Annotated in this window: 44 protein-coding genes and 1 pseudogene (1 of these 45 running past the window's edge); 22 read left to right on the top strand and 23 right to left on the bottom strand. The window is 43.7% G+C overall.

What is annotated here, in order from left to right:
- Window positions 1-754, bottom strand: partial view of a 3-methyl-2-oxobutanoate hydroxymethyltransferase gene (gene panB / locus ACUNWA_RS14110; protein WP_445592570.1) — the 5' portion only. It extends 62 nt beyond the left edge of the window; 754 of the gene's 816 nt are visible here — the first part of the coding sequence; the start codon lies at window positions 752-754; its stop codon lies off the left edge, out of view.
- A gap of 125 nt (window positions 755-879) precedes the next feature.
- Complete coding sequence (locus tag ACUNWA_RS14105; protein WP_445592569.1) at window positions 880-1989, bottom strand: acyltransferase family protein; 1110 nt, start codon at window positions 1987-1989, stop codon at window positions 880-882.
- 221 nt (window positions 1990-2210) lie between these two features.
- On the opposite strand from ACUNWA_RS14105, the gene dnaK reads away from it, so the two are divergent.
- A complete protein-coding gene (dnaK, locus tag ACUNWA_RS14100; protein ID WP_445592568.1) occupies window positions 2211-4139 on the top strand; it encodes a molecular chaperone DnaK in 1929 nt (642 codons plus the stop codon).
- 120 nt (window positions 4140-4259) lie between these two features.
- Here dnaK and ACUNWA_RS14095 read toward each other — a convergent pair whose 3' ends face one another.
- Window positions 4260-6113: a glycoside hydrolase family 15 protein gene (locus tag ACUNWA_RS14095; protein ID WP_445592567.1), complete on the bottom strand. Its 1854-nt coding sequence runs from the start codon at window positions 6111-6113 to the stop codon at window positions 4260-4262.
- Window positions 6114-6408: 295 nt separating this feature from the next.
- Between ACUNWA_RS14095 and ACUNWA_RS14090 the strand changes: the two genes are divergently transcribed.
- The 4 genes from ACUNWA_RS14090 to xseB all read left to right on the top strand — a co-directional run bounded on the left by ACUNWA_RS14090 (window position 6409) and on the right by xseB (window position 11206).
- Entirely contained in the window at window positions 6409-8619 is a 2211-nt protein-coding gene (locus ACUNWA_RS14090) for a bifunctional alpha,alpha-trehalose-phosphate synthase (UDP-forming)/trehalose-phosphatase (RefSeq protein WP_445592566.1), read from the top strand.
- Window positions 8620-8685: 66 nt separating this feature from the next.
- The gene (locus ACUNWA_RS14085) at window positions 8686-9495 is read left to right on the top strand and encodes a toxin-antitoxin system YwqK family antitoxin (protein ID WP_445592565.1); all 810 of its coding nucleotides are present in this window, start codon (window positions 8686-8688) and stop codon (window positions 9493-9495) included.
- Window positions 9496-9554: 59 nt separating this feature from the next.
- Window positions 9555-10994: an exodeoxyribonuclease VII large subunit gene (gene xseA / locus ACUNWA_RS14080; RefSeq protein WP_445592564.1), complete on the top strand. Its 1440-nt coding sequence runs from the start codon at window positions 9555-9557 to the stop codon at window positions 10992-10994.
- An 11-nt stretch (window positions 10995-11005) separates the two neighbouring features.
- Entirely contained in the window at window positions 11006-11206 is a 201-nt protein-coding gene (xseB, locus tag ACUNWA_RS14075) for an exodeoxyribonuclease VII small subunit (protein ID WP_299583326.1), read from the top strand.
- Window positions 11207-11364: 158 nt separating this feature from the next.
- On the opposite strand, the gene ACUNWA_RS14070 is transcribed toward xseB, so the two are convergent.
- The 4 genes from ACUNWA_RS14070 to ACUNWA_RS14055 form a co-directional block, all read right to left on the bottom strand.
- Entirely contained in the window at window positions 11365-12543 is a 1179-nt protein-coding gene (locus ACUNWA_RS14070; RefSeq protein WP_445592563.1) for a sialidase family protein, read from the bottom strand.
- 161 nt (window positions 12544-12704) lie between these two features.
- The gene (locus tag ACUNWA_RS14065; RefSeq protein WP_445592562.1) at window positions 12705-13169 is read right to left on the bottom strand and encodes a hypothetical protein; all 465 of its coding nucleotides are present in this window, start codon (window positions 13167-13169) and stop codon (window positions 12705-12707) included.
- 295 nt (window positions 13170-13464) lie between these two features.
- The gene (locus ACUNWA_RS14060) at window positions 13465-14382 is read right to left on the bottom strand and encodes a hypothetical protein (RefSeq protein ID WP_445592561.1); all 918 of its coding nucleotides are present in this window, start codon (window positions 14380-14382) and stop codon (window positions 13465-13467) included.
- Window positions 14383-14507: 125 nt separating this feature from the next.
- Entirely contained in the window at window positions 14508-15263 is a 756-nt protein-coding gene (locus ACUNWA_RS14055) for a hypothetical protein (RefSeq protein ID WP_445592560.1), read from the bottom strand.
- A gap of 715 nt (window positions 15264-15978) precedes the next feature.
- Here ACUNWA_RS14055 and ltrA point away from each other — a divergent pair.
- Window positions 15979-17079: a group II intron reverse transcriptase/maturase gene (gene ltrA / locus ACUNWA_RS14050; RefSeq protein WP_445592559.1), complete on the top strand. Its 1101-nt coding sequence runs from the start codon at window positions 15979-15981 to the stop codon at window positions 17077-17079.
- Window positions 17080-17437: 358 nt separating this feature from the next.
- Here ltrA and ACUNWA_RS14045 read toward each other — a convergent pair whose 3' ends face one another.
- Together ACUNWA_RS14045 and ACUNWA_RS14040 are read right to left on the bottom strand one after the other, a co-directional pair.
- Window positions 17438-18004, bottom strand: coding sequence for a hypothetical protein (locus ACUNWA_RS14045; protein ID WP_445592558.1), 567 nt, complete (start codon window positions 18002-18004; stop codon window positions 17438-17440).
- A gap of 389 nt (window positions 18005-18393) precedes the next feature.
- Window positions 18394-18660 (bottom strand): annotated as a pseudogene (locus ACUNWA_RS14040) (transposase); the annotation flags it as partial.
- Between the two features lie 435 nt (window positions 18661-19095).
- Here ACUNWA_RS14040 and ACUNWA_RS14035 point away from each other — a divergent pair.
- Entirely contained in the window at window positions 19096-19287 is a 192-nt protein-coding gene (locus ACUNWA_RS14035; RefSeq protein WP_445592557.1) for a hypothetical protein, read from the top strand.
- A gap of 106 nt (window positions 19288-19393) precedes the next feature.
- Here the strand turns inward: ACUNWA_RS14035 and ACUNWA_RS14030 are convergent, their stop codons facing one another.
- Window positions 19394-19627, bottom strand: coding sequence for a hypothetical protein (locus ACUNWA_RS14030; RefSeq protein ID WP_445592556.1), 234 nt, complete (start codon window positions 19625-19627; stop codon window positions 19394-19396).
- 59 nt (window positions 19628-19686) lie between these two features.
- Here ACUNWA_RS14030 and ACUNWA_RS14025 point away from each other — a divergent pair, with 59 nt between their 5' ends.
- Window positions 19687-21420, top strand: a complete 1734-nt coding sequence (locus ACUNWA_RS14025; RefSeq protein WP_445592555.1) for a Na/Pi cotransporter family protein — start codon at window positions 19687-19689, stop codon at window positions 21418-21420.
- A 152-nt stretch (window positions 21421-21572) separates the two neighbouring features.
- Here ACUNWA_RS14025 and lpdA read toward each other — a convergent pair whose 3' ends face one another.
- The 4 genes from lpdA to ACUNWA_RS14005 form a co-directional block, all read right to left on the bottom strand.
- On the bottom strand, window positions 21573-22964 hold the full coding sequence (gene lpdA, locus ACUNWA_RS14020) for a dihydrolipoyl dehydrogenase (RefSeq protein WP_445592554.1): 1392 nt from the start codon (window positions 22962-22964) through the stop codon (window positions 21573-21575).
- Window positions 22965-23127: 163 nt separating this feature from the next.
- Window positions 23128-24225 carry a redoxin domain-containing protein gene (locus ACUNWA_RS14015; protein WP_445592553.1) on the bottom strand — a complete coding sequence of 366 codons (1098 nt, stop codon included), beginning with the start codon at window positions 24223-24225 and terminating at the stop codon, window positions 23128-23130.
- Window positions 24222-25352, bottom strand: coding sequence for a methylmalonyl Co-A mutase-associated GTPase MeaB (gene meaB / locus ACUNWA_RS14010; RefSeq protein ID WP_445592552.1), 1131 nt, complete (start codon window positions 25350-25352; stop codon window positions 24222-24224). The genes ACUNWA_RS14015 and meaB overlap by 4 nt, the downstream gene beginning before the upstream one ends.
- Before the next feature lie 102 nt (window positions 25353-25454).
- Window positions 25455-26546 (bottom strand): DUF1573 domain-containing protein, encoded by a 1092-nt coding sequence (locus ACUNWA_RS14005; protein ID WP_445592551.1) that lies wholly within the window; start codon window positions 26544-26546, stop codon window positions 25455-25457.
- 198 nt (window positions 26547-26744) lie between these two features.
- Between ACUNWA_RS14005 and ACUNWA_RS14000 the strand changes: the two genes are divergently transcribed.
- Window positions 26745-28109, top strand: coding sequence for a sensor histidine kinase (locus ACUNWA_RS14000; protein WP_445592550.1), 1365 nt, complete (start codon window positions 26745-26747; stop codon window positions 28107-28109).
- Window positions 28110-28202: 93 nt separating this feature from the next.
- Window positions 28203-28913, top strand: coding sequence for a response regulator transcription factor (locus ACUNWA_RS13995; protein ID WP_445592549.1), 711 nt, complete (start codon window positions 28203-28205; stop codon window positions 28911-28913).
- Between the two features lie 89 nt (window positions 28914-29002).
- Here ACUNWA_RS13995 and ACUNWA_RS13990 read toward each other — a convergent pair whose 3' ends face one another.
- Window positions 29003-30046, bottom strand: a complete 1044-nt coding sequence (locus ACUNWA_RS13990) for an ATP-dependent 6-phosphofructokinase (protein WP_445592548.1) — start codon at window positions 30044-30046, stop codon at window positions 29003-29005.
- Window positions 30047-30405: 359 nt separating this feature from the next.
- Here ACUNWA_RS13990 and ACUNWA_RS13985 point away from each other — a divergent pair, with 359 nt between their 5' ends.
- The 3 genes from ACUNWA_RS13985 to yiaK all read left to right on the top strand — a co-directional run bounded on the left by ACUNWA_RS13985 (window position 30406) and on the right by yiaK (window position 33048).
- Window positions 30406-31200, top strand: coding sequence for a 3-keto-disaccharide hydrolase (locus ACUNWA_RS13985; protein WP_445592547.1), 795 nt, complete (start codon window positions 30406-30408; stop codon window positions 31198-31200).
- A 130-nt stretch (window positions 31201-31330) separates the two neighbouring features.
- Window positions 31331-32017, top strand: a complete 687-nt coding sequence (locus ACUNWA_RS13980) for an aspartate/glutamate racemase family protein (protein WP_445592546.1) — start codon at window positions 31331-31333, stop codon at window positions 32015-32017.
- 11 nt (window positions 32018-32028) lie between these two features.
- Window positions 32029-33048 carry a 3-dehydro-L-gulonate 2-dehydrogenase gene (gene yiaK / locus ACUNWA_RS13975; RefSeq protein WP_445592545.1) on the top strand — a complete coding sequence of 340 codons (1020 nt, stop codon included), beginning with the start codon at window positions 32029-32031 and terminating at the stop codon, window positions 33046-33048.
- Between the two features lie 93 nt (window positions 33049-33141).
- Here the strand turns inward: yiaK and ACUNWA_RS13970 are convergent, their stop codons facing one another.
- Genes ACUNWA_RS13970 through ACUNWA_RS13960 form a run of 3 tightly spaced genes read right to left on the bottom strand, consistent with a single transcriptional unit; the run spans window position 33142 to window position 38831 of the window.
- Window positions 33142-34431: a TolC family protein gene (locus ACUNWA_RS13970; RefSeq protein WP_445592544.1), complete on the bottom strand. Its 1290-nt coding sequence runs from the start codon at window positions 34429-34431 to the stop codon at window positions 33142-33144.
- 40 nt (window positions 34432-34471) lie between these two features.
- The gene (locus tag ACUNWA_RS13965; RefSeq protein WP_445592543.1) at window positions 34472-37669 is read right to left on the bottom strand and encodes an efflux RND transporter permease subunit; all 3198 of its coding nucleotides are present in this window, start codon (window positions 37667-37669) and stop codon (window positions 34472-34474) included.
- Entirely contained in the window at window positions 37653-38831 is a 1179-nt protein-coding gene (locus tag ACUNWA_RS13960) for an efflux RND transporter periplasmic adaptor subunit (RefSeq protein ID WP_445592542.1), read from the bottom strand. The genes ACUNWA_RS13965 and ACUNWA_RS13960 overlap by 17 nt, the downstream gene beginning before the upstream one ends.
- Window positions 38832-39350: 519 nt before the next feature.
- Here ACUNWA_RS13960 and nadB point away from each other — a divergent pair.
- From nadB to ACUNWA_RS13920, 8 genes are all read left to right on the top strand, one after another.
- Entirely contained in the window at window positions 39351-40922 is a 1572-nt protein-coding gene (gene nadB, locus ACUNWA_RS13955; protein WP_445592541.1) for an L-aspartate oxidase, read from the top strand.
- Window positions 40919-41764, top strand: a complete 846-nt coding sequence (gene nadC, locus ACUNWA_RS13950; RefSeq protein ID WP_445592540.1) for a carboxylating nicotinate-nucleotide diphosphorylase — start codon at window positions 40919-40921, stop codon at window positions 41762-41764. The genes nadB and nadC overlap by 4 nt, the downstream gene beginning before the upstream one ends.
- Window positions 41761-42495 (top strand): type III pantothenate kinase, encoded by a 735-nt coding sequence (locus ACUNWA_RS13945; RefSeq protein WP_445592539.1) that lies wholly within the window; start codon window positions 41761-41763, stop codon window positions 42493-42495. The genes nadC and ACUNWA_RS13945 overlap by 4 nt, the downstream gene beginning before the upstream one ends.
- Window positions 42479-43759 carry a hypothetical protein gene (locus tag ACUNWA_RS13940; RefSeq protein ID WP_445592538.1) on the top strand — a complete coding sequence of 427 codons (1281 nt, stop codon included), beginning with the start codon at window positions 42479-42481 and terminating at the stop codon, window positions 43757-43759. The genes ACUNWA_RS13945 and ACUNWA_RS13940 overlap by 17 nt, the downstream gene beginning before the upstream one ends.
- A 33-nt stretch (window positions 43760-43792) precedes the next feature.
- On the top strand, window positions 43793-45427 hold the full coding sequence (locus ACUNWA_RS13935; RefSeq protein ID WP_445592537.1) for a hypothetical protein: 1635 nt from the start codon (window positions 43793-43795) through the stop codon (window positions 45425-45427).
- Window positions 45399-45995: an LPS export ABC transporter periplasmic protein LptC gene (gene lptC / locus ACUNWA_RS13930; RefSeq protein ID WP_445592536.1), complete on the top strand. Its 597-nt coding sequence runs from the start codon at window positions 45399-45401 to the stop codon at window positions 45993-45995. The genes ACUNWA_RS13935 and lptC overlap by 29 nt, the downstream gene beginning before the upstream one ends.
- A gap of 6 nt (window positions 45996-46001) precedes the next feature.
- Complete coding sequence (locus ACUNWA_RS13925) at window positions 46002-47273, top strand: hemolysin family protein (RefSeq protein ID WP_445592535.1); 1272 nt, start codon at window positions 46002-46004, stop codon at window positions 47271-47273.
- A 94-nt stretch (window positions 47274-47367) separates the two neighbouring features.
- A complete protein-coding gene (locus ACUNWA_RS13920; protein WP_445592534.1) occupies window positions 47368-49482 on the top strand; it encodes a peptidylprolyl isomerase in 2115 nt (704 codons plus the stop codon).
- A 392-nt stretch (window positions 49483-49874) separates the two neighbouring features.
- On the opposite strand, the gene ACUNWA_RS13915 is transcribed toward ACUNWA_RS13920, so the two are convergent.
- On the bottom strand, window positions 49875-50594 hold the full coding sequence (locus ACUNWA_RS13915) for a 3-keto-disaccharide hydrolase (protein WP_445592533.1): 720 nt from the start codon (window positions 50592-50594) through the stop codon (window positions 49875-49877).
- Window positions 50595-50812: 218 nt separating this feature from the next.
- Here ACUNWA_RS13915 and ACUNWA_RS13910 point away from each other — a divergent pair, with 218 nt between their 5' ends.
- Window positions 50813-51817 carry an aldo/keto reductase gene (locus tag ACUNWA_RS13910; RefSeq protein WP_445592532.1) on the top strand — a complete coding sequence of 335 codons (1005 nt, stop codon included), beginning with the start codon at window positions 50813-50815 and terminating at the stop codon, window positions 51815-51817.
- A gap of 182 nt (window positions 51818-51999) precedes the next feature.
- On the opposite strand, the gene ACUNWA_RS13905 is transcribed toward ACUNWA_RS13910, so the two are convergent.
- From ACUNWA_RS13905 to ACUNWA_RS13890, 4 genes are all read right to left on the bottom strand, one after another.
- Window positions 52000-53412: a putative oxidoreductase C-terminal domain-containing protein gene (locus ACUNWA_RS13905; protein WP_445592531.1), complete on the bottom strand. Its 1413-nt coding sequence runs from the start codon at window positions 53410-53412 to the stop codon at window positions 52000-52002.
- Window positions 53413-53665: 253 nt separating this feature from the next.
- Window positions 53666-55039: a Gfo/Idh/MocA family protein gene (locus ACUNWA_RS13900; protein ID WP_445592530.1), complete on the bottom strand. Its 1374-nt coding sequence runs from the start codon at window positions 55037-55039 to the stop codon at window positions 53666-53668.
- 31 nt (window positions 55040-55070) lie between these two features.
- Window positions 55071-55988: a ThuA domain-containing protein gene (locus ACUNWA_RS13895; RefSeq protein ID WP_445592529.1), complete on the bottom strand. Its 918-nt coding sequence runs from the start codon at window positions 55986-55988 to the stop codon at window positions 55071-55073.
- A gap of 58 nt (window positions 55989-56046) precedes the next feature.
- Entirely contained in the window at window positions 56047-57300 is a 1254-nt protein-coding gene (locus tag ACUNWA_RS13890) for a DUF6807 domain-containing protein (RefSeq protein ID WP_445592528.1), read from the bottom strand.
- Window positions 57301-57671: the final 371 nt, after the last annotated feature.

Here is a 57671-nt window from a genome sequence, read left to right as displayed (position 1 = left end):
CAGCTCCTTTGATTTCGGTTGCCAGGTTGTGATAACGGCGTAAAAAGCGAGGCGAAAATTCCTGCGTAATTCCCAGCATATCATGAATCACCAATACCTGGCCATCGACACCACTACCGGCACCAATTCCGATGATCGGGATTTTAACGGATTCTGCAACTTCTGTTCCCAATGCAGCCGGAATTTTTTCCAGTACAATGGCGAAACACCCAGCTTCTTCCAGCAACTTCGCATCTTCAATCAACTTTTTCGCTTCCTCCTCTTGTTTGGCTCGCACCGTATAAGTACCATACTTATGAATCGACTGCGGCATCAATCCTAGGTGCCCCATAACCGGAATGCCTGCTGACAAAATGCGGCTTACCGACTCAATAACTTCCTGACCGCCTTCCAGCTTCACTGCATCGGCAGCCGTTTCTTTCATAATTCGAATAGCTGAACTTAAAGCTTCTTTGCTGTTCCCTTGGTAAGTTCCAAAAGGTAAATCAACGACTACCAACGCACGGTTGGCTGCTTTTACCACAGAAGTTCCATGGTAAATCATCTGATCCAAAGTAATCGGAAGCGTTGTTTCATTTCCCGACATCACATTGGAGGCTGAATCACCAACCAGAATGACATCAATCCCGGCTTCATCCACCAACTTGGCCATACTATAATCATAGCTGGTCAGCATGGATATTTTTTCACCTTTCAGTTTCATTTCTGAAAGAACATGAGTTGTTACTCGCTTAACTTCTTTATGTACTGACATAACGTTTCAAATTCTATTAAAGTACAAAAGTACGAATTTATAAGTTCGTATTGATCCAGATCAAGCAAACCAGCAACTTAATCCAGATATAACAACAAAGGGCTGCCGATGGCAGCCCTTTGTTGTTATACTCTTAAGAAAACTTGCTTGCGATACATATAATATAACACCGACCAGATAATCCCCAGCCAGCCTATGATCCAGATCAATTGGCCAAAATCGCCCAGGAGTTCAGGAGACCAACCAAACAGGGAATTGGTCAGCTTTGAGACATCGATAAAACGGACAAATAAATACACAAATATGGAGTTCATGCCGATAACCCGGAAATAGAAAGACCATTTCTGCCATTTTAACACATCAATAATCAGATAGAAAAAGGCCATCAATAAAAAACTGATTCCTCCAGCTGCAAGGTTAAACGAAGTAGTCCAGGCTGATTTGATAATCGGATAAACCGGATGCAAGGCCCATCCCACCAGGAATAAGCCGACTCCAATAATAGAAAGAATACTGATTTTCTCCCAGGGTGTCCGGCTTTGTTCGCGCAAGAAATGACCGGCAACAGAGCCCATCAGGGTAATTCCCGCAGCCGAAACAATACACAGCAAGCCCTCTGGATCAAACACCTCACCATGTAACCGACCGGGAAGCAACAGACGATCGATATAACCATTAATGCATCCCTCGGGGGTTAACACGCCGGCACCAATACCAGGAACAGGAACAAACAGTTGAATCAAGGCATAGCCGACCAACATGCCAGCCAGCCAATACAAGCGGCTAGCAAACGATTTGGTATAAACAACAATGGCCGATGCGAAAAAATAAGCCAGCCCAATTTGGCCCAGCACACTCGCAAAACGAATATTGCTTAAGTCGCCACTTAAAGCACCATTATAAATAACACCAAGAACAACCAAAATAACCATCCGCTTCGTTACTTTAGCCAGCAGTGTTTTTTGCGGAACATTTTTTTCAAGCTTCGAAATCAAGGCATAAGGAATAGCAACTCCTGAGATGAACATGAACAGAGGGAAAATTAAATCATACATATGCAGTCCGACCCATTCGACATGCTCCATTTGATTGATCAACCATTCAAATCCGAAGGTCTTGCCTAAAAAAATGGCCAACATACTTCCGCCAGTAATCCAAAACATGTCAAATCCCCTCAGGGCATCAAGAGAAAGCAGTCGCTCCTTCTTTTCCGTTCTAATCTCATTTGAGTTCATTGATTTATTACGTTTAATTGATTAGCAGCCTAAAAATAGAAAAAAAAGGACAACCGCTGTCTTTTTGTCACCAAATATGTCAGCGTGATTTTTATTCAGCCCACGCATTGTGCCAATATTGCATTTCAAGGGGAGGAATTTCCCTTGGCATAATCATTGACTATTCTTGATCGTGAATTTAATTTCAACTAGGAATCATTAAAAATAAAAATACAATTACCATGGGAAAAATAATTGGAATTGATTTAGGAACAACAAACTCATGCGTTTCCGTAATGGAAGGAAACGAGCCTGTTGTTATCCCTAACAGCGAAGGAAAAAGAACAACACCTTCAACCGTTGCATTTGTAGAAAACGGAGAACGTAAAATTGGTGATCCTGCCAAACGTCAGGCTATTACCAACCCCGAAAAAACAGTATCCTCCATCAAACGATTCATGGGTGAGAGCTATGACAACCTCAGCAAAGAAGTTTCACGGGTTCCTTATAAAGTAATTAAAGGTGACAACAACACACCTCGTGTTCAGATTGATGACAGAAAATACTCACCACAGGAAATTTCTGCCATGGTTCTTCAAAAAATGAAGAAAACAGCCGAAGATTACCTGGGACAAGAAGTGACTGAAGCGGTTATCACTGTTCCTGCTTATTTTAACGACTCACAACGTCAAGCGACTAAAGAAGCTGGAGAAATTGCAGGCTTGCAAGTACGTCGAATCATTAACGAGCCAACGGCAGCCTCATTGGCTTATGGCTTGGATAAAATGGACCGCGACATGAAAGTTGCCGTTTTTGACTTGGGTGGTGGAACTTTCGATATCTCCATCCTGGAATTGGGTGACGGTGTTTTCGAAGTAAAATCAACCGATGGTGACACTCACCTTGGTGGTGATGACTTTGACCAAGTGCTAATCGACTGGTTGGCAGATGAATTTAAAAGCAATGAAGGCATTGACCTTCGTAGAGACCCAATGGCGCTTCAGCGATTGAAAGAAGCTGCCGAGAAAGCCAAAATTGAATTATCAAGTTCAACACAAACAGAAATCAACCTGCCTTATATTATGCCGGTTGACGGTGTGCCAAAACACTTGGTAAAAACACTGACTCGTGCGAAATTTGAGCAATTAGCTGACAGCTTAATCAATGCCACAATCGAGCCTTGTAAAAAAGCCTTGAAAAATGCTGGCTTATCGGCATCTGATATCGATGAGATTTTATTGGTTGGTGGATCAACACGTATTCCAGCTATTCAGGAAAAAGTACAACAATTCTTCGGAAAAGCGCCTTCAAAAGGAGTTAACCCTGATGAGGTTGTTGCTGTAGGTGCTGCCATTCAAGGTGGTGTGCTAACAGGAGAAGTTAAAGATGTACTTTTGCTTGATGTTACTCCGCTATCATTAGGTATTGAAACCATGGGTGGTGTGATGACTAAATTGATTGAGTCGAACACGACAATCCCAACCAAGAAAACAGAAACCTTTACAACAGCTGCTGACAACCAGCCATCTGTTGAGATTCACGTATTGCAAGGAGAGCGCCCTATGGCCAATGGAAACAAAACCATCGGACGCTTCCACCTCGACGGATTACCACCAGCACCACGTGGAGTTCCACAAATTGAAGTGGCATTTGACATTGACGCCAATGGTATTTTGCATGTTCACGCAAAAGATAAAGCAACTGGAAAATCACAGTCTATCCGTATTGAGGCCTCTTCGGGCTTGAGCGATGATGAAATCCAAAAGATGAAAACGGAAGCGGAAGCCAATGCGGATGCGGACAAAAAAGCTCGTGAGAAAGTAGACAAGATGAACCAGGCAGACGGATTAATCTTCCAAACTGAAAAACAACTGAAAGAGTTTGGCGATAAACTTCCAGCTGACAAAAAAGGTCCGATTGAAGCTGCTTTAAACAAGCTGAAAGAAGCCCACAAAGCAGAAGACCTGGATGCCATTGATGCGGCAACAGCCGAGTTGAACCAAGTATTCCAAGCTGCCTCTCAGGAAATGTATAACGCGCAGGCTCAGGCAGGCGGTGAGCAAGCCGGGCCAAACGCCAATGCAGGAGGAGCTCAAGGTGGAAGTGATCAATCATCTGAAGCTAGCCAAGACGGCGAAGTAACTGATGTTGATTTCGAAGAAGTCAAGTAATCGACGATAAAATTGATATAAAAAAAATCCCCGGAGTGTAAACTTCGGGGATTTTTTTTGGCTATCGTTTGTCGAATGAATCCAATTGGTTGGATGCCCAAACAATCAAAAAAAACGGGACTAATACAGTCCCTTTTTTTCGTGGATATAATCCATTAATAGTTCTTCTTCCGACAATTGTGATTCGGACACATTAATCGCTGTTTCAATTAAAGCCAAATGTGAATACGCTTGCGGGAAATTCCCCAACATACGTTTGGTTTTAAAATCAAGATCTTCGCTAAAAAGTCCCAAATGATTGGAGTAACTCATCAACTTATGAAACTTCTTAATGGCTTCTTCCTTGCGCCCGATTTTAAACAAAGCATTGGTGAGCCAAAACGAGCAGATCGTAAAAGCCGATTTCGGAATGCCAAAATCATCCTTGTTTTTGTAGCGAAACATCAGTCCGTCCTGCTCCAGATCTTGTTGAATAGCCAACACCGTGGTAACATATTTTTGATCGGTAGCATTAATAAAACCATACGATTCCATCAGTAAAACCGAAGCATCCAGATCTTCTGATCCATACGCTTGAGTAAAAGCCTGCCTTTTCTCCGACCAGGCTTTTTTGTGAATATCCTCGTGAATTTTATCGCGTAGTTTGCTCCATTTCTCCATGTAAATGCCGCGCTGCAATAGCTTGGCAATCTTCACTGCCCGATCCACTGCAGTCCAACACAGAACTTTGCTAAAGGTGAAGTGCTTGTTTTCATTCCGAATTTCCCAGATACCGCGATCGGGCTTTTGCCAGTTGTTTTCCACCACCTTGATAATGTTCCGGACAATCGTCCAAAGCTCTTCACTGTATTCCAGGCTGATATCATAAATCTCCAGCTGCTGAAAAATCACATCCAGCAAGATGCCGTAAATATCGTTCTGTTTTTGTTTGTAAGCCGCGTTGCCAATACGCACCGGAGCCGAATTCTCATAGCCCGACAAGTGCGACAGCTCCATTTCCTTCAGCTTCTTCTCCCCATTGATGCCATACATAATCTGCATCTTTTCATCTTTATCGGGCAAAATATCGATGATGAAACTCAGGTACTTTCGGGCCATCCGGTAGTGTCCCAGCGATGTCATATTTTTTACCACCATGGAGGCATCGCGAATCCAGCAGAACCGGTAATCCCAGTTCCGCTCCTCCCCAATTGTTTCGGGCAAGGAGGTGGTCACTGCAGCCAAAATTGCTCCACTCTTGTCAAAGCTGAGCATTTTCAAGGTCAGGGCACTTCGAATAATTTCGTCGTTGTATAATTTATAAGCAGTAGTCCGTTCCGCCCAGTTCAGCCAATACACCTTGGTGCGCTCCAGTTTCAATTTTGAGCGACGGGTATCTTGAGGCAGCAGCTTCTGGTTGTAACTCAGCAGGCAATACGCATCATCTGTCAATACAATTGCATTGCTTTCCAAAATATCGTTGTAGTCAAAGCTGGAATACAAATACAAGGAGTCATACGCTCCCGTCTTGGTCGATGACTTGATATAACAACCCTGCTCAACGTTGGTAAAGCAACCTTGCTCCATGAAACTATTCGTTTCATACTTGGCATACTCCAACTTCGGCTCGTAGCTGATACGTATCTCTGGCTGACCTTCAATCCACTTAAAATAACGAATAACATCAGGCGGCAGATAATATCCGCCATTATCCGGATTCCGGTAGCGAGGCATAAAATCCAGCACCTCAAAAACGCCATCTTCACATTCGAAATGGGTTCGTAAAATATTGGTTCGCGAAATATAGCTCTGCGTAATCTTTTTTAAGTGCTTAGGAATAATTTTAAAACTCCCCCCCTTTTGCTCGTCCAACAAACCAGCAAACACCGACGACGAATTAAATTGTGGCAAACACAACCAGTCAATCGACCCGGTTTCCGACACCAGAGCTGCACTTCGGCAGTTCCCAATTATTCCATAATTCAAATTCTTCATACAGCAATCTTAAACATCATTTTAGAAATAGACTTTCATTCCGGTATAATTTTGGTAATTTTAGAAAATCAAACATCTCATACCGAAGTTCAAAACAACAAATAATTGACTTGAAACTTCAAAAATGAAGCGATAAACTTTCAAAATGAAGCATATTTAAAGAAAACAACACATTCCCTAAATTGATTAAAGGCAGCAATTCCTTTATCAACAATTCATACAACGAGGTGTTGTACTTGAAGAGACGCCCCAAGAATACAAAAAGAAACATCAAAACACTAACAAACAGATAATTATGAGCAAGATTCATATTGTTTCCAACCGATTACCCTTAAGTATAAAAAAAGAAGAAAATTCGTTCAGCCTAGCCCCCAGCGTTGGAGGCCTAGCCACCGGAATGCGTTCAATCTATAAAGAGTATGGAGGCAAGTGGATTGGATGGCCGGGATTAGCCAAAGATGACTTAACCGAAGACGAAGTTCTGGAAATTGATGACAAGCTGGTTGAAGAAGATTGTCTGGCCGTTCATTTAAGCAAAGAGGAAATCAACCTGTATTACGAGGGGTTTAGCAACAATGTCATTTGGCCCTTGTTTCACTATTTTGCCCAATTTATTGACTACAACCACGACTATTGGGAAGCCTACAAAAAAGTCAATCACAAGTTTGCGCAAAAAGCCCTGGAGATTGTCGATGATGGCGATATTGTTTGGATTCATGATTACCAGCTCCTGCTGGTTCCAGAGCTTATCAAATCGGTCAAACCGAATGTAACCATTGGCTTTTTCCTGCATATTCCTTTTCCTTCATTCGAAGTATTTCGTATCCTTCCGTGGCGAAATGAGCTCATTAGAGGTATGCTGGGAGCCGACCTGATCGGGTTCCACACCTACGACTATGAGCGTCACTTTTTCAGCTCTGTAAGGCGCTTGCTAGGCTACGAAATCTCCTTCAACGAAATTCACCTCGAAGACCGCATTATTTTGGCCGATGCCTTCCCCATGGGAATTGACTACGACAAGTTTGAAAACATGGCCAAGGAAATCGCCCACAAACCATTGAGCGAACGATCTGTCCTTCACCGCGAGTTGGAGAAATATTTTCTGGTGTCGCCCGATCGGAAACTAATCCTTTCCATTGACCGGCTCGACTATACCAAAGGCATCCCGAATCGACTGCATGCCTTCGAAAAATTCCTGATCAAATACCCGGAATTCCGCAACAAGGTGTCGCTCATCATGCTCGTGGTTCCTTCGCGCGACGAGGTGGAACAATACAAGCTATTGAAAAGTGAAGTGGATGAACTGGTTGGACGCATCAACGGCCAATATGGTGGGGTAAACTACACGCCCGTTTGGTATTTCTACCGTTCGCTGCCTTTCGAAAACCTCATCGAACTTTACAGCACCTCCGATGTTGCGCTAATTACACCAGTGCGCGATGGCATGAACCTGGTGGCCAAAGAATATATTGCCTCACGCATCAACCAAAGTGGAGTGCTTATTATTAGCGAAATGGCCGGAGCCGTCAAAGAGATGGGAGAAGCCATTATCATCAACCCCAATAACGAAGCCGAAATTGCCGACAGCATTCACCAGGCTTTAACCATGTCGATGGAAGAGCAAAAACGCCGGATGCGCTACCTGCAAGACCGGATACGACGCTACGACGTGTTCAAATGGTCGCGCGAATTCATTAAAGGCATGAAAAAAGTAGAGAAGCTTCAACACAACCTGTTGGCCAAACGAATCACCCCGGCTGTTAGTCGTGAATTGGTCGGGCACTTTTCAAAAGCAAAAAAACGAGCCATCTTTCTGGATTATGACGGTACGCTGGTCGATTTTAAAAACGATCCGCAGGCCGCAAGCCCCGATGCAGAATTGCATAAACTCATTACCACGCTTGAAAAGAATGAAAAAAATACGGTCACCATTATCAGCGGACGTGATCGGGAAACCCTTGAACGCTGGCTCGGCGATCACAAAGTCAACCTGATTGTAGAACATGGCGTTTGGTTGAAAAAGATTGGCGAAGACTGGCAGATGCTTGACAATATTTCGAGCTCCTGGAAGCCTACGATCCGCCCAATTTTGGAGAGTTTTGTAGACCGTACGCCGGGAACATTCATCGAAGAAAAAAATTACTCGTTGGTATGGCATTACCGCAATTCGGAACCGGAACAAGGCGAACTTCGAGCCAACGAATTGAAGGATGAGCTCCGTGAGATGACGGCCAACCACAACCTCGAAATCATGGAAGGGAATAAAGTCATTGAAGTCAAAGCCGGAGGCATCAACAAAGGTGTTGCAGCCATGCGATTCCTTCGCGACAGCCAATACGACTCCATCATTGCCCTGGGCGATGACTGGACTGATGAGTACATGTTCCGGGAGCTGCCCAAGTCGGCCTACACCATCAAAGTCGGCATGAAGAAAACAGAAGCTTCCTACAAAGTGGAGTCCGTAAGAAGTGTGCGTAACCTGCTAAAAGACCTGGGCGAAAACTAAGCCCAGTGCAATACGCATTCGTTTCAGGAAAAAATAATAGTTTTGGGCCTCAGAAAAAAAGATACGATGATCAGATATTTATTCCTCTTTCTGTTGGTGCTGACTCTGCACACAACTCATGCGCAAGAGCAGCTCAACCAGATAGATCAGGCAGGCCAAAAACAAGGATTCTGGCAAAAGAAACAAGCGAATGGCAACCTGGCCTACGAAGGAAATTTCGTAAATGACAAGCCTGTTGGTGTGTGGAAACGCTATCACTCCAACGGGCTTTTAAAGGCCCGCTTATCGTACAAGGAGAATTCGGACACCATTCAGGCAGAACTGTTTGACACCCGTGGAAAATTAATGGCCCAAGGTCGGTACCTGAATCAATTGAAGACCGGACAGTGGCTCTATTTTCAAAAAGGAACCTTGGTTTCGGAAGAACATTTTGAGAGCAACCTCAAACAAGGTCTTTCGAAAACCTATTACCCCAGCGGGGAGCTGTTTGAAGAGACCAACTGGAAGGACGATGAGAAAAATGGTATTTACCGGGCTTATTTTAAAAACGGGAAACCGTATATGGAATGCATGATGAAGCAAGGAACACGCGATGGTGCCTGCCAAATCTATTTCGAAAATGGCCAGCTGGAGTTGGATGCCTTATATGTAAAAGGCCTGAGACACGGACAGTGGAACTACTCGAACCCGGATGGAAGCTTTTCGCACAGCCTGCACTACGATTTGGGCACCTTGACCAATCCCCGGGTTTTGGATAGTATTCAGCACATGCAATTTAAGGAGCTGGAAGAAAACAAAAAAGAACTGATCGACCCGGAGAAGTTCATGAATGATCCCATGCAATACATGATCAAGAACAAAATGCTCCGTCGATAAAATGAGGGTGAGAGCAGAAGCCTTTAAAACAACAAAAAGCTCACGGTAAACAAAACAAGATGGGAATCACGCAACTTTCACTTTCGGAGCTGAACAAGCAGATAAAAGGGCAGCTGGATGACGCTTTTCCGGGTATGCTATGGATCCGAGCCGAAATCAGCGAGCTGAACAGCAACCGGACCGGCCATTGCTACCTCGAGCTGGTGGAAATCGACGAAGCCACCAAAGAGGTGATTGCCCGCTGTCGTGCCACCATCTGGAGCTACTCTTTCCGCATGTTGAAACCCTATTTTGAAACCACCACCGGCCAAGCATTTTCCGAAGGCTTAAAAGTGCTGGTACAGGCGAAGGTTGAATTTCATCCGGTTTACGGGCTCAGCCTCAACATCCGCGATATCGATCCCAGCTATACCATGGGCGACATGGCGCGCAAACGTCGCGAAATCATGCTCCAACTGGAAGCCGATGGGGTGCTCGACATGAATAAAGAATTAGCGCTTCCGCTGGTTCCGCAGCGTGTGGCCATCATTTCGTCACCCACAGCAGCTGGCTTGCAAGATTTCCAGAACCAGCTGCTCAACAACGTGTACAACATTCGTTTCTACACGAAACTATTTCCCGCCATCATGCAAGGGAAAGATGCGGCTAACTCGATCATGCAGGCCTTAGAGCGCGTTTTTCAATACGAAGATTTTTTTGATGTCGTGGTCATCATTCGTGGTGGTGGCGCCCAAGTTGATCTGGCCAGTTTCGACCATTACGAATTGGCCTATCACATTACCCAGCTACCTATTCCGGTGCTTACCGGCATTGGTCACGACAAAGATGAAACAGCTGTGGACCTGGTAGCGCACACCAAACTGAAAACACCAACCGCGGTGGCAGAGTTCCTGATTAGCGGGGCCGCAGCTTTTGAGCAAACACTGGATGAACGGAAAGAGCAGTTTGCCGAACAAGTTGAAACACGGTTGCTGGCTGAAAAAGATTACCTGCAGCGGGTGTTACAAAACTTCAAGCAAGATGTTCGGGAGCTGGTGAGCGAAGAAAACAAGTATTTTGAACTGACCAGCCTGAAACTGGAGCGAGCCGTTCCTACCTTCTTGTCAACCAAAAGACAAGCGCTAAAACAACATCGCTACCAGATTGAAAAGCTGGGAACCGGTCAGGTTAGCGAGCAAAAGCATCAGTTGGAACGCAAACTGGACAACCTGCATTTTTTCATGCAACGTCAGTTTCGCATCAAGCGCAACCAGCTGAACCAATCGCAGCAAGAGCTGAAAATCAGGCTGCACAACAACCTGAAAATACAGGGCAACAAGTTGCTTCATTTTGAAGGACAAATACGGCTGGTCGATCCGGAGAACGTACTAAAACGAGGTTATAGTCTGACCTATCAAAACGGGCTGTTAATTAAGTCGGTCGGGCAACTGAAGCCGGATGATGAACTGGTAACCCAGCTGGCCGACGGAAAAGTAAGAAGTAAATTGATCAAGAAGTAAACGAACAGATAATGGCAACAAAGAAACCAAGCTATCAGGAAGCAGTCAATGAGATTGATGAAATTCTGGCAAAAATTGAAAACGAAGAATTGGACGTTGATCAGCTGTCTACCCAGGTCAAACGGGTTTCAAGTCTGATTAAACTGTGTAAAGACAAATTGCACAAAACCGAAGAGGAAGTGGAAAACATTCTGAAGGAAATGGAAGATTAAAAAAAAGAAGGTGTCTAAAAGTACAATTCTTCGTCCTTGCGAAGAAGGAGCGACTGAAGCAATCTTTTGAATAACAGATTGCTTCGTTTCACTGCCAATGACGGCTTCATATGTTAAAGTGACTTTTGAGACAGCTTCTTTTTTTGAGCACTTAACGCTTAGGGCAAGTGATCACCAAGTAAAACTCCGGGCTGGTAAAGATCTTCCGGAGCTAAAGAAACAAAGACCATCTTTTCGTAGGGATGATCTTCTCCCACCTCAAAAAACAGACCAATACGACCATCCGACAGCGCTGCCAAACACGAATAGGCCGACGGCCCCGCATAAACCAATTTGGAGTTAGACCAGCTCTTTGCCTCGTCAAAACTACACCGAATAGTCATGTGCGTGCGGCCAAAAGGAACAGCCGGATTGGAAAAAAGCAGGGGACGATCCACATGCCCGTCCAACCGGATAATGCTTCCCTGGCAAACCGATTCCACCAACTGTGGTGCTGGTTCCGGCTCCGACCAGCTCTCGCCACCATCCCGACTGTAAGACACCGCGCGACAAGCTTTACCCTGATACGAGCGCATATTCATCATCAGGCGTCCATCGGCCAACTCAACCACCTGGCTCTCATTCACTTTCGGACTGATCGGCTCACTCATCCGCCAGCTTTGACCGCCATCATCGCTCAGCAGCACATGCGCACCATAACCGTAAGCACCTTTTACGGCCTCGCTTTCCTGCTCCACCGTATAGCTGTTGTTACAGGGAATAATCAGCCGGTTTTTGTAAGGCTCCGCTTGCAGCTGAATGCCCACTCCCAGCCCGGTGGCATACCAGCCCCAGTCGGGTACTTTGCAGCTTTCGCCCAGCGAAACAGGCTCCGACCAGCTCAGGCCATCATCATCAGAATAGCAGAAGTAAGGGATACGCGTATTTTGGCTTTGTTTGCGAATAATGGCATCTTCCGAATCGCTCCCCAAATTCCAGGTCATAAACAGAAAAATACGTCCGCTGGTCTGGTCAACCACCGGACAAGGGTTGCCGCAGGTATTGGGGCCATCATCCCACACCACTTGCTGCTCGTCCCAGCTGCGCCCCTGATCAGTTGAACGGCGCAGCAGAATGTCGATATCACCCGAATCTCCGCCTTCGCGCCCCTCGGCAAAAGCCAGAAGCGTTTGTTTCGTACTGACCACCAGCGCAGGAATACGGTAGTTGTTATGACTGCTGTCGGCCTGGCTCCATAAAACTTGAGTCTGCACCGGTTCCGGCGTTTCCGCACACTGGCAGGAGATCCATAAAAAGAAACTGCTAAGCAGTAGGATCGTATCGTTCGAAATTCGCATATTTCACATTTTTTAGTTTGATCGTTCCATCATCGGCTTGCGAGAAATCGCATCATATGTAGCTTAACAAATCTGCTATGTGCGGCGCGGGACTTTTAAAGCCCTATTTATTAGCGGGGTTAATTATTTTTATTTATAATATTCTCAACTCTTGATTCACATTAAAACCTAATTCTAAGCGTTATACCAGGCTGATAATTTTGAGTCATCAGATTATCGTGAGCACAAGGCCTCAAGTCAATCTTTACCCCATCAAATGCCGTGTTTTTAATCGTATTAATTCTTTCAATTCTCTTTTTTCCAGTTGCTTTCATAGGGATTCCCACAGCCATTGTTCCTAATCCGGCAATACCACCGAAAAAACCAATAACAACTGCTCCTAAAGCCCAATCACCTTCGGCAAATAAAGCAACTCCTCCTACGGTGGCAGCAGTTGCCCCCAATATTGAACCACCCACGATGGTAACAGTTTTACCAGTTTTCTGTAGTTTCAGAGCCTTGTCTAAATAAAAATCAAGTTCCTGCGGTGAAGCATTTTCGAGGTATTCCATAGAATATGGCTTCTGTGCTTGACTTGCCAGAACAAAAAAGAACAGAATAAAAATGGTGACGATGAGATTTCTCATGACCGTTAATTTTTGGTGTAATATGTAAATTACAAATAAATGGTCTGAAATGCAATAATATATTACCTAATTAAACATCGAAGTTGTTTAAAGTTGTCTGAGTAATATAACAGTAAAAACCATCATATTAAGCGCTTTCCAGTGAGACTTTTTTGTTTCCCCTCGCTGGTCCAAATTTACAATTTGTGCCTTGCCCATCAGAGCAAATAACTTCTTGCTTTTACAAGCAAGGCTCGGTTTGCAAAACCGCGCCAGCAACAAGGTCAGCATGAAGAAAATCGCATCAATTATTTCCTTACTCCAATCTTTTTAAGGCTAGTTTCCTGATTTCAGCATCCTCGTCATTGAGGGCCACAGATGTTAAAATGGATGGAATCGTTACTTTATCAACGGCTGACTTTCGAACCTCCCGGTCGCTGTCATTCAATGCCACGTCTGAGAGCGTGGACTGTAGCGTCAACTTACGAACTGCCAACGCTCTCACTTCTGCGTCCTTATCATTTAATGCCACCGAGGATAGTGTCGACTGGAGGGTAAGTTTTTCAACTGCCAGTTTTCGAACTTCGCTGTCCTTATCATTCAGTGCTATGGCAGAGAGCGAAGACTGAAGCGTCAACTTACGAATTGCCAACGCTCTCACCTCTGCATCTTTGTCATTTAATGCCACCGAGGACAGTGTCGACTGGAGGGTCAGTTTTTCAACCACCAGTTTACGTATCTCACTATCTGTATCACTCATTGCGATGGCAGAGAGTGAAGACTGAAGCGTCAACTTACGAACTGCCAACTCTCTCACTTCTGTGTCCTTATCGTTTAATGCCACCGAGGATAGTGTCGACTGGATAGTCAGTTTTTCAACTGCCAGTTTACGTATCTCGCTGTCCGTATCATTCATTGCTATGGCAGAGAGCGAAGACTGAAGCGTCAACTTACGAACTGCCGACTCTCTCACTTCTGCGTCCTTATCGTTTAAAGCCACCGAGGACAGTGTTGACTGGAGGGTCAGTTTTTCAACCGCCAGTTTACGTATCTCGCTATCCTTATCATTTAAAGCAACTGACGAAAGTGTTGACTGACTTTGAAAGTTTTCTGATTTAAGGAGGCTGCCTCGCTCAATCGTTATCGTTTGACTGGTGACTTTTTCATGCTTTACAGCTGAACAAGCCGTCAGGCTTAAAATAATCAGTATAAGTTTGATTGATCTTTTCATCATTTTAGTTTGGTCGTTTATTGGTATTTAGTTCGAGTTTTTTAATCGTTTGTTGAGCCAGCTCTGGTTCGCAAATCCGAAGCTGCACACCACCGCTCCAATCTATTCGTCGCACCGGGCAACCCTTTTTACGGTTTGGCGATGTAAACGGTAAATGCTTTTATTCCATTTTCTGGCAAATTCCAGATTCTTGTGTAATCCACTTTGTCATTCTCATTGACACGTCCATCGCCATCGGCATCCATAAATTTCAGGTCGCCAATCGCCGACGGCTGGGGTTGCACGGCATAATTGTCAATCTCTTCTTGATTTTGAAAGACCCCGTTTACAATATATCCATCAATTAAGTTGCCAGCCTCATCCTTTTGGACTAGGTACCAATACTCCATTTCGCCATGACCATATAAAAAAGCTTCTCCATTGTCATCAGTCGTGAGCACCTCAAGCAATTCTTTCTCTCCGGATTCATCCTTAAAGATGGAGATTTTTGCATTCGAAGCCAATTCGGGAACCGGGTTTTCAGCAGACCTGTTGGTGCAATCATAAACCGTAAACTTGACAATGGGAAGCCAAACAGAAACCGTATAATAATTGACATTTTCCCCGTCTTCGGAAGTAACCGTATAATCCACAGGCTGGGAAAAATCGGTCATAGCCTTCGACGGAGGATAGACTTCGGCCCCTTCCGACAGTTCGATCGTTGGGATCAATTTCTCCAGCTCCACCGATGCCGGTGCTTTAATAACGCCTTCACGATCCTCAAAGCTTACTTCTCCAAAGTCAAAACGCATGCTTACAATTGAAGCCTCCGTATTTTTTACCTCCTCCTTTTGGCATCCAACATGCAGCATGAACAATAAGGCCATTAGAATTCTGATTTTCATGACGTTTAGATTTTTAGTTAACGGTTGGTACATGTTGCGGAGCGGATTTCGGAGCTTCGTTCCTGTCCGGCAGAACGGAACGATGATGCGAGAATCCGCAGTTGCTAACCGCACCAACCCCGCTCTGAAATATGTACTTTGTGTGTGCCCAGCATGAGCATGTGCACACACTACTGAAAGCTCTGGAAAAAATGTTTAAAATACAACTTTTTAGTGTTAAATGGTAGTGTGATGCATGAAATTATTCCAGAGGGTTTAAGTCCCTTATGCGCAGGAGTAACGTCTTGAAGCATTAGCAAGTGGCAAGCTGGTTTGGGGCGACTCAAGCAGTGAAGGAAGCCAGACTGCAAATCCCGGTACTGACGAACAGGAACCTGATATGAGGCTATGAGGTCGGATAAGCAAGCACATCATTGTAACGTCCAAAACATTCCGCAAGGGATGAGCGCCAAAGTAGTAGATCAGGCAGCGATTGGAGGAAGCCTGCCTGCCGGTAGGCAGGGAAGATGCTCTTACCTGGGAGGCCTCAAAGATCCAAAGTCTTTGAGGAGTCAGCAGAGGCCATAGTAGGCTTTGGAAACGAGCCGTCATCGAAAAGGCAGAGGACTCACCGATAAGCTGAAGGGCCGAACGTTAAGTTGTCCTAAATTCGACAAGGAAGCTTTCTGTGTGAGCAGAATCTAGCCTTGTTTTAGACGGGACAGGGAAACAAAAGATGGAAACTAAAATGATTGAGCAAATTTTATCGCGCAAGAACTTGTTACAGGCGATGTGGAAAGTACAGCAGAATCACGGTTCGGCAGGGGTTGACCACATGCCTGTATGTAAACTGTCGGACCTTTTATCAATTGATAAAGGAGAACTGACAGCCAAAGTTCGTAGTGGTCAATACTTGCCCCAACCCATTTTAGGCGTAGCGATTCCGAAAGGAGAAGGGAAAACAAGGTTACTTGGTATTCCCACGGTAACTGATCGTTTGTTACAACAGGCGGTTTTGCAAGTTATCACGGCACGGTTCGAATATGAGTTCTCGGATTCCAGTTTTGGATTCCGCCCTAAGCGAAGCGTTGGGCAGGCAGTTTTAAAAGCACAGGACTACATCAACAAGGGCTATCAGTATATCGTCGATATTGATCTGAAGACCTTTTTCGATGAAGTAGACCACCGCTATTTATTACAACTGCTTTACCGCAAAATCAGATGCCGCGAAACCCTACGCCTTATTCGCAAATGGCTTCGCTCCCCGATACAAATAAACGGGAAGCTGGTCAAGCGCCGGAAGGGCGTACCGCAGGGAAGTCCTCTGAGCCCCTTACTGTCCAACATCATGTTGCATGAACTGGACAGGGAATTGGAACGGCAGGGTTTGCGTTTTGTTCGCTATGCCGATGATTTTAGCATTTACGTTAAAACGAAAGCTACAGCCCGAAAGGTAGGCAACAACATTTTTAAGTTTCTTAAGAAGAAGTTGAAGTTGACTATCAACCGGGAGAAAAGCGGCATTCGCCGACCGGTACATTTTACCTGTTTAGGATTTGGTTTTGTGCCAACCTACAAGAAAGGAGAACGCGGCAAATATCAATTGGTCGTTTCGGAAAAGAGTTGGCGCAACTTGAAGCAAAAGCTAAAAACCATCACCCGAAAAACCACTCCCATGAGTTTTGATGAACGTATCGAAAAAATGGGCGAAGTGCAACGGGGCTGGATTAATGCTTTCCGTATGGCAAGCATCCAGAACAAACTCGTTGAACTGGACGGGTGGTTACGGAACCGACTCCGTTACTGCATTTGGCACCACTGGAGGGCCGACTGTTAAGAATTTGTCCGGTGGACAAATTTAAGGAGGAGCCAGCTTGCAGGGCAGGGAACGGAAAAGGAAAAACCTGATTCGTTTGGGGGCTGAACAGGGACAAGCCTATCAATGGAGCCGATCGAGAATGGGTGGTTGGCGTATTGCTCAGAGCCCGATTTTGGGGACTACCATTACAATTGATCGATTGAAAAAACGCGGTTACATTCCCTTACAGGAACTCTACAATCAAGTTAAACCAAGTACGGTTTTGTTTCCTATGACTTAACGAACCGCCCAGTACGAGACCCGTACGCTGGGTGGTGTGAGGGGTTCTCCGCTAGGCTTTTAGCCTAGCGGCTTCCCACTCGATTGGCGGTAGTATTTATTTAAATTCAATCAATTGATTATTTATCCTTGCTGTTTCTAGTTTTAAAGTTTCAAATGAAGAACCAAAACATTCCTGACATGTCCTTTGAATTAAACCAATTCCAGGTGCTAACCAAATAGTTGATCCATAATCAATTAAATTATTATTGTGGAAATTAAATTGTAAGCAACTATCAATTAGTACATCACCAATAGATATAGTTGCATTTCTACTTATAAGGGTAACATAACCTGGACCATATTTCCATGTCTCATCAATATTAGCAGCTAAATCAAACTTCATTTCTTCAGTATTTTCTTTGGAAAGGGACTTCACATAGATTCGGTCATCTTGTTTTCTATAATATGAAGTTGTTCCAAAGTCATTAACAAATTCAAAATACTCAATTCCATTAATCTTTGTTATATCAATTATTGAGTCTTTCCCTGCTAACTCAAAGTTCCATTGGTTGCCAATTTGAAGAGGAAAATAATCTCTGTCCACATTCATTCTATAATTATCGTCCTTTTCACAAGATATCATTGCCGTAATAACTAAACTAATCACTAAAAGCTTTTTCATTTCTTTATTGGGTTTAATTGTTTATATTATAGACGGTTTTCTTTGAGAGGAGTTGCGTCATATTATCGCCAACGTTCTAGTATTTTATCCATCGTTCTGGCATGCTGTTAAATTAGCAATAATAATTAATATTGTTATTTTGCTATTGGGAGAGTTTAAAATGATGGATAAAATATAGTTGGACTATTCCCCGTCGACGCTATGGGCTTCCCGCTTGCAGAATCTCCTCTATTGTCTCAGATTAAGACGATTGCCGTTTCGTTTCTTTCGCTTCTTGTTATTCGAGCACTGCTTTTACTTCAGGGGCGAACATCGTTTTCCCGTTGACCTTTAGATCAGTCTGTTGGAAACTTATTGTTCGGTTTATCAAAGAACGCGTGTTTGTTAGTTCAGGCAGAGTTGCTTATCGGGTAAACTTTCATGATCCCTTCGCCGCATTGCTTACATCGCCAAGGGTCTTTTCCGCTAAGGATCTGGAAAGCTTGGCAAGCATTCAATCCTTCCACCGGCGAGAGGTACTGGTCTTTGTCTATCAGAGCCAGGCATTGCTCTTTTTGAGCGGCAGCATTGGCCGAAGCCAAAATGCCAAAGTACCTGACTTTGTAGAAACCCGAAGGCAAAATGTGGAGTAAAAATCGTTTGACAAATGTTGCTCCATACCAAGTCCAAATCTTTCCCGTTTTTTCTAAGTTATTTCAGAGTATCTTCTGTGTTTTTCAATACAGAAGCTATACAGAAGATACCCAGAAGTAACGCAGAAGATCCGGACTTGATCAGAAGACGATTCTGCCCGGAAAAACGAACGAAGATACGACCTCACGAATGAACGAACCGACAACCGACAAGGTCTAATCCCCCCACTTCACCGACAGGAGGAAAGCGCGCAGGCCGAAAATTTGGCCCGGGCCAGCGAGAGCCTTGCGGGCGGAAGGATGAAATTTTCAAGATTTTTCTTTGTTTCCATGCCCGTCCGGCAGGCGAGCGTTTCTTTTCATCCGAAAAGAAATGAAAGGGACCGTTTGGATACTACATTGACCAACAAGACCACCACCTCCCTTTCGTGTTGAGCGAACGTACGAAGGCACGAATAGATGAACGTACGAATCGATTACCAGCAAGACTTGCTTCCACCAACTTCACCGACAGGTGAAGAGCGCGTTGGGCGAAAATTTGGCCCGGGCCAGCTAGAGCCTTGCGGGTGGAAGGATGAAATTTTCAGGATTTTTCTTTGTTTCCCTGCCCGTCCGGCAGGCGGGCGTTTCTTTTCATCGGAAAAGAAATGAAAGGAGCAGCTGACACTTAAGCCTTACAACAAAACCACCTCGACACCGGTAAACCGATGCCACTCCTCCTTGCAGTGATCAGAAATGAAAAAATGTACATACAAAATTACATTAATCCTTTGGTCGTTTCATAAGAATAGGAGGAGAAAAGAGCGTAACAGTACAGGTAGCCCACAATCTGGCAGCGTCCGAAGGTCCTGTCAGCGTTTAATGGCAAAGCATCGTCTGCCGCGCTTTCTCGTTCTTTGGGGTCAAACCCAAAGGACAAGTTTGTTTTATCGGCAGTTCGGAAGCCACCGATCAACTGATTCTTTTCATCTTTTGCTTTTTCTGAAGCCATTTCTTTTGCCCAACATAGTGATTAATGATATATTTAGCGCAAATTTTTTTCAACGAACTATGAACTATTCGATATTTGACCTGCTCAAGTTGCTCGGGTCGCTGGGATTCTTCCTTTTTGGTATGAAATTGATGAGTGAATCCCTTCAAAAAGTTGCCGGAGACCGCATGAGAGGAATTCTATCGGCAATGACCTCCAACCGCTTCAAAGGCATATTTACTGGTTTTCTAATTACTGCCATCATCCAATCGTCATCAGCGACAACGGTCATGCTTGTCAGTTTTGTCAATGCCGGGCTAGTCACTTTTGCCGAATCAATCGGGGTGATTATGGGCTCTAATATTGGGACTACCGTAACCGCCTGGCTCATTTCCATTCTGGGTTTTAAAGTTGAAATCAGCATGCTGGTTTTACCCTTAATTGGCTTGACCTTCCCACTACTTTTCTCAAAAAATACCACCCGGAATAACTGGGGAAGCGTGATCATCGGCTTTGCCATTATCTTTATCGGTCTTGACTTTTTAAATCACTCGACACCTGATATCAACAATAATCCGGAGATCTTACGTTTTCTAACAGACTTTTCAAATTATGGCTATTGGTCTGTTATCATCTTCCTGCTGATTGGGGTTCTGCTAACGATGTTAATCCAATCGTCCAGTGCGGTGATGGCTTTAACGCTGGTGATGTGCTTTAATGGCTGGATTGCCTTTGACATGGCAGCAGCCATGGTACTTGGTCAAAACATTGGAACAACCATTACCGCTAACCTGGCCGCATTAATCGCCAACACATCTGCCAAGCGAACAGCCACTGCACATTTATTCTTCAACATGATCGGTGTGTTGTTGATCTTACCCGTTTTTTTCCCGTTCCTCGACCTGATTAGTTCCATTACGGTAAGCAATGGGTTCGACTCCCCCATGGTTGCTGCAGGACAGACAAGTCAGCAAACGGCCGCTGCGATACCCATTGCGCTTTCTATTTTTCATACGATATTTAATCTGCTAAACACTTTTATTCTGATCTGGTTTGTTAAGCCATTGGAAAAGCTAATCGTCAAAATCGTCAAACAAAAAGAAGACGATGAAGAATTTCGCTTGCAGTTTATTAGCACAGGTCTTCTTTCGACCATTGATCTGTCCATCTTACAGGCTCGAAAAGAATTGATGGTCTATACCGAACGGGTTGAAAAAATGTTTCATCACACCCGGGAACTGATGAAAACCAATTCATCTAAAAAAATCACGCATTATCAGCACAAGATTAAGAAATATGAAGAGATCTCCGATCAGCTTGAAGTGGAAATAGCAGCTTATCTAACCGAAGTCTCCAAGCAGGAACTCAGTCATCAGTCGGCTGAGAATATCAACAAAATGTTGCAAATAACCACTCATATTGAAAGTATTGCCGACTCGTGCTACTCGATATCGAATGCGATAAGCCGAAAAACATCCGGCAAACTTCAATTTAATGAAGATATGTACGGCAATCTGCTCCAGTTTTCCGACCGAATATCGGAGCTCTTTTGCTTAATGATTGGCGTAGTCAGAGATGGACAGCTAGATATAAACTTCCATGAGTTCAGATCCTTAATGCAAAACATCAAAAAAGATCACGACAAGCTACAGCAGGAGCATTTTAAGAACCTGCGAAAAGGAGGCTACAAAACAAAGGTCGGCGTTATTTATGCCGACATCTATACCGAACTCTTAAAAATGGGGGTTCTGGCCGATGAAGTCGTCAGCCTATTGGTATCTCAGGAAAAACCGGTCATTGAAAAGATCTATTAGCATCAGCCCTATTTCCTGGCAAGCCTTCGCTTTTATAGCTCGAAGAGTCGACGACTGATTCCCCCGCAAGAATCAAAAAAAAAAAGCCGTTTCAGCAATTAATCCTGAAACGGCTTTTTAATAGATAATCAACCTTAAAATTTATCGTCACATTATAAATGAATCACTTCATCGTAAGCTGCCGCTGCCGCTTCCATAATTGCTTCACTCATAGTTGGGTGCGGATGGACGGTCTTGATCAGCTCATGCCCGGTAATTTCCAGTTTCTTGGCTACCACCATTTCAGCAATCATCTCTGTCACATTGCCTCCAATCATATGAGCACCTAACAGCTCACCATATTTGGCATCAAAAATAAGTTTAACGAACCCCTCTTTCTGACCGGCAGCACTGGCTTTTCCGCTGGCTGAATACGGGAATTTCCCAACTTTAATTTCGTACCCGGCATCTTTGGCTTTTTGCTCAGTCATTCCTACCGATGATACTTCCGGGCTGGTATAGGTACATCCGGGGATGTTTCCGTAATCCACCGGATCAGGATTTTTTCCGGCAATCTTTTCAACGCAGGTAATTCCCTCGGCTGACGCTACGTGAGCTAAGGCAGGACCATGTACGATGTCGCCAATGGCATAAACGCCTTCCACGTTGGTGCGGTAGAAATCATCAACTTTAATTTTCCCGTTTTCCACCTCAACACCGACTTCTTCCAGACCTATTTCCTCAATATTAGGAGCAATGCCCACAGCCGACAAAACGATTTCCGCTTCCAGCGTTTCTTCTCCTTTTTTGGTTTTCACCACCACTTTGCAGAGTTTCCCTTTCGTGTCAACCGACTCGACCGATGCATTGGTCATCACCTTCATTTTACTTTTCTTGAAGGAGCGCTCCAGCGTTTTTGCCACCTCTTCATCTTCGTTCGGAACTACCGTAGGCATATATTCTACCAAGCTTACTTTTGTGCCAATAGCATGGTAAAAGTTCGCAAACTCACTACCAATGGCACCCGAGCCAACCACGACCATCGATTCGGGTTGTTTATCCAAGGTCATGGCTTCGCGATAGCCAATAATCTTCTTGCCGTCCTGTGTCAAGTTCGGCAGCTGACGAGAGCGTGCTCCGGTAGCTAAAATAATATGTTTGGCCGAAACACTTGTTTTCTTCCCTTTTTCGTCTTCAACTTCAACGGTACCTTTGTCTTTCAACCGACCATATCCGTTGATAATTTCAATTTTATTCTTTTTAAACAGGAACTGAACACCCTTGCTCATTCCACCAGCCACCTCACGGCTACGTTTGACCATCGCCGGAAAATCAGCTTTTACTTCGCCAGAAATGCTGACGCCATAATCAGCGGCATGCTTGGCATATTCAAAAGCCTGCATACTTTTCAACAAGGATTTAGTCGGGATACATCCCCAGTTGAGACAGACGCCTCCAATATTTTCTTTTTCAACAACGCCTACCTTAAAACCGAGTTGAGCAGCCCGAATAGCAGCAACATAACCACCAGGACCACTTCCTATAACTAATACATCGTAACTCATAATAATTGATTAACTGAATTTGATTGATCGCTAAAAAAAACAGCTCAACGACCAAAATGTTTTCAAAATACGTGAATACAGTCAAACAGCCCGGAGTCCATCGGGCTATTTAAAAACCAGTCTCTATTAAAACAAAAAACCGGCGCTTTGGCCGGTTTCTGTTTTAGTTCAGCAATTCGTTTAATTTATCGTGCAAATCCTGCCCTCGCAGGTTTTTGGCAACAATTTTACCTTCCGGATCAATCAATACTGAATGAGGAATCGACTGAACCCCGTACAATTGAGCTGCCTCGTTTTGCCAGTATTTCAAATCGGAAACTTGCGTCCAAGCCAGTTGATCATCGTCAATAGCTTTTAGCCACGCATCTTTTTCCCGGTCGAGCGAAACGCCCAAGATATCAAAGCCTTTATCTTTAAAGCTATTGTATGCGCTCACCACATTGGGGTTCTCTTTGCGACAGGGACCACACCATGCTGCCCAGAAATCGACTAACAAGTATTTACCACGGAAAGAAGATAGGCTGACGGGATTTCCATCCACATCATTCATGGTAAACTCAGGCGCCTGAACACCAATCGCAGTCCGGCCTTTTTCAGCAACAAACTCTTTCAGTTGCTTGGTGTACACCGATGAATCCAACTCAGCCGGAAACAAATCAACTAACTCTTTCAACTCAGTATACTCCAACTGTTGAGCTAACTGTGTTAAAACGATGAATGGAGCAACCAGGGAATTACTGTGCTCCTTAACGAAGTTTTTGGCGTAAACCTGCATGTTATCATTGGCTGCCTCAGCGTCAATCCGAATCCGCTCAACTTCGTCCTGGTTTCCGGCAGCCATGGCAGCTGAATATTGCTGTTGGTATTCATTCATTTTTTCCTGCATTAGCTGAACTTCATCCAGGTACTCATTAAACATGTCCGTAATTGGCGATCCTATGATTTTCGTATTGCGCAAGCTGTCGATGTTAGCTTCCACGTTAATATTCTCATTTTCGAGAAAGAACTGAGCAAAATAATCACGCTCCCCTATCCTTAGGTAATGAAGCTCTGGTATATCAACCGCCCCTTCGAAGGAAAATTCGCCATTCACCAGATTGGCTGTATCGGTTGTAACTGGTCGTCCATTCTCTGCTTTCACAAGGAAAACAAGGGCAGAATCCAGCCCGGCAACCGTACCATTAAGCTGATATTTGGCTGAATTGCTCTGACAACCAGCAATAAAAAGTAACAGAAGAATAAATAAACCTAAATTTCTCATTGGTCATTTTTTTTTGATTGATAATAGTTTTTCAATAATTCAAGAGCCGCAACAAATGAACTCATCTCCTGCCCCAACACTTTCTTTTCAAAGCTTGCAGTCAGTTCTTTTAACGCGTTATTCTGGTAGAAATCAGACTTTAAGTGGTCATTAATCGTTTCGTACATCCAGAACTTGGATTGCTCATTTCGCTTGTGCTGAAAATAACCATTTTTTTTCACTAAACTGATATATTCCTGAATGGTCTCCCAAATTTTGTCAATTCCGATATGATGGAAAGCAGAACAAGTCAAGACTTTTGGCACCCAGCCTGACTCCGTTGGTGGAAACAAGTGCAAAGCATTTAAGTACTGCACGCGTGCCATTTCCGCTTTATCAATATTGTTTCCATCGGCTTTGTTGATGGTGATGACATCCGCCATTTCCATAATGCCTCTTTTGATACCCTGCAACTCATCGCCGGCTCCGGAGAGCATCAACAACAAGAAAAAGTCGACCATCGAATGCACCATCGTTTCACTTTGTCCGACCCCCACAGTCTCAATAAAAATGGTATCGAAACCAGCTGCTTCACAAAGCACAATTGTTTCGCGGGTTTTGCGGGCCACTCCTCCTAAAGAGCCAGCCGACGGGGAAGGACGAATGTATGCATTGGAATCGGACGAAAGTTCTTCCATCCGGGTTTTATCTCCCAAAATACTTCCTTTAGAACGCTCGCTGCTGGGATCGATAGCCAGAACAGCCAGTTTCCCACCCTGCCGGGTAATATGTTTCCCCATCGATTCGATAAAGGTACTTTTACCTACTCCCGGCACACCGGTAATACCAATGCGCAGCGACTTCCCGCTATAAGGTAAACATTGGGTAATAATTTCGCGGGCAACCTCCTGATGTTCCTTTTTGGAACTTTCGACCAAGGTAACCGCCTGGCTGAGAGTGGTAATATTGCCTGCTAAAATACCGTCAACATAGTCCGCTGCCGTTTTGATTTTTTTACGCTTACTCTTCAAAAAACGCTGAATAGAATCTTCGTTAAACGTTTCGGGTTGATCGATGCCTTTATTCACATTCAGCCCTTTATATTGTTTGTCGTTTTCGATATGGTTGTAATTTTTTTTTGTACTCATTTTGAGAAAATTTCTACGAAGGTAAAACTTAGGTTAACAACAAAAAAATAAGCCGCTCCAAAAAAAATGAAGCGGCTTTTAATTCTTCCTATTTTTTTGCTGTTACCCGGTGACCTTAATGTTACTTGAAACCCGCAATATCGTTGTTGGGTTTTTCGGGTCATTGGTTATCACAGTAATCGACTTGTTCTGACGTCCTCGTTTTCCTTTTGAGTTAAACTTCACTTTTAAAGGAACCACTTCATTTTTAGAAATGATTTTCTTCTCGGGTGTAACAGCGGTGCACCCACAGGAGGTTTTAACCCGACGGATAATTAAATCACGTTGTCCCTCATTCTTAATATTAAAGGTGTACTCCACTTCATCGCCCTGGTTAATATCGCCAAAGTCATGTGCTTTCTCGTTAAACGAAACCACCGGAGCACTGGCCAGCTCTTCTGCTGTCAGGCTTGAAAAATCTTCTTCAATAGTGGCAGACACACCTATCGAATTGCGGTAATTCGACTCTCCGTTAATATTTAGATAGATGCGGTGCATCATAAAACCGAAAGTATTCAATTGCTTAGCATCATAAGTCACCACAATTTTTCCTTTTCCCTTGGCTGGAATTGTTTCAGGAATTGCTTTTGCAGTCAGATGTCCGGGAGGTGTTTTAAACTCTACCCTTACCGACTCATCTGTGTCGTTAATCACTTCCAGCTCTTCCGTTTTCACTTCGTTCTCCGTAATCTTCACAAACGAAATATGATTGGTCTTGGCACGTAGCGGACCGATTTCCCGAGGATATAACTCAACGAGCGTTTTCTCTCGCTGCTCAACTGCTCCCTTAATTCTTAATATCGTATTTGCATTCTCAGCGTTGGATGTTACCGTGACGGTTTTGTTAAAAGGACCGGGTCTGTTACGAGGATTATAACTCACTTTTATAAATCCTTCTTGCCCCGGAGCTACGGGAGCCTTAGTCCACTGAGGAGTGGTGCATCCACAAGAGGCACGAACATTATTTAAAATGAGTGGTGATGCACCATTGTTCACAAACTTGAAATTATAGGTTTGTGAACCATCTTCTTCTTTAAACGTACCAAAATCATGCTCCTGTGTTTCAAAATCAATTTTAGCTTTTACTGTCTGTGCCACACTGGAAGTGCCTGCTACAAATGAGATTAGTACTAAAAAAGTGAAAAAATTCTTCATAACCAATTTTTTATATGAGGTGTTAATTTTCTGATCAAAGATAACAATCACGCGTGAACTACGCACAAACAAAGCTATAAAAGCTTCATCCCCATAGGTGTTAATGCATCACTAACTTTTGTTAATGAATTGTTAACACCGGGCAGCTTTCCTAAAGAATAAGTAGTTTCGTGGTTGTCAATTGAGTATATAGGTAAAATGGGAAGAAACACAATAAGATACGTTATTATTCTAGCCACATTTTCTGTTTTGGGAATTATCCTGATTCAATTCTTTTTCTTAAGGAATACCGTTAACCTGAATGAGAAGAAGTTTCACGAATCGACCACCAAGGCTTTAAATAGTGTAGCGCACAAATTGGTTTCCTACAACCAACAAGTTCATGGATCAAGTGCCAAAGTAAATTTACCCAATGCGGTAGATCAAATATCAAACAATTACTACGTTGTCAATGTAAACGAAGATATTCACCCGGGTTTATTGGAACATTTTCTGATCCAGGAATTCAAGAATCACAACCTAAACGTTGATTTTGAATACGCGATATACGATTGTGAAAACGAAAAGATGGTATACGGAAAATACCTTACGGAAAACAACGACTCAACAACCGCGAATTACCTCACGAGCAACCAATCAGATGAATGCCAAGCCGAAGAACGGCTGTTTGAAAAACACTATAAAACCCAAACAGCGAAGACCGAATGTGGCCTACCCATTTGTGAAAAGTACACTTATTACTTTGGCGTTTCCTTTCCCAACCGATCAAAATACTACAGCAGCCAGGTGCATGCATGGTATGTGGTCAATGGTTTTCTGCTCCTTGTTATTCTATTCTTCGGATACACCTTGTTTGTCATCTTCAAACAGCGCCGGCTAAGCGAAATTCAGAAAAACTTCATTAATAACCTCACCCACGAATTTCGAACGCCCATCGCCTCGATTGATCTTTCGTCCAAGGTTATTTCAGACCCGAAAATACTCGAGCACCCCAAACGACTGAAAAAATACACCTCAATCATTAGCGAACAAACCCTCCGCCTATCGGCCCAGGTGGACAAGGTTCTGCAAATGGCCAGCATCGAAAAACAAGGACTTAAGCTGGATTTAACGCTAGTTGATTTAAAACACTTTGTAGAAAAAAGCATTGCTGATTTTAAGACCAGCCAAAACGGCAATCAATACAGCATCAATTTCCATAGCGAAATGGAAGAAGTGAAGGTCAAAGCAGACACCTTGCATTTTTCGAATGTCATTTTCAATATTCTGGATAATGCGATCAAATATTGCGATGGAGTACCTCAGATAGAGGTAACAGTCCGTCAAACAAAAAAAGATATTCGCATACAATTCGCAGACAATGGAATTGGCATTCCCAAGGAATTTCGGAAAAAAATATTTGGCCGATTCTACCGAATTCCAACCGGGGATATTCACGATGTAAAAGGCTTTGGCCTGGGACTTGACTATGTCAACAAAATTATTTCTCGCCACCACTGGAAAATTGAAGTCTCTGATAATTCGGCAAAAGGAAGTATATTTACCATCATAATTCCAAAATAGAGGTCAGGACCTATTGCTTATTTTCCTGATCACCTGATGCTCAAGACGCTCAAAAATAGGAACAGGACATTAATTATTTCACAGAACTTGACTATGGAACTTACCGGAAAAAAAATTCTTTTGGTTGAAGATGATAAAACCCTCAACTTCATCATACGCGACAATATGGAGGAGGCTGGCTATGAAGTCAAAGCCGCCGAAAATGGACAGGATGCCTATGAGATTTTCACCAATAATTCGTTTGACCTATGCCTGCTGGACGTGATGCTTCCCAAGTTGGACGGGTTCTCACTAGCCAAAAAAATTCGTGAAAAGGATCAGTCCATTCCCATCCTGTTTTTAACAGCCAAGGCCATGACAGAAGATAAAATCAATGGGTTTACCATTGGCGGCGACGACTATATTACCAAGCCTTTCAGCATGGAAGAGCTGTTGCTTCGCATTAAGGTTTTCCTGAAACGTAGCCATACCGATGTACTTGAAGCTGAAGAGCTGAACAACTACCAGGTTGGACACTTCAATTTCCTGTTTGACAACCTAACCCTTCAATATGAAGATGAAAAACGCACCTTAACTTATAAGGAAGCCGAACTGTTGAAGTATTTCTGTGACCATGCCAATTCGGTGCTTAGCCGGTCGGATATCCTCAAAAATGTGTGGGGGTCTGATGATTATTATCTGGGTCGAAGCCTCGATGTATTTATCTCCCGCTTACGCAAGTACCTCAAGAGTGATTCCAACATTAAGATCATTAATTTGCACGGAATAGGCTTTCGGTTTAATGCGCCGGTTGAAAAACAATGACCAGACTTTTCGCTAAAAAAAGGATCGTCTGCCAACAAAAAATCCCGGCTAAAAAAGCAGGGATTTTAATTTATCTTAATCGTAAGTCCTTACATCAGTTCGTATTCATCACCAAACGAGACCCCCATTTTGCGAGCTTTCAGAATTAGTGGATTATCCGCTTCGACGAGACTCAGTTTTCCACCAACTTCTTCCAGAGGAACCGTTGTCAATAAATTATTTTTCACCGCGACCATGGAACCAAAATTTCCTTCGGCAATGCATTGGGCTGCAAACGAACCATAGCGGGTAGCCAGTATTCTGTCCATCGGGCTGGGACTTCCTCCACGCTGAACATAACCCAATACCGTTTCGCGGGTTTCTATGCCTGTAAACGTATGAATGGCCTCGCCAACATGCGCGGCTGCAGATACCTTTTTCGGATGCTCAATACCTTCCGCAACTACCACAATCGAATACGGTTTATTGCTTTGGTAACGTTGTTCTATTTTTTTACAAATCGAACGAATGTTATACTCCACTTCCGGAATCAGAACAATATCACCACCACCAGCCATTCCGGCATACAGAGCAATCCATCCGGCATGGTGTCCCATCACTTCAATAATCATCACCCGCTGATGCGAATTCGCAGTAGTATGTAGACGATCAATAGCTTCGGTGGCAATCTGCACAGCCGAATCAAAGCCAAAGGTAACATCCGTTCCCCAAACATCATTATCAATGGTTTTTGGAATACCAACAATATTCAAGCCTTCCTCCTGAAGCCGGGCAGCTGTTTTCATCGTTCCGTTGCCTCCGATACAAACAATCGCATCCAACCCTAATTCCTGATAGTGTTGCTTAATCAGCTCCGGCTTATCATTTTCTCCATCTTTTACTACCTTATACGGTTTCTCTCGCGAAGTTCCCAAAATGGTTCCTCCCAAAGTCAGAATGCCGGACAAATGTGACTCCTTAAGTTCAACAAAATCTTTTTCAATCAGACCCGAAAATCCAGCGGTAAATCCAATAACCTCCATTCCGTAATCGACAATCGCTGTTTTCCCAACTCCTCTAATGGCTGCATTTAGTCCCGGGCAATCTCCCCCGGCCGTCAAAATTCCAATTCGCTTTGGTTTTTCAGTACTCATACTATACTAATTTTGAAATTACCACGAGCTTGTGGCCAGTTAAAATATCAATCTAAATTACTAAAAGTAATTCGCTTTTTTTCAAAAAAAATCACTTTCATTAATCTTAATCTCTTGGATAGCCTGACCTACAGCCATGAATAGGGTTTCTGTCCGGTCGGATTCTAATTCTGCCCCCGAACATTAAAATGCCTCACAGGGGCTTCTTGCCTTCCCTCTTTTCACCCATTTTTGCCCCAACCATTATGCACAATTCTCACTATTGGAGCCTACTGTAAATACCCAAGTTTTTTATTAAATTCGTACCATCATTTTAAATTATCTCAAATTTAAATCGAAAACCTAAAAATTAATTACCTATGAGACGAGTCTATTTGCTACTGTTTGCCTCTGTTCTAGTATTTGTGACAGCCTGTAATTCAGGCACTAAAAAAACAGAAGATACAAAAGGAGAAAAATCGGCGAAAATGGAAGAGCCTGCAGCCGACAATACATTAACTGCCGCTGAAAAGGAAGCCGGATGGGTGCTTCTATTTGATGGAGAAACACCGGAAGGCTGGCGTGGAGTTAATAAAGACCATTTCCCTACGGGATGGCAAATTGCTGATGGGACCATGATGTGTAAAGGCTCTGGTGAAGGAGAAGCCGGTGCTGAAGATGGTGGAGACATCCTTTTCGACAAAAAATTCAAAAACTTCCAACTGAAATTGGATTGGAAAATTTCAGAAGGTGGAAACTCCGGTATTTTTTACTTGGGTGAAGAAGTTGAAGATTGGCCAATTTACAAAACTGCTCCTGAAATGCAGATTCTGGACAACGAGCGTCATCCAGACGCCATGTTGGGTAAAGATGGCAACCGCATGGCCGGATCGCTGTACGACATGATTCCTGCCAAGCCACAAAATGCCAAACCTGCTGGCGAATGGAATAGTGTTGAGATTATTTGCTATCAAGGAACAGTTGTACACAAACAGAATGGTGAAGTGGTTGTTGAATACCACTTGTGGACAGACGATTGGAATGAGATGGTTGCCAACAGTAAATTTCCTGGGTTGAACGAAAATTGGGCTGATGTTCCCAAAGAAGGTTTCATCGCTTTGCAAGACCATGGAAACGATGTTTGGTTCAAAAACATTAAAATCAAAGAAATGTAAAATCCGCTTTTTGCAAAGATATAAAAGGGTTGCCGTTGCAACCCTTTTTTGTTTTTCATACATTCATATCACGTTTACGTCATGAGGCGAAAACGCTGTTCATAATTAATTCTAACTTAGAACATCAACTATGAAAACCATAGGACTTGTTGGAGGAACCAGCTGGGTATCAACGCTGGAATATTATCGACTAATCAACCTTTTCATGAATGAAAAGAAAGGTGGCTTGAATGCGGCGCGCATCATCATCTATTCGCTCAACTTTGGCGAAATTGATGCCATGCGTCAAAAAAATGATCAGCTATCCATCATGCTCACGCTTAAACATGCAGCGCTCAAACTGGAAGGCAGTGGAGCCGATTGTCTCTTACTGGGAGCCAACACCATTCACCAATATGCCGAAGACATTCAGCAAGCCCTTCGTGTTCCTTTAATTCATATTGGAGAAGCCACTGCGACTAAAATCAGCCAGGCAGGCCATAAAAAAGTAGGCTTGCTTGGAACAAAGAAAACCATGGAGCTCGATTTTTACAAAGAAAAGCTGGCCGAACAATCCATCGAAACATTGGTTCCGGAAGAAGATGACCGAAACTTCATCCAAAACTGTATCCTAAATGAACTGGTAAACAATCAGTTTCTTCCGGAGAGCAAAAATGGGTTTCTCCAAATTATTCAAAATCTCAAAGAAAAGGGCGCCGAAGGCATTATCCTGGGATGCACGGAAATTCCTTTACTCATTCAACAAGAGGATTGTGACATTCCGCTGTTTAACACCACGGAGATTCACGCGCGGGCAGCTGTTGAATTTGCCATTTAAACAAACCGCCTATGCATTCTGATTACATTACCCGAGTTTCCTTTGAGATCATGAAGACGCGCTTTCTGGAAGTACTGACAGGCTTAAATTTTCCGGAAGAAAAGGCGGCTACATGTGCGGCCATTTTTGCAAACAATAGTTTGGATGGCGTCTACTCGCATGGCGTCAACCGCTTTCCACGTTTTGTGGAGTACATCAAAAAGGGTTACATCAAACCAGACTTGGAAGCGAAATGCCAAGCACAAGTTGGAGCAATAGAACAGTGGGACGGACAACTTGCGCCGGGACCAAGCAACGCAGTGCAAGCTACCGAACGCGCCATGAAGCTAGCCCAAACAAACGGGATAGGACTCGTTGCGCTGGCAAACACCAACCACTGGATGCGCGGGGGAACATACGGCTGGCAGGCTGCGCGCAAAGGCTTTGCCTTTATGGGGTGGACCAATACCATCGCCAACCTGCCGGCTTGGGGAGCCCGCGAATGCAAGCTCGGCAACAATCCGCTGGTACTTGCCCTTCCTTACCAGAGCGAAGCGATAGTTCTGGACATGGCCATGTCGCAATTCTCTTACGGAAAGATGGAAGATAGTCGGCAGCTGAATGATGAATTGCCTTTCCCTGGTGGCTTCAACCGACAAAACCAACTCAGTACCAATCCGAAAGAAATTTTGGAATCGCGCCGCCCCCTACCCATCGGCTACTGGAAAGGCGCTGGTTTATCGCTGCTACTGGACTTGATGGCAACCATGCTTTCTGCAGGTTTATCCACATCAGCACTTACCAAACAAAACAAGGATGAATATGGAGTATCCCAGATTTTCATTGCCATCGACCTCAAACAATTGCCTAACTTCCCAGCGATGGAACAAATGTTGCAGACCGTCTTGGATGACTTTCTTTCAGCTGAACAAGTCATGCCTCAAGGATCTTTGCGCTATCCGGGACAGCGGGTTATTCAAACGCGTGAAGAAAACCGCAGACTGGGCATTCCGGTATACGCTGACATTTGGCAACAAATTCTTGCCTTATAATAAGCCAGGAAACAACAGCAGACAAAAAAAAGAAGCCCGGAGCATTTTCTGTCCGGGCCTGAATTTTATCGTTTAAACTGAAGACCAATCCATTTATTCGTATTGCTGAATAATGGTGCCTACCATGCGCAGTAAAGCGGTATGGGTATCAATAAAATTGTATATCGCTTGCAGTTCCTGCAACGAAGCATTCAGGTAAATCAACTGTACATCGCGAAAGTTAAAGGAGTTGATCGAGCCGCTATCAAACTTTTCACGGGCAATCTGAAAATTCAGTTTGGCTGCTTCCATATTTTCCCGGGCCACCGTAAGCAACTCCTGCCGAACCAAATAAAACTCATACAAGTTCGCCAGCTTATTATCCAGCTCATGCTTCATTTGTTCCAACTCAACCAAGCCGTTTTCCTCTTCCAGCTTAGCAATTTGAAGTGCCCTTTTCCGATTTCCTCCGCTAAACAAATTGTAGCTTAGTGTGAAGTTACCGTACATATTATTGACGTTACTCCATGAAATACCAGAGTTTTCATAGTCGTTCCCCGTTCGGGTGTGTGCAGCGCCTCCCGAAAATGAAAGTGTTGGGTAATACGAACTTTTAGCCGACAGAATCGCATTCTCAAGCAAATTCTGACTGATGTATTGATTTTTAAGACTTTTATTGTTGCCCATCATCTGGGTCTGCAAATCAGCCAACTCATAATTTACCGGAATAGCTTCAAATTCGTCGTTCAACTGATAAGTGTCCCCGCTATCATCAGCCATTAAAAATGCCAAATCGCGCAAGGCATTCTTGTAAAACACCTGCTGCGACAAGTAGCTTGTTTTATCGGCCAGATAAGCATTTTGAGCCTGTAGCACATCAAATGTCACAGCCGAGCCAAAATCCTTTCGCTGCTGAGCCCGACGATAACGATCTTCGGATAGCAGCATCACTTCGTTTAACACGTCGAGCCGCTCCTTTTCCAGTAAGGCAGCATAGTAGGCCAATACGACCGACTGGATGGTTCCTTCAACCATGATCGCCGTATTTTGCTTCGACAGCTCTTCCAACTCAACAAACCGTTGCTTGCTGATCTTCACCGCGAAGCCATCAAAAAGCGTCCAATTCAGATTCACCCCTCCCGAAAACCGGTTCTGAATATAGTCCTCGTTGGCATTATCATTCAGGGCATAATCAGCCCCTAACGACACCCCCACATAAGGATACCGGCCTGCTGCACCCCAGCTATTATTGATGGCTGCAATCTGCTCTCTCTGTTTGACTAATGTGATATCATAATTATTTTCAAGCGACCGGCTAATGGCATCTTCCAGACTTAACACCGGTTGAGCCTGTAAACTAAAGCTTGCCAAAACAAGCAACAAGAAGATCTTCATTCGTTTCATAAACACCTTTTTATTATTTAGTAAAGCTTGATGTGAGCTTTTAGTTTGACTTTTTCTCATTTCGTCCATTCTCATTTTCAAGCTTTCTTAAACTGTGCAGATAAGCTATCTCAACTTCTTCGGGTTTAAATTTACGTCCATGCCACAGCTGCCGGGCAACACGCCTAACATCATTCAAAATCATAATCAGAGCCGGGAAGAACAAAAGGATAAACAAGGTTCCGAACGCTACCCCATACACCAGCGAAATAGCCATTGGAATCAGGAACTGAGCTTGAAAACTCTTTTCTAAAACTAAAGGAAATAAGCCAAATGACGTCGTCAAAGTCGTTAGAATAATCGGGCGAAGGCGATTCTTCCCTGCTTCTACAATAGATTCCCTTACCTTCCCTCCTGCCTCAATAAGCGAATTGTATTTTGCCAGAAACACGACAGAGTCGTTGACAATTACTCCGGTAAGGGCAACAATTCCCCACAAGCTCAATATGGAGACCGGTTTCCCATGAATTCCATGCCCCCAGATGGAGCCCAGCACCGCCAAAGGTATCATAATCAGAATCAACAGTGGCTGTTCGAACGACTTGAAGTTGATCATCAAAATAAAGACAATCATCAAAAAGGCCAGCGGAAAATAAATGACCATATCCGACATGTTTCGCTGACTTTCTTTTTGCTGCCCTTGGTATTCAACACTAATACCGGCATGTAAGGCAAGCAATTCCGGCATAACACTCTGCTCAATTTGCTCCAGAATTTCGGTTACCGAAGCATCCGGATCGACCAGCTCGGCACTAACCCGAATTTCGCGCCGTCCGTTGAAGCGCTGAATATTGACCGGCCCCCGCTCCAGATTATAATCGACCAGCTCGGCCAACGGATAATCGCCGGCAACCGTTTTTATTTTCATCCGCTCCATCTGCCCCAGAGTCGTCCGGTCCTCGCGGGGATAACGCACCCATATGCGCAACTCATCGCGTCCTTCCTGAATACGCTGCGCCTGGCCACCATAAAACCCTTGCCGCACTTGACTGGCAATGGAAGCCTCTGTCAGGCCAAGCATGTAAGCAATCGGCTTCAGCTTCAGTCGAACCTCCTGTTTTCCCAGCGCATTGTTGTCAACCACATCTTTCAACTGCGGCATCTCCTCAAGCTTACTCATCAGAAAATCGCGCCCCGATTTTAGCTCCTCAATATTCCGGGAGAGCAAGCTGATGGAAACAGGATCGCCAAAACGTCCGCGTGCGCCAATAGTAAATTTCTCTGCCTCCAGCACCGGTCCAACTTTCTTATTCACCCGGTTAATTATTTCATAGGTACTGATGCCGGTTTCTTCTGAGTTCCGAGGAAAAACATTGATATTACCAGCGTGTGCCCCGGTTTCCTGCCCATCAAAAGCACTACCCATATTCACAAAAGCATTATCGATAATGTCAACCGTATCGTTGTACTCCTTTTTCAAATCATCATTCACCTCCCACACGGCTTGCTCAAATCGGGTCAGGTAAGTCATCGTCTGCGCTTCTCCCTGCCCTGGTGTAAAGGCAATATTAATGTTGAATGAATCGAATTCCATGCGAGGAAAGAAGGTGGTTTTAATAATTTGTCCCCCAAGCAATCCGGCTGTAATCAGCACCATAGCCAGCGGCACACCAACCACTAAGTAACGCCATTGCACAATCAATTTCAACACCCGATCGTAGGCATAATTGCGCAACCAGTTAAACATTCTCTCGGAGTATTTTCTGAATCCCTTCTTACGGGCATTCATTGTTCGTTCGCTAAGCACATGCTCATTCCCCAAGTGAGCCGGCAGTACCAGGAAAGCTTCGAAAAGCGAAAAGAACAAGCTGGCACACACGATGAAAGCCATTTCATGCATCATCTCCATTCTTCCGGTAATAAAGAACAAAGGAGAGAACGCAATAATGGTTGTGGTAACCGATGTGACCACTGCAGGAATTACCTCCACCGTACCATCAATAGCGGCCCGCATCGGGCTTTTGCCCATCTCGAAATGCTGGAAAATATTTTCGCCGATCACAATTCCGTCATCCACCAAAATACCGATGACCAAGATCATTCCAAAAAGAGAAATCATATTGATGGTTACCCCCATCAGGTTGGCTACAATAAACATGGCCAGGAAAGAAGCCGGTATTCCCCAGGCCACCCAAAGGGCCAGTCGGGTACTCAGCATGAATGCCAGTGCTAAGACCACTAGCACCAAGCCCTGCAAACCATTGGTGTATAGTAAATCCAGTCGGCTGTGTAGCAACTCAAGGAACGAAAATGTCACCCCCACTTCTACTCCGGGATGCTTGGCATTAAATTCCTCAATGTATTGATGCACATACTCATCAATATCTTCCAGGTCCTCTACTATTAATTTTGAAATGCTGATGGTTACCACAGGTTTTCCCTTACGCAAGCTCTTGGTTGGCACATCAGCAAACTTCTTTTTCACCTCGGCTACATCGCGAATGCGAATGAGGCTGCCATCCATATTTGCCCGCAAGACAATATCTCCAATTTTGTTAGGATCAGGACTTCGCGAACGCAGACGGATAATTAATTCTTCCTGCATGGAGCGAATCTCTCCTCCGGAAATATCGCGGTTGTTTTGCGAAATGGCGTTTTCCAGATCGCTAAAAGTGATACCATAGCGAAGCAGATCGTGCTCTGCCGCTTCCACCGAAATCTCCAGCTGCGGAAATCCATAAATATCAACCTGACTCACTTTGCCCGATGCCAGCAATTCTTCTTCCACCTGCTGGGCATATTCTTTGAGGGTCATTAAATCGACATCACCACTCATGCGCAAAAACAAAGCACGCGAAGTCGTACGTTGTTTGAAAACAATGGGACGCTCAGCAGCCGAGGGAAAGGAGGAAATTCCGTCCACCGCATTTTTCACCTCTATCAAAGTTTCATCAATATCGATATCGCCTGTCACTTCAATTTGCACCCTTGCCGAATTTTCCGAAGAAGTAGAGGTGATCTCATAAATTCCAGGAATTCCTCTCACGGCTTCCTCAATCCGCGAGGTAACCCCCTCTTCCATTTCAACTGGAGAAGCTCCCGGGTAAAAAACCGACACATAGATATTTCTCGAAGGTCTTTCCGGAAAGAAAGACTTTTTCATGGTGTACATGCTTAACCCACCAATAACCAGCAGAAAAACCAGAATAAGGTTGGCATAGAACGGAAATCGTACAAAAATCTCAACTGCCTTTCTCATCGTCTTTCTTTTCCTTTGGTGTATTTCCACTGGTCTGGGCGTCCAGAATTTCAACCGGCGTGCGCTCTTTCACATTGATCAATGCCTCCTGAACCACATAAGTGCCCTCTTCTAAGCCATCAAAAATCAAGCTAGAGGTATTGACTTTAATAATATTGATTTGCTGTTTCTGCAGGTAGCCATTAACAACCGTGAACACGGTATTGGTATTAAACACAGCACTGCGGGGAATCTCCATAGCATCTTCAATCAGGTAACCCGGGAACTCAACCGACAAATACTCACCGGCCAACAATTCGGCTCCTGCCTGGGGATCCACTTTGATAAAAACACTGCGCGACTGCGAATTCTGATCGACAAAGGCGGCTTTACGAATAACCGTGCCGTGCAAATTTCCATGTTGCCCCTTAATCACATTCACCCGATCGCCCAACTTAATCCATTTCGAAAATTCGTTTTCAACTGGAACTTCCAATTCCAGCATATCGGTACGAATCATTTTTGCAATCTGTCCTCCGGTATTCACATAAGCTCCAACTTCCTGCATCACCTGCGTAAAAGTGCCATCAAACGGGGCGTGCATGGAGTGCCGCTCCAAGCGTTTTTCATCCTGACGGATACTGTAGTAATCATTCAATATTCCCTGGCTAGCCAAGAAAATCTTCAATTTTTCATTATCGTATTTCGGAAGCTCCGGAAATTGCACATTCAAATCGATCTGGTTGAAGAAGTCCAGAAAAGCCTGATAACTGTCGGGAAAGTCAATTTTGAGATCAGGCAAAATATTGGTCAGGCTTTTTAGGAAAACACTTTTCTTACTTTTTAAAGCCAATTCCATCTCATCTTTATAAATGCTCGCCAGATGTTGTCCTTTTTTAAACGATGTCCCTTTTTTCAAGCTCACCGATCCGGCTTCTATTTTTCCGGCAGCTTCAGCTACCAACAGAACATCATTTCCAGAAATCACTCTTCCCTGAGCCGTGACACCCGATAGAACATCCTGATAAACGACCTGCTCGGCAGACACATAGCGTTTCACTTCGACTGGCGGACCTTGTTTGGGTTCCGGCTTCATCGAGATAAAAAGTCTTGACAAAGCCGCCGATCCTCCCAAAAGGACAATCAGGGCAATGACAACAAACGTAATTTTTCTCCAATTCATGCGATTTTATTGATAGGTTAAATAAGTACTAGTTAGACAGAGAATCTATTTTGACCCTCGGTCAGAAAATTTCCATTTCATAATCTTCAAAAGAACAAGCAAATAGCATCAAAAGCAAAGCTCAAACAAGCATATTTGATAGTTAACGCTAGGCATTTAGCTCAAAAGTGGACCAAATCAGCTGCAAAATATAAAATCATGATTTAAAGTCTGCTCTTAAAAAGCACTTTATTTGCAAAATCCGCTCACTCTTGTCCACTCAAAAAAAGACTTAAACTTCTATCGATCGTTTAATCCAGCTAACAAAAACGAGCCTCCAAACCAAAACGGATCACAATATCCGACGATAATCCCAAAGCCCCACTCTATTAAATGTAAATATTTCTAAATAAGAGAAAAAAGTTAATCCGAGCAGCTCATTCCGCTAGAAAATTCAAAAACACGGAATATTTCACCAAGCGTAAAACAGATTTATATACCTTTGCCTTCCTTATTATTTATTGAGAACTTTCAACGTAAATGCAAGTATTAAATTTTGATACCATTGTTATTGGCAGTGGCTTAGCAGGCTTAGCGGCAGCCTACCATGCTTCGAAGCACGGAACCGTTGCTATCCTTTCAAAATCACAGCTGGACACCAGCAATTCCTATTACGCACAAGGGGGAATTGCCGGGGCAATAACCGACGAGGACTCGCCTGAATTGCATTACCATGACACCGTTGTTGCCGGACGGGGACTATGTGAAAAAGAAGCCGTTCAGCTACTGGTTACTGAAGGTCGTGATCGGATTTTAGAGCTGATTGAACTGGGAATGCAGTTTGACAAAAAAGACGGAGAATATGTTTTAGGGCTGGAAGGCGGACACAGCAAACGTCGCATTCTGCATGCCGGAGGCGATGCCACCGGAAAAGCGCTGACCTGCTTTCTGCTACAAATTGTGAAAGAACAGCCAACCATCTCCTCATTTGAATATACAGCCGCAACCAAATTGTTAATTGACGAAGGTCAGTGCACAGGAGTTCAAGCCATTGATTTTATCTCGGGCAAAAGCATGATCGTCACGGCCAAAGCCAGCATTCTGGCAACGGGTGGCCTTTCGCGTCTGTTCAGCCGAACAACGAACCCTCACACGGCAACGGGCGATGGGATTGCATTGGCTTACGATGCGGGTGCCGAACTAGCCGACATGGAATTCATTCAATTTCATCCCTCGGCCCTTTCCTTAAAGGACAAGGATGCATTTTTAATTAGTGAAGCCGTACGCGGAGAAGGTGCTTGGCTGCTGAATACAAACGGAGAACGATTCATGAAAGAGGTGCATCCACTGGCGGAGCTTGCTCCACGTGACATTGTAGCCTTTTCAATTTACCGTCAGATGCAAAAACTCAAGAGTCCGCACATCTACCTCTCGATGAAACACATGGATCCGGAGAAGACAAAAACCCGCTTTTCGACCATCTACAATAAACTCAAAGAATATGGCTACGACATGACCACCGACCTGCTACCGATTGCTCCGGCAGCACATTACATGGTTGGCGGCATTAAAACCGATTTGAACGGAGAAACTAATATCTCTGGGCTTTTCGCCTGCGGCGAAGTTGCCTCGACGGGAGTTATGGGCGCCAACCGACTTGCCAGCAACTCACTGTTAGAATGTTTGGTGTTTGGAAAAAGAGCCAGCGAACAAGCGGCAAAACGAAAAGCCGCGACACATCAGCAGATCATCCAAGGCGGGCTTTCGAATGACCCGAAAAATGAGCAAGCCTTTCTTCAAATCAAAAACAAGATTGCTGATCTCATGTCAGACAAAGTAGGTATTGTTCGCAACGGAAAGCAGCTGCAGGAAACAATCATCGAGTTGGAAGCAATGAGCAAGCAGCTTCCTTCAAAAACAACCGACTACAACGAACTAAAAACCAAGCAAATTTTACAAATCTGCTTGTTGATTACGCGATCGGCCTTGCTGCGCGAAGAAAGCCGCGGCGGACATATTCGGGAAGATTACCAACACGAGTCCCCCGACTTCCGACTACATATTATTCAACAAAAAAATAAAGAACCTCTATTTATACCCATTCAAACATGATGAACGCACAAGAACTGGAAGCAGCTAAAACACTCATTCAGCTAGCGCTGGACGAAGATGTTGCAACGGGAGATATTACAACCAACAACCTCATTCCGGCAGAGACCCGCCGCAAAGCCTACATGGTAGCTAAAGCTGATGGCGTGATTGCCGGCTTGCCCATTGCCGAAATGGTTTTCCGCCACTTTGATGAAAGCCTGGTTTGGGAACCTCAGGTTGAAGAAGGTGCACGCGTAAGCAATGGAACCGTGCTGGTTCGTTTTGAAGCATCGTACCGAGCCCTGCTAACGGCAGAACGGACCGCGCTAAACTTCTTCCAACGCCTGTCGGGTATTGCTACCATGTCGGCCCTATACGCCGATGCCGTGAAAGACAGCAAAACCGTTATTCTGGACACCCGCAAAACCTTGCCAGGATTCCGCATGCTGGACAAATACGCGGTAAAAACAGGCGGAGCAAGCAATCACCGCATTGGCCTGTACGATATGGTAATGATTAAAGACAACCACATTGAAGTGGCTGGCGGAATTACTCCGGCAGTGGAACAAATCAGGAGTAAAATTCCGGCCGACATAAAAATAGAGGTGGAAACCACCACGCTGGAGCAGGTACAAGAAGCGGTAGAAGCCAAAGCCGACATCATCATGCTCGACAATATGGACAATGCCACCATGACCAAAGCGGTTCAGTTAATTGCAGGGAGAGCTAAAGTTGAAGCCTCGGGCAACATGACCATTGAGCGCCTAAAAGGGGTGGCAGCAACCGGAGTCGACTACATCTCCATCGGGGCCTTAACCCACTCGGTACAAGCGATGGACATCAGCCAACGATTGGAAGAATGAACCTCGTCATTGACATCGGAAACAGCCGCATTAAGCTGGCTCTATTCAACGAGCGCGACCTCATGTTCAATGTCCCGTTAGACGAACTAAAACCCGAACACATTCAGGTTTTGCTCGATGAACACGACGACTTGCAACATGCGATTGTCTCTTCCGTACGCGAATATTCGCCAGAGCTAAAAAGCTTTTTAGAGCGCTCGTTTAAAAACTTTATCGAGCTAGATGCCAACACCCCCGTGCCAATTACCAATCGGTACGAAACACCGGGCACCCTCGGGAAAGATCGGCTGGCAGCTGCCGTGGGCGCCACCGAGATTTTTCCTGATAGAAACGTTCTGGTCATTGATGCAGGTACCGCGATCACTTATGAAATCATAACAGCCAACAAGGAATATTTAGGTGGAAATATATCTCCGGGACTCGAAACCCGTTATAAATCGCTTCATCAGTTCACCGGAAAACTTCCCTTATTGAAGGCAACGAATGAATTCCAAATGATCGGAACAAACACGGAATCAGCGATTCAATCCGGGGTTCAGCTTGGACTCTTGTTTGAGGTTGAACAGTATTTAGACTACTTTAACACTATTTACGAAAATTTAGAAGTCATTATTACCGGGGGTGATGCTAAATTCTTTGATAAGAAGTTAAAAAATTCCATCTTTGTACACTTTAATTTAACGCTCATCGGTTTAAACAGAATTCTGGAATACAATGTTAAAAAAACTTAGAGGAATCTTCATCAGCGGATTATTCGTTCTCATTGGATTGACTTCATTCGCACAAAACAATAACACCTCATCGCCATTTTCCCGTTTCGGTTTAGGAGACCTTCATCCCTACTCATACGGGCGTTTTGCCGGAATGGGTGGCGCATCTTTAGGTAGCCGACACCAAGTACAGATTAACTCTTCGAACCCGGCATCCTATGCCGCAATTGACAGTTTATCTTTCATCTTTGAATTTGGAGCTGACGGACGGATTTCGGAATACAAATCAGCCAATTCAAAGTATACAACCAACGATTTTAACTTCAGGTATTTCTCCTTTAGCTTCCCTATAAATCGCTGGGCTGCTGCCACTGTCGGGATTACACCTTATGCTGACAAAGGATATGAAGTTTATGTCGAAGAAGATATGCCTGGCATTGGAAGAGTCGGGAAAAGTTATTTTGGAACAGGAACCATTTCAAAAGCCTATTTGGGTGCTGGATTTAACCTCACTGAAGCACTTTCGGTCGGAGCCAACGTTTACTATTTATTCGGAACACTCAACCAAAACAACTCGATCTATTTTATTGATGACCCTGAACAATATGGGTTTAACGAAACAGAGCAATCGCGCTTACGTGACTTCGCTTACTTGCTGGGAGCCCAGTATGATATCAACTTAAAACCAGATGAATACCTGACTATTGGAGCCACCTTCGAGAAAAAAGCCAAGTTTACTGCTTTCCACTCCTTAACACAAGACAAAATTTTAAATTACGGCGGCGGTATATTATCTGATTCCATCAAGCACATTCAGGATGAAGCCGGAAAAATACAGCTACCGACCAGCGTGGGGATAGGCTTAAGCTATACCAAACTGAACAAACTGGAAGTTAATGCTGACTATTACCGTTCGCAGTGGAGTGAAGCCAAGTTTTACGGCAGTACAATTCCGGAGTTGACCAACCAAACACGCTACAGTGTGGGTGCAGAGTACATTCCTGAAGCTACTTCCATCCGAAGCTACTTGAAACGTATCCGATACCGTGCCGGATTGCACCTGGATAAATCATACTTAAAAATCAACAACCAGCAACTTAATGAAACTGGCATGAGTTTTGGTATAGGATTACCAGTCGGACGTTCGAAATCCACTATTAATTTAGCAGTGGAACTAGGCCGCCGGGGAACGGTTAAAGACAACCTTATTCGTGAAAACTATACCAAAATAAGTTTATACTTGAAATTGTATGACCGCTGGTTTATTCAACGAAAATTCGACTAATCAAAAAAAAGTGTAATTTAATAATACTTGATCATGAAACCTTTATTTTCTAAAACAATCTTGCTCACCATAGCACTCGTTGCAATGACAGGAGTTTCCGTTATTGCTCAAAGAGTCATCAAGGGCACCGTCTACCGTGAAGGAGAGAAAGCAGCTGGGGTGACTGTGGAAGCTCACAAATCTTCCGACTCATACATGACTAGTTTTGATGGTAAATATGAAATCGAAGTTAGTGACAAAACAAAATATCTGGAGTTTACCTTTATTGACGACAGGCGAAAACTGGACATTGAAAATAACACCAGTAACGTGATTGACTTTAGCTTTGACGGAGAAATTCCAACTAAAGGTGGAGCAGCTGCTGTTGATGGTGGTGTTGACCTCAGAACAATGCAGGAGCTGGTGAAAGCCAAAGACCGCGACTTCATGACGAATTTGTCAATGTATGACCAATTCTACAAACAAGACGATTTCAAATCAGCGATGAAACCTTGGGAAAAAGTATACTACAAATACCCCAAGTCAACCCTGAATCTTTACATTCACGGAGCCAACATGTATGAAGCGGCTATCAATAACGAGACCGATTGGGATAAAAAAGATGCCTTCATCGACTCATTGATGTCTGTTTACGATCGTAGAACAAAATACTTCAACCAAGAAGGTTATGTTTTAGGACGGAAAGGTACTGACTATCTAAAATTCAAATTGGATAATGAGAACCTAAATGATGATGAACTGAAATCAATTTTAAAAGAAGGATATGGCTTCTTGGAGGAATCGATCAAACTAGAACAAAAACAAACAGAAGCAGCTGTTTTAGTTGTATTCATGCAAGCAACCAAACGTCTGTTTCTGATGGGCGAACTCCCCAAGGACAAAGTGGCTGCCAATTATCAAACAGCTTCCGAAATTATCAACAACTATTTGAAAGAAGAGCCTAACAGCGAAAAATACACCACTTCAAAAGAATTGGTAGACCGCTTGTTTCAGACCAGTGGTGCCGCTGATTGCGAAGCACTGATTGCCCTTTACGAACCTCAATTTGAGACGATTTCTCAGGATGTTGAAGATCTAAAAAAGATGCTTCGTATCCTGGAGCGTAGAGACTGTACTGACAGCCCCCTATTTGCCAAAGCATCAGACAAGTTATATCAGTTAGATCCTTCAGCTGAAGCTGCTTTCAATATGGCCCGTTTGTTTGTGAAACGTGATCAGTTCGATCGTGCCAAAGAATATTACAACAACGCCATTGAAGCTGAAACGGACAAAGAATTACTGGCTAAATACTATTACGAGTTAGGTTCGTTTATTTTTGCGAAAGAACAAAACTTCCAAAAATCTCGCGATCTGGCACGCAAAGCTGTTGCCAATAACCCAAGTTCAGGTCGTGCCTACATCTTGCTAGGTGACATCTATGCTTACTATAGCAAAAACTATGGAGAAAGCGATTTGGAGCACCAATCCCTGTATTGGCTAGCAACTGATTATTATCAGAAAGCCAAACGTGTTGATCCGGAAGTATTCGGAACGGCAAATGAAAAAATCAACCTCTACAAGCAATATTTCCCCGATAAGGAAACCTTGTTCTTCGAGGGATTTCAGGATGGACAAAGCTATAAAATTGGTAGTTGGATCAATGAAACAACAAAAGTACGTGCCAAATAACAACGCACAAACCAAATATTCTAAAGTAAGCATTGCAATTCTCCTTACGGGAATTGCAATGCTTTTCTTTTCTTGTGCAAACAAGATTGAAAAGATTAAAGAACTCTCTGCAGGAGAGAATATGGCAGGAATGGAAGCCGAAAACTATGAGATGCTTCATTCCGACTCAACCATCATCCGGTTTAAATTAATTACCCCCAAACTAATTCGCTACGACAAAAGCGAAGACCCTTTTATCGAATTTCCTCAAGGAGTTAAAATTGAGCGCTACAACGAAAAGATGGAGCAAATCGCTGGTATTACCTCCAATTATGCGCGCTATTATGAAAAAGAAGCCAAGTGGGAAGCAAAGAATAATGTTGTTGCCATTAATCCTAGCGGAGATACCTTAAAAACAGAACATCTGATTTGGGAAGAAAAAAAAGGAATCATCTATTCGGAACAGTTTGTCAAAATCATACGTAAAGATCAGGTAATTACTGGTATTGGCTTCGAATCCGATCAGAACCTTTCCAACTGGATCATAAAAAACCCGAAAGGCCCCCTTTATATTGAAGTTGACGAATAACAGCCCATGGAAACCCTGATTATCATCATCTTTATAACGATCCTGTTCTCCGCCTTCTTCTCCGGGATGGAAATTGCTTTTGTGTCGGCCAATAAACTGAGGCTGGAACTGGATAAACAACAAAACTTCGTCAGTGCCAAAATTCTAACCTTGTTCACTCGAAATCCAGGACAATACATTGCCACCATGCTGGTGGGTAACAACATTGCTTTGGTCATTTATGGTATCGCATTTGCGCAACTGCTGTCACCTTTTTTTTATCGATTCATTCCGCGAGATAGTGTTGTGCTCTTGCTGCAAACCATCAGCTCCACCTTGCTGATTTTGTTCACCGCCGAGTTTTTACCCAAAACACTTTTCCGTATCAACCCCAACTCTTTTTTACGTTTCTTTTCCGTGCCTCTCGGCTTTTTCTTTTTTCTATTCTACCCCATCACCCAGCTAACCATGTGGATCTCCCATGTTTTGCTGAACACGATTTTCAAATCATCTTTTGACCAAAAGATTAAAAAGAATGTATTTAACCGCATCGATCTCGACCATTTTGTAAATGAGTCGGATGAAGCTCAACAACGTCGTGAACACGAACTGGAAAGCGAAGTTAAACTGTTTCGTAATGCCCTCGACTTTTCAAAAGTCAAACTACGTGAAGTCATGGTTCCGCGTACGGAGATGGAAATCATGGACATCAATGCCAACATGGAAGACCTCATCCAGAAATTCATTGAAACCGGCTATTCACGTATCCTTTTCTTCCAGGATAACATTGATAACATTATTGGCTACATTCACCACTCCTCTATTTTTTCAAACCCGGGCTCCATACGGTCAAACCTGAAGCAGGTACTGATTGTACCCGAAACCATGCCAGCCAGCAAACTTCTTAGTAAGTTTATTTCGCAACATCGCAGCATAGCCATTGTCGTTGACGAATTTGGAGGCACTTCGGGTATGGTCACCAGCGAAGATATTTTAGAGGAGATTTTCGGAGAGATTGAAGATGAACATGATACCAGCGATTTTGTAGAACGACAAATCAGCGCCAATGAATATATCCTGTCGGCCCGAATCGAGCTGGATGATCTGAATGAAAAATACGACCTCGGTTTTCCTGTTAAAGAACATTTTGAAACCTTGGCCGGCTTCATCCTCTTTCACCATGAGAGTATCCCTAAAATCAACACGGTGATTGAGATTGACCACTACCGTTTTAAGGTATTAAAAGCTACAAATACGAAGATTGAATTGGTAAACCTTAAGATATTGGACAACAACTAAAATAAAAAATGATTCTTAAGGAATAATTCCCAAAATTGCTATCTTCGTACCTCGTAAAAAAATAAGTAAATCATAATTCAATAATTATTAGTCAATGGCTACATTACAGAGAATAAGAAATCGTGCCGGCTTGTTGGTAGCGATCATTATTGGACTTGCATTAGTTGCCTTTATTTTAGGTGACATACTTCGCTCAGGTAGTTCATTATTGAGGCCTCAGCAGTTAGAAGTTGCCGAAATAGATGGAGAATCTGTTCAATATCCCGATTTTCAAAGACAAGTTGAGGAAATGGCTGAAATCTACAAGATGAACACCGGAACCTCTCAGCTAGATGAAAACACATGGGTTCAAGTGAGAGAGCAAGCCTGGCAAAACTTAGTTCGTGAAATCGTGATGAGCGACGTATATGAAGATTTGGGCTTAACGGTTACTGCCGATGAACTATTTGATATGGTTCAAGGTAACAACCTACACCCGATTATTCAACAGCTCTTCCGCAATCCGCAAACCGGACAGGTTGATAAAACAGCCGTGCTGCAATTCCTGAAGTCGCTGGATTTGAATGCAACCGCTCAACAAAAAGCATATTGGCTATACATTGAAGAACAAATAAAGGAAGAACGTATTCAAACCAAATACAACAACTTGGTTCGTCAGGGTTTGTATGTTACAAAAGCTGAAGCACAAAAAAGCCTGGAAGCCAAAAACCAACAGGCAAATATTCAGTACATTCGTCTACCTTACATTTCAATGCCCGACAGTGCCGTTTCAGTATCTGAAGACGAATTGAAAGCTTACTACAACAAGCATCAAGACAACTACAAACAAGCTGAAAGCCGTACCATTGAATACATTACTTTCGATGTAAAAGCAACTGAATCGGATGATGCCAATACGCTCAAATGGGTGGAAGATATCAAAGATGAATTTGCAGAGGTATCAGAAAACGAGCAATACGTCAACGTCAATTCAGATGTGCCTTTCGAAAATATCTATCAGAAGAAAGAAGCGCTGTCTGCTGACCTGGCCGAGTTTGCTTTCAATAACAAAGCAGGTGCTGTTTACGGCCCTTTCAAAGAAGGAAACACTTATAAACTGGTCAAAATTGATGATTTCAAAGATCTTCCTGATTCGGTAAAAGCTCGTCACATCTTAATCAACCCTGAAAAAATGGGAAGTTACGAAGCTGCTTTAGCTTTGGCTGACAGCCTGAAAGGGTTGATTGAAAACGGAGCAAGTTTTGCCAAATTAGCAGAGCAATATTCTGAAGATACAGGTTCGGCTCGTGAGGGCGGTGACTTAGGTTGGTTTAAAAGGAACCAAATGGTAAAACCGTTTGAAGAAGCTGCGTTTAATGGTGAAGTCAATAAGTTGTACACCACAACATCACAGTTCGGTGTTCACCTAATTCAACCTACTCGAAAAGGAAAAGAAGTAAAACAAGTACGTTTGGCTACCCTTTCACGTACCATTGAACCAAGTACTCAAACTTACCAGAATGTGTATGCCCAAGCCAGTAAATTTGTTTCCGAAAATCAGGATTACAAATCATTTACTGATGCTATTACCAATGAAAAATTGACGAAAAGAATTGCGACCATTGGCGAAAACGACCGCGAAATAAGAGGTCTTGCTGAATCACGTCCAATGATTCGTTCAGCTTACCAAGCCGATGTAAAAGACATTCTTCATAACAACGAAGGTTCTGCTATTTTCGAATTGGGTGACAGCTTTGTGGTAGCCGCCTTAGTTAGCGAGACTGAAGAAGGTATCGCCTCTTTCGAGGAAGTTAAGCCACGTGTTGAGCTCGCCGTTAAGAAAGAGAATAAAGGAAAAGCCTTAGCTCAAAAAGTTAAGGATGCGACTAGTGGAAGTGATCTGGAAGCTACCGCTACAGCACTGAACACTGATGTAAAAACAGCCAATGGCTTAAGCTTCAATTCAACGTCTATTCCTGCAGTTGGTATGGAACCTGCCGTAATTGGAACCTTAGCTAGCTTGAAGCAGGATGAAGTATCCTCTCCAATTATTGGCCACAACGGTGTTTACCTCGTCAAAGTAGTGTCAACAACAAAAGGAAATGATGACGATTTGATGGCCGAACAAATGCGCTTAAATCAAACAATGGGTTCACGCGCCATTTACCAGGCTTATGAAGCACAGCGCAATGCTGTAGAAATTGAAGACAACCGGGCTAAGTTCTATTAATCGAACGTCCGAACACAATATCGAAAAGCAGGCCAATGAGCCTGCTTTTTTTGTGCCATACTTTTAGCTTCCCCACCCCTTCTTGGTCGAATAAAAACCCGGGGACAGCATCAATCCAAGAAGGAAAAAACGAAAGAATTTACCTGGATGATGATGGCACCCCATACTATCAAACTACTTCCCACCGCCCAAAAGCTTCCTTTTAAACCAACCCCTGAAGTTATCTGGGATGCATTCAACATCGAGGGAATAGCAATGATTTTTTGACTTGAGGATGCCTTGATGGCTGCTGACGCTGCAAGCCCATTAAACCATTTCTAATGGGTTTGTATCGTCTACCACGACTGACGAAAAGTGAAAAAAGAATGGAATTGAATAACGTACGTTAACGACTACAATTCCTGAATATAAATCTCTTTGAACTGCATGAGCATAGCATCCTTTTCATGAATTTGAAAAGCGATGTGTCCTTTCATACCCACATCTAATTGCCGATGTGTTTCATCATTCAACGTGCCCGCACCTTTGTAATTGGTAATTTTAATACCGTTCAACCAAGCCTCAATTGACGTGCCCACGCATCGGATACGCATCACATTCCACTGGTTGGTCTCCTCGGCATAATAAAACAGTATCTTCTTAGACTGCATCGATTCATTCACCCAAGCATTTTTCGGAAGGTTCGGAAAAATCCACCGCTGGTTTCCCTGCGTTTCATCCCAAACCATGCCGGTTCGCCAAGACTCAGGAGGATGAATGTCGACCTGAGGGCCATTCATCCAATATTCATCATCATTGTAACGCGAGCGAACTTGCACGCCACTATTTCCGGTACTGGTTTTGAAAGCCCTGAATTTAAACTTCAACTCAAAATCATCGTACTCTTTCTCCGAATATAACCAAGCATATTCATGCTCCTGATTGTTTAACGAATTGGCCATGATGGTGCCATCGATCGCCCTGAAAAAGACATAATACCGGTCTCGGAGTGCTTTTTTCTCCACCCAACCATCCAGGTTTTTCCCGTTGAACAACGAAACAAAATCACTTTGAGAAATAGCGGCGGACGAAATCAGAAAGGATAAAAGAATCAAAATCAGTTTCAACTTCATACAATTTCGACTTGGTTCAAGTTCAGTTTTATTTATTTAAAAAGAATTCCTAAAGTTCGATTTTTCATTGCTGAAATGCAAGTGCTTTATTTGCGCTGTCAACCTCTCGAATTGAAATGGCTAGATAGAACCTTCGTGCGTTTCCGTCTACTACAATTCAAGTAACTAACTGAACAAACGCACCATTCGATTGTATAAAGTAATAAAATCGAATCAAAATGACAGACCGACGCGAATTCCTAAAAACCATGGCTGCCATGACTGCTGCCATTTCTGTTCCTTCAGCCCTTTACGCCAACCAACCACAGCAAGATAAACTTGGTGAAATTCTTCCTCTTCGAAAATTGGGTAATACCGGCGAAAACATTACTATGCTTGGCGTAGGTGGGTATCATATTGGCTGGACCACCGATCGCGACGCACAGGAAGTGATTGAAGCTGCCCTGGAAGGTGGGATCCGATTTTTCGATACCGCCGAACAATATGGCCCCGCTACCAGCGAAGAACGCTATGGCCAATATTTAACTCCTAAATACCGCGACCACATCTTTTTAATGACCAAAACCTTGGGACGAACAGCTAACGAAGCTCAACAACATCTGGATGATTCGCTTCGACGAATGAAGACCGACTACCTGGATCTTTGGCAAATGCATTCACTAACTACTCCTGAGGATGTCAACAGCCGGATGCAGGAAAAAGTACTGGATGTTTTAATCCGTGCCAAGGAAAGTGGCAAAGTAAAACACATTGGTTTTACTGGTCATCAGAATCCATTCGCGCACAAACGAATGCTGGAACTCACCCGCGATGCCAATCCGATTGACACGGTTCAAATGCCCGTCAATGTGCTGGACCAGTCGTATTTCAGCTTCACGCAAAATGTGATGCCCGAATTGATGGAGCGCAATATTGGTGTACTGGCCATGAAGACCTTGGCTGATGGCCGTTTTTTCGCAACCAAAGAGCGTGCAAACTGGCAAACCGATGATCCGGTGATTCCAAACTATATCAGCATGGAAGAAGCATTACATTTTGTTTGGTCCTTACCGGTGAGCACCATTATTACCGGAGCCGAGAAAGCCGACTTTATTCGCGACAAAGTAAAAATGGCAAAATCGTTTATCAAACTCAGCGAAACTGAGCGTTTAGCTTTAATCGAAAAAGTAAAAGACAAAGCGCTGGCCGGAAATATCGAATATTTCAAACAAAAGCCAGCGTGATACAGGAGAACTCGCTAATGTTAGCTCACGCATTTATTGAATTATTTTTTTGAAGAAATCTTCATCCTACGGAAAAAAAAGAGGTTTATTAAATCAAATGTATCCAACCGGACATAAAGGTATCAAACAAAGAAAGGCCCAACGAAAATCGTCGGGCCTTCATCAATCTTTTTAGGTGCTTCCTACTGCTTGGCCATTTTCAAAGCTTGCGTCGTAGTGTAATACTTGGTAATCATGTTAGGCACTTCCCACTCGGGCAATTTGCCCTGCTTCAGGTAGCGCAGGTATTTCTCTGTTACCTGTGCAAAATGCGCCTCGTGTCCGACTTTGTATTCATCCGGAATTTCAATAGTCCATAGTTTATCTTCCAGTTTGACCAATTTCAGCCCGGGATATTTTGTTGCGATATCCTCACTCACCGCTTTCTGAAGCCCATCTTCAAAGGTATTCAGCCCTTTGTCAATGGTAGCTTGAATATAAACGGTGGGCTTGTAGTTTTGCTCTTCCCCTTGCTTAATAATTACATCGCACAGCGAACCGCGCATAATGCTGTAATGGGTATCGCCTGTTCCTTCCGGCGCCTGGAAGTTCCAGATAACTGATACTTTGGCATATTTCCCCTTCAACTTATAAGTAAACTCGCCATTGGTGTAGGCCTGCAACTTGCCATCCACCACATCCTTTTGAAGGAATTCGGGGAAAGCGTCTTTCTGAGTAACTTCTTGAAACTGATCTAAAGAGAGTTCCGTAGTCCAGCGGCTGGCATTGACCATTTCCACATCTGATTTTTGAAGTATTTGCTCCGGGAAAGCTTCCCACTGAATCATGTCGACCAGGTGCGTGGTAACGTCCACCATTCCTTCACCTTGTTGCTCGGTATCGAAAAACCAATCCGGGCGTTTAATCGGATTACCTGACACGTACTTAAAAATATGGTGTACACTTTCCTTGGTGATGGCGGGCTCTTCTGCCGTTCCATCTTTCAATTGACCAAAAACCTCTGGAATTTTAGATAATTCGCGTTGAATAATGGTTGTTATCTCATGGCGTTCAGTCATAATATCATACAACAACACCCCATTGGCTTCTGCTGATTTAAAAGCTTCTTCCAGTAAAGCAAAGCCTTCTGTATTGATGGCCATAGGCTTATCGGCAAAAATGTTGATTCCAGCATCAGCTGCCGCTTTGATGTAGTCTATTTTCTTGGCATTATTCCCGGAAACCATCATCACATTACCCGGTTTTTCAGCCAACATTCGTTCCAGGTAGTCATCGCCGGCATATACTTTCTCTACCCAGTTTGTGGGATTTTCCGCACGCGTATTAAAACCTTCAATCCGGTTCAGATGATCCTGAACATCATCGCCTTTTGGAGCATAAACGTATACCGTCGGATCAATTTGTTCATACATTTGTTTCTGTACCAAGGCAGCATGAAAGTGACCCGGATCCAGAGTCATTATTTTTACTTCACCTTTAGCTCCTGTAAATTCAGACTGTGTTTCTTCTGTTTCAGCTGATTTCTGTCCGCTGCCAGAGCAGGCGCCCAGAAATACGACCGATAACAACATAAAAATGTGGGATTGATTTCTCATTTCTTTGATCAATTTTGTTGATTTAGTTTGCTTGCACCTACAAAAATAAGATTTTCCGTCAACTGATTACAAACAGGTTCTCTTAACAAGTCCTTTATCCATCAATATCTTTAAAATCAATTTCAGAAGTATTTCCATTCTGGAAGGTAATTGTAGCTACCGCCGTATTCAGATTATAACCGTTTTTGAAGATTGAGGGGATGCACCTCCCCTCAATCTGTCTTATCCCCTACTTATGCTGATCAATGCAGCACTACTTCATTACATAATTCGTTCCGTATGGAAAACGTTGCGGACGGCTGAGGTACGAATTGGCTTCATCATCGTTTTTGAAACGCTCTGCCGTTGGATCCCAATTCAGTTTCCGTCCCAATTTCATAGCAATGTGACTTACCAGGCAAACCGTACAGGCTCGATGCCCAATCTCAACCGGAGAGATGGGTTCTTTCCGGCTTTGAATACAATCCAGCCAATTACCGTGCTGCTCATTGCTTTGGTACAAATGAATTTCATTCTCGCCTATTTTTGACTTCAGAATTTCAGGATTACTTGCATCCAACGCTTTCGCACTTTTTTCTTTATCTACCGGATCACTTGCTGAAGCCACATAGCTACCGCGCGAAACAAAAATCCAGCCATCGGTTCCTTCATAGCGAATCCCATTGGTATAACCTCCTGAGGTGTACATGCTAATACCATTCTCATATTCCGCCTTCACCATAAAGTCGCCATGCACATTCCACAAGCCCGATTTCGGAAACTCAGCTACCGCCTCCACCGAAATAGGGCCGGTATATTCGGTATCCATTCCCCAAGCTGCAGAATCAAAATGATGTTGTCCCCAACCGGTAATCATGCCCGCACCATACTGCTCCAAACGCAACCATCCCGGACGACCATAGCCTTTCTCCGGGTGCACCCCAATCTCGATGTATGGAACCTCCGGCGTTGACCCGAGCCACATGTCGTAGTTCAATCCTTCAGGAACAGGCATCTCCGCAGCTTCAGGCCCTGAGGGATCACCGGGCAAGCCAACTTTCACCGTGTGCAATTTCCCGATGCGGCCGTTACGAACCAACTCGGCAGCAATGCGAAACTGAGGCGACGAGCGCTGCTGGGTTCCAACCTGCAAAATCACACCTTGGCGATGAACAATATCACTCAGTTGGCGACCTTCCTCAACCGTAAGCGATGTTGGCTTCTGCAGATAAATATCTTTGCCTGCCAATGCGGCTTCAATAGCTGGTTGCGAATGCCAATGATCAGGCGTACTGATCATGACTGCATCGATGTCTTTATTCAGAAGCATTTCGCGGTAATCTTCGTACATCTTCACATCCATGTACTTGTCGCCCAACTTCTCGCTATAAAAATCCTCTACCAATTTCTTACCATCAGCCATCCGGTTTTTATCCACATCACAAACGGCAATCACCCGTGCAATATCATATTTCATTGTTTCCGCCAAATCGTGGCTTCGGGCAATACGACCACAACCAATCTGGGCAATATTGATTTTATTACTTGGAGCGTTTTTCCCAAATACAGAAGAAGGGACAATAGTTGGAAGGATAATGGCACCAGCTGTTCCGGCAACCGTATTTCTTAAAAAATGACGTCGTTTCATAAGTTTATCGTTTTTCGGTTAATTAATCATCTTAAAGTTTTGCGGGTGAATCATCGCATTTCAAATCACCCAACACGTACTGTGCTCCATCGAGAAAAAATTTCAGGAGTCGGCTATCCTCGAAACTTTGAGCATTGTGCGAAGGCGACACATAAAACACGCGTCCTTTTCCGTGCCTTTTGATCCACGATACGTATTTAATCTGCTCATCAATGGGTTTATTCTTCTTCGTAAGCTTCGAGGTATCCATATAGAGCAAGGGGCGAAAATTCTTTTTCGCATAGGCTTTATTAAAGAGGTACGGCTCATCAATATGAACGAAAGGCTCACCATCAAAAGCTTTCACCAGGGGATGATCAGGCTCAGCCAATTCAAGCGTAAGCTCCTGTTGCGCCGGATGATAATCGAAACTTCCGCCAACCATTTCACTGAAGGCCATGGAGTTGTTCTGCATGACGATAGCTCCATGCACCACCATTAATCCACCACCTTTTTTGACATACTTAATCAGATTTTCTTCAAGCTCTGCTGCTTTCTCTTTTCGTTGCTCCTCGGTCAATTTTTCATCCTGATCCAATACATCCAGAAACAAATCCCTTCGAGGTCCTTTCGAACAATTACTGTTCAAAACAACAGCATCGTATTGACTTAGGTTTTTCTTTTCAAACTTGAAAATATCAGTGCTTATTTCAACCTCAAAGGCTCCTGATTTTTCTCCCAACGCCTTCATCACGGCATTGGTATGAGGAATTACCCAATGATTGAATCCTGTAAATAGACTAAAGACAAGCACCTTACGCTGTTTGGCGGGTTGAACTTCCGCTTTTTCGGGGGCTAGCTTAATTATTTTCTGAATCCACTCTTTGTTGCATTCAAATTCTTTCTGCTGCGCATTGGCAACAAAAATAGAGAAGATGAATAAAATACTAATCAAAATTTGTTTAGGCATGATTTATTGGTTTTATACTGTTGTTACTTTAAAATAAACAATTTAAGATTTTATTTGACTACGGTTTGTCAAAATTTACTTTAAGGGGGCTGGCAAATACCTGCCAATATTGCTCGGCTTGTTCTTTGGTGAGTTGGCCATCAAAAAGCAACAGGCGGTATTTCTGCGAGTAGTTTGTTCCCCGTTCAATTTTCCAGTCAGTATGCCGGATGGGACAAAACTGAAAATAGACATCACCTCTTCCGCCATTGGCATCAACAGGCCAAACACGCATCGGCTCAGGATATTCCCGGTTTGAGGGATGACTCATAAACAAAATACCACTCCTACCGGGAACCGACTCGCCCTCAACAATGCACCATCTAGCTTTGGTGCCATCTGCCGTCAAGCGGTCATGGTCCTCTGAGGTCAGTACCGAGCTATTTTCTTTGGTCCATTTTTCAGTAGCACGAAAACCGATACCTCCACCATACCGGTAAGCATCGAGTAAAATACCCGAATCCAGCGGACTGTTCAAGGTACTTGTATAATCAATCAACCACACTTTTCCTTCTGAATCAATGTTCCATGCACTTACATCCAACACTTCGTTCAGTGCCACTTGGTCCGCACCTTTGGCTCCAAAGTCAATATGCTGCTGCAAAGCACTGAACCCACTGTATACCGGCCCCTCAACCTCGGATAAAAAGTTAGCAAACTGCACTGTTCCCTGCCCTTTCAGCAGATTCCAAAAATCAACCTCGCGTCCGTCGATATGCGTTTTGGTCCAAGGTCCCCAAATGCCATAGTGATGGTAATGGTCAGGCGCCTGAATACGGGTTAGCTCCTCGCCTCCCGGCGACCATAGGGGGTGAATAAATCCGGAACGCTTAAAAAGCGGATTAACGCCTTCGGGCGGATAAACTTCAGCCACCTGATAATTCAGAATAGGCTTTTCATTAAAAACCAGTTTTATCCCTTGCTGATTTTTCTCCAGTAAGATTTTGGAATCTGAAATAACCCGGTCAGCGGCTTTATAAACATACTCCCGACTTTTTCCTGTAGGTAGTTCGCCTGTCAGCACAAAGCACAATCGTTGAGCTTTCCCTAATTCCAACTGACTCGACACCGGAACTTCCCTTTTGCCATCGAGCTGATAAAGCTGAAAATGATCATTATTCAACTCCAAATCAGCCGATGAAAGATCAACACTCACCGGACAATTAGATCGATCGTAATCTCCGGCATAAACATGAAACCGAAGTTCCTGCTGAGCCCTAACCAACATGGTTCCTATAAGCAAACCACAAATGAGTGAAAGTTTTAAACGCATAGCCTTCAAATTACAAGGTTAGTCATGTAAAAATAGCTTAAATAAATAGTCATGACCAGTATTTTTCTTGCATGTATCCGTATTATTATTGCACGATTAATGAAGCAATCAAACTTCTACTTCCCAGGAGAATAACTCACACCTAACGAAAAAAGCCTACTCAAACATGAGTAGGCTTTAACTTTCTATTAGGTCAATTGAGTCGCCATACGAACAATTAGGAACAGAAAAATCATATTGAAAAAAATATTCGCTCCTGAAAATACTTACAGCAAGTAGAAATAAAATTATTCAGCGGCCTCGCCTGGAACAGCTACTTTGGCTGTTTCTACAATACCTACATCACCCATGATGTACGTATCAGGTCCCAG

Source organism: Sunxiuqinia sp. sy24 (assembly GCF_052677165.1).
This window is presented reverse-complemented; position numbering and strand designations above follow the sequence as displayed.

Excerpts from the sequence above, each read along its gene's own strand:
- ACUNWA_RS14105 (WP_445592569.1), bottom strand. The coding sequence starts at position 1,989 with ATGAACTCAAATGAGATTAGAACGGAAAAGAAGGAGCGACTGCTTTCT.
- dnaK (WP_445592568.1), top strand. The coding sequence starts at position 2,211 with ATGGGAAAAATAATTGGAATTGATTTAGGAACAACAAACTCATGCGTT.
- ACUNWA_RS14095 (WP_445592567.1), bottom strand. The coding sequence starts at position 6,113 with ATGAAGAATTTGAATTATGGAATAATTGGGAACTGCCGAAGTGCAGCT.
- ACUNWA_RS14090 (WP_445592566.1), top strand. The coding sequence starts at position 6,409 with ATGAGCAAGATTCATATTGTTTCCAACCGATTACCCTTAAGTATAAAA.
- ACUNWA_RS14085 (WP_445592565.1), top strand. The coding sequence starts at position 8,686 with ATGATCAGATATTTATTCCTCTTTCTGTTGGTGCTGACTCTGCACACA.
- xseA (WP_445592564.1), top strand. The coding sequence starts at position 9,555 with ATGGGAATCACGCAACTTTCACTTTCGGAGCTGAACAAGCAGATAAAA.
- xseB (WP_299583326.1), top strand. The coding sequence starts at position 11,006 with ATGGCAACAAAGAAACCAAGCTATCAGGAAGCAGTCAATGAGATTGAT.
- ACUNWA_RS14070 (WP_445592563.1), bottom strand. The coding sequence starts at position 12,543 with ATGCGAATTTCGAACGATACGATCCTACTGCTTAGCAGTTTCTTTTTA.
- ACUNWA_RS14065 (WP_445592562.1), bottom strand. The coding sequence starts at position 13,169 with ATGAGAAATCTCATCGTCACCATTTTTATTCTGTTCTTTTTTGTTCTG.
- ACUNWA_RS14060 (WP_445592561.1), bottom strand. The coding sequence starts at position 14,382 with ATGATGAAAAGATCAATCAAACTTATACTGATTATTTTAAGCCTGACG.
- ACUNWA_RS14055 (WP_445592560.1), bottom strand. The coding sequence starts at position 15,263 with ATGAAAATCAGAATTCTAATGGCCTTATTGTTCATGCTGCATGTTGGA.
- ltrA (WP_445592559.1), top strand. The coding sequence starts at position 15,979 with ATGGAAACTAAAATGATTGAGCAAATTTTATCGCGCAAGAACTTGTTA.
- ACUNWA_RS14045 (WP_445592558.1), bottom strand. The coding sequence starts at position 18,004 with ATGAAAAAGCTTTTAGTGATTAGTTTAGTTATTACGGCAATGATATCT.
- ACUNWA_RS14035 (WP_445592557.1), top strand. The coding sequence starts at position 19,096 with ATGAACGTACGAATCGATTACCAGCAAGACTTGCTTCCACCAACTTCA.
- ACUNWA_RS14030 (WP_445592556.1), bottom strand. The coding sequence starts at position 19,627 with ATGGCTTCAGAAAAAGCAAAAGATGAAAAGAATCAGTTGATCGGTGGC.
- ACUNWA_RS14025 (WP_445592555.1), top strand. The coding sequence starts at position 19,687 with ATGAACTATTCGATATTTGACCTGCTCAAGTTGCTCGGGTCGCTGGGA.
- lpdA (WP_445592554.1), bottom strand. The coding sequence starts at position 22,964 with ATGAGTTACGATGTATTAGTTATAGGAAGTGGTCCTGGTGGTTATGTT.
- ACUNWA_RS14015 (WP_445592553.1), bottom strand. The coding sequence starts at position 24,225 with ATGAGAAATTTAGGTTTATTTATTCTTCTGTTACTTTTTATTGCTGGT.
- meaB (WP_445592552.1), bottom strand. The coding sequence starts at position 25,352 with ATGAGTACAAAAAAAAATTACAACCATATCGAAAACGACAAACAATAT.
- ACUNWA_RS14005 (WP_445592551.1), bottom strand. The coding sequence starts at position 26,546 with ATGAAGAATTTTTTCACTTTTTTAGTACTAATCTCATTTGTAGCAGGC.
- ACUNWA_RS14000 (WP_445592550.1), top strand. The coding sequence starts at position 26,745 with ATGGGAAGAAACACAATAAGATACGTTATTATTCTAGCCACATTTTCT.
- ACUNWA_RS13995 (WP_445592549.1), top strand. The coding sequence starts at position 28,203 with ATGGAACTTACCGGAAAAAAAATTCTTTTGGTTGAAGATGATAAAACC.
- ACUNWA_RS13990 (WP_445592548.1), bottom strand. The coding sequence starts at position 30,046 with ATGAGTACTGAAAAACCAAAGCGAATTGGAATTTTGACGGCCGGGGGA.
- ACUNWA_RS13985 (WP_445592547.1), top strand. The coding sequence starts at position 30,406 with ATGAGACGAGTCTATTTGCTACTGTTTGCCTCTGTTCTAGTATTTGTG.
- ACUNWA_RS13980 (WP_445592546.1), top strand. The coding sequence starts at position 31,331 with ATGAAAACCATAGGACTTGTTGGAGGAACCAGCTGGGTATCAACGCTG.
- yiaK (WP_445592545.1), top strand. The coding sequence starts at position 32,029 with ATGCATTCTGATTACATTACCCGAGTTTCCTTTGAGATCATGAAGACG.
- ACUNWA_RS13970 (WP_445592544.1), bottom strand. The coding sequence starts at position 34,431 with ATGAAACGAATGAAGATCTTCTTGTTGCTTGTTTTGGCAAGCTTTAGT.
- ACUNWA_RS13965 (WP_445592543.1), bottom strand. The coding sequence starts at position 37,669 with ATGAGAAAGGCAGTTGAGATTTTTGTACGATTTCCGTTCTATGCCAAC.
- ACUNWA_RS13960 (WP_445592542.1), bottom strand. The coding sequence starts at position 38,831 with ATGAATTGGAGAAAAATTACGTTTGTTGTCATTGCCCTGATTGTCCTT.
- nadB (WP_445592541.1), top strand. The coding sequence starts at position 39,351 with ATGCAAGTATTAAATTTTGATACCATTGTTATTGGCAGTGGCTTAGCA.
- nadC (WP_445592540.1), top strand. The coding sequence starts at position 40,919 with ATGATGAACGCACAAGAACTGGAAGCAGCTAAAACACTCATTCAGCTA.
- ACUNWA_RS13945 (WP_445592539.1), top strand. The coding sequence starts at position 41,761 with ATGAACCTCGTCATTGACATCGGAAACAGCCGCATTAAGCTGGCTCTA.
- ACUNWA_RS13940 (WP_445592538.1), top strand. The coding sequence starts at position 42,479 with ATGTTAAAAAAACTTAGAGGAATCTTCATCAGCGGATTATTCGTTCTC.
- ACUNWA_RS13935 (WP_445592537.1), top strand. The coding sequence starts at position 43,793 with ATGAAACCTTTATTTTCTAAAACAATCTTGCTCACCATAGCACTCGTT.
- lptC (WP_445592536.1), top strand. The coding sequence starts at position 45,399 with ATGAAACAACAAAAGTACGTGCCAAATAACAACGCACAAACCAAATAT.
- ACUNWA_RS13925 (WP_445592535.1), top strand. The coding sequence starts at position 46,002 with ATGGAAACCCTGATTATCATCATCTTTATAACGATCCTGTTCTCCGCC.
- ACUNWA_RS13920 (WP_445592534.1), top strand. The coding sequence starts at position 47,368 with ATGGCTACATTACAGAGAATAAGAAATCGTGCCGGCTTGTTGGTAGCG.
- ACUNWA_RS13915 (WP_445592533.1), bottom strand. The coding sequence starts at position 50,594 with ATGAAGTTGAAACTGATTTTGATTCTTTTATCCTTTCTGATTTCGTCC.
- ACUNWA_RS13910 (WP_445592532.1), top strand. The coding sequence starts at position 50,813 with ATGACAGACCGACGCGAATTCCTAAAAACCATGGCTGCCATGACTGCT.
- ACUNWA_RS13905 (WP_445592531.1), bottom strand. The coding sequence starts at position 53,412 with ATGAGAAATCAATCCCACATTTTTATGTTGTTATCGGTCGTATTTCTG.
- ACUNWA_RS13900 (WP_445592530.1), bottom strand. The coding sequence starts at position 55,039 with ATGAAACGACGTCATTTTTTAAGAAATACGGTTGCCGGAACAGCTGGT.
- ACUNWA_RS13895 (WP_445592529.1), bottom strand. The coding sequence starts at position 55,988 with ATGCCTAAACAAATTTTGATTAGTATTTTATTCATCTTCTCTATTTTT.
- ACUNWA_RS13890 (WP_445592528.1), bottom strand. The coding sequence starts at position 57,300 with ATGCGTTTAAAACTTTCACTCATTTGTGGTTTGCTTATAGGAACCATG.